Raw genomic sequence first — 55,565 nt, 5'->3', positions numbered from 1 at the left:
ATCGAAAGCGCTGAGCGAGTGATCTGGTCCTTGAATCCCAAGTCCCGGCACTCTGCCAGCGCTTTGAAAACCGTTACCGCTAATCGCTTAGACCGCAGCCAAACTTCCAGCCTTTCAAAATCCATATCGAAGGCCTCCGATTGCTTTTACTTAAAGCTTATCGCTTGCAACTTGCAGCTCTTCGTCAGAAGTAGCCCTGACGTTTCTTTTCTTCCATCGAGCCGGCGGCGTCGTGGTCGATGACCCGGCCCTGGCGCTCGGAAGTCCGCGTCAGCAGCATTTCCTGGATGATTTCCGGCAGCGTGGTGGCGGTGGACTCCACCGCGCCGGTCAGCGGGTAGCAGCCCAGGGTGCGGAAACGCACCATCTTCTTCTGGATGCTGGCCTTCTGCTCGGGGCTGAGGTGCTCGAGGATGCGCTCGTCGTCGATCATGATCAGCGCGCCGTTCATCTCGATGACTTCGCGCTCGGCGGCGAAGTACAGCGGCACGATCGGGATCTGTTCCAGGTAGATGTATTGCCAGATGTCCAGCTCGGTCCAGTTCGACAGCGGGAAGACGCGGATCGACTCGCCCTTCTTCACCTTGCCGTTGTAGACGTTCCACAGCTCGGGGCGCTGGTTCTTCGGGTCCCAGCGGTGCTTGCTGTCGCGGAAGGAGTAGACGCGCTCCTTGGCGCGGGACTTCTCCTCGTCGCGGCGCGCGCCACCGAAGGCGGCGTCGAAGCCGTACTTGTCGAGCGCCTGCTTCAGCCCTTCGGTCTTCATGATGTCGGTGTGCTTGGCACTGCCGTGGGTGAAGGGGTTGATGTCCTGCGCAACGCCATCGGGGTTGACGTGGGTGATCAGGTCCAGGCCCATGTCGGCGACCATCTTGTCGCGGAAACTGTACATCTCCTGGAATTTCCAGCGAGTGTCGACGTGCATCACCGGGAACGGCAGCTTGCCGGGGAAGAACGCCTTGCGCGCGAGATGCAGCATCACCGCGCTGTCCTTGCCGATCGAGTAGAGCATCACCGGGTTATCGAACTCGGCGGCGACCTCGCGGATGATGTGGATGCTCTCCGCTTCCAGCTGTTTCAGATGCGTCAGTTTGTCGACCATGGCTACTCACGGAATTGCTTATGGACGGCCTTCGGGCCGTAGACGAGGGCGCACTCTAACACAGCGCAAGACTCTAACCGGCGCGCCTTTTATACCGAAAAAATATACTTATATAGCCGTCCGCGCTCACTGCTGGAGCCCGCCGGATCGCCGGCCGGCGCGGCATTCCCGTGATGGCGTGGCGGATGGCGGAAGCCGCCAAGGCAACCTCGGGCGACGGAGCCGTCCGCCCCACGGAGGGAGCCCGACGCGCACCCATACCGATCATCCGGAAAATGCCTCCCGCGACCCGCCGGGAGCCTCTGCTTCGCGCCTCGCACTTGCCTGGGAAGCGCTCTGCGCTAGCATAGCGGGCACTGTTCCCGTCCCAGAAGATTCCCCATGCGCCGCATCGCTCTCGCCCTGCCATTGCTCGTCCTGATTTCAGCGTGCAGCAGCAAACCGACCACCACTCCGACGGCGCGCGCCAAGCCGCAGGCGCCCACCCTCGTCACCCCCGCCGCCCACCCGGCGTTCGGCTCGGTGCAGCCGATCATCCCGCTGCGCGGCGACTTCGCCAACAATCCGAACGCGCAACGCTTCATCGACAGGATGGTGAGCCAGCACGCGTTCAATCGCCAGGACCTGCAGGAGCTCTTCGCCCAGACCCGCGAGCTGGACTGGGTGATCCGCCTGATGGACCGCCAGGCGCCGACCTACACGCCGCCCAGCGGGCCGAACGGCGCCTGGTTGCGCTACCGGAAGAAGTTCGTCACCCCGGACAACGTGCAGAACGGCGTGCAGTTCTGGAACCAGTACGAGGGCGACCTGATGCGCGCCTACCGTACCTACGGCGTACCGCCGGAAATCGTCGTCGGCATCATCGGCGTGGAGACCCGCTGGGGCCGCGTGATGGGCAAGACGCGGATCATCGACGCCCTGGCCACCCTGTCGTTCTCCTACCCGCGCCGCGCCGAGTTCTTCAGCGGCGAGTTGGAGCAGTTCCTCCTGCAGGCGCGCAAGGAGGGCGACGACCCGCTGGCGCTGCGCGGCTCCTACGCCGGCGCGATGGGCTACGGGCAGTTCATGCCGTCGTCGTTCACGAAATACGCGGTGGATTTCGACGGCGACGGCCACATCGACCTGTGGAACCCGCGCGACGCCATCGGCAGCGTGGCCAACTACTTCAAGCAGCACGGCTGGATCAGCGGCGACATGGTGGCCGTGCCCGCCACCGGCCAGGCGCCGGCGCTGGAGAATGGCTTCCAGACCATGTACCCGGTCGCCACCCTGACCGCCGTCGGGCTGCGCCCGCAGGGCCCGCTCAACGGCCACCAGCAGGCCAGCCTGCTGCGCCTGGACATGGGCCGCAACTACCAGTACTGGTACGGCCTGCCGAACTTCTACGTGATCACCCGCTACAACCACAGCACGCACTACGCCATGGCGGTCTGGGAGCTGGGCAAGGCGGTGGGCCAGGCGCGGCAGCGCTACGCCTCGGTTCCGTGAGCGTTTCCGCCGGGAACGGCCGCGGTCGGTCTCAGGCGGGATTCGGGCAATCGATGAACAGGTGTTCGACGGCGAAGCGCCTGGCCAGGTAGTCGCCCAGCGCCTGCACGCCGTAGCGCTCGGTGGCGTGGTGGCCGGCGGCGATGAAGCTGATGCCGTTTTCCCGCGCGCTGTGCACGGTCTGCTCGGAGACTTCGCCGGTCAGATAGGCATCCACGCCGGCGGCGATCGCCTGGTCGATGTATCCCTGGGCACCGCCGGTGCACCAGGCGATGCGCCGGATCGGCCGCTCGCCCGCCACCAGCAGCGGCTCGCGGCCCAGCACATCGCGCACATGCAGCGCCAGGTCGCTCGGCAGCATGGGCTCGGACAGCGAGCCGACCAGCACGATGGAGCGCGGATCGCCCGGCTCCAGCGGTCCCTCGATGTCGAAGCCGAGCTGGCGGCCGAGCTGCACGTTGTTGCCCACCTCGGGATGCAGGTCCAGCGGCAGGTGGTAGGCCAGCAGACTGATGTCACGGCTCAGCAGGGTCTTCAGGCGACGCTGCTTCATGCCGACCACGCAGGGGTTTTCGCCCTTCCAGAAATAGCCGTGGTGCACCAGCACCACATCGGCCTCGGCATCCACCGCGGCATCCAGCAGCGCCTGGCTGGCGGTCACGCCGCTGACGATGCGGCGCACCTGCGGACGGCCCTCGACCTGCAGGCCGTTGGGGCAGTAATCCTGGACCTTCGCGGTGCCCAGATAACGGTCGGCTTCCTCGACCAGGGTGCTCAGTGCGATAGCCATCGAAATTCCTCCAACATCGCCGCGAGCGTCTATTTTCTTGGCTCGCCGCCCGTATAATGGCCGCCACCCTATCGGCCATCCCCCGGCCAAGCAACCCCAAGGATTTTCTTCGATGCTGAAGGCCCTGCGTTTCCTCGGCTGGCCCGTGCTGGTTGGCGTCCTGCTGGCGCTGCTGATCATCCAGCATAACCCCCAGTGGGTCGGCCTGCCGCAACAGGAAGTGCACCTGCAGCAGGCTCCGCTGCTCAGCCGCCTGCAGCAGGGCCCGGTCAGCTACGCCGACGCCGTGACCAGCGCCGCCCCCGCCGTGGCCAACCTGTACACCACCAAGATGGTCAGCCGGCCGAACAACTCGATGCTCGACGACCCGCTGTTCCGCCGCTTCTTCGGCGATAACCTGCCGCAACAGAAGCGCATGGAATCGAGCCTGGGTTCGGCGGTGATCATGAGTCCGGAAGGCTACCTGCTGACCAACAACCACGTGACCACCGGCGCCGACCAGATCGTCGTGGCCCTGCGCGACGGCCGCGAGACCATCGCCCACCTGGTGGGCAGCGACCCCGAGACCGACCTCGCGGTGCTGAAGATCGACCTCAAGGACCTGCCCTCGATCATGCTCGGCCGCTCCGACGGCATCCGCACCGGCGACGTCTGCCTGGCCATCGGCAACCCCTTCGGCGTCGGCCAGACCGTCACCATGGGCATCATCAGCGCCACCGGCCGCAACCAGCTGGGCCTGAACACCTACGAGGACTTCATCCAGACCGACGCGGCGATCAACCCGGGCAACTCCGGCGGCGCGCTGGTGGACGCCAACGGCAACCTGATCGGCATCAACACCGCGATCTTCTCCAAGTCCGGCGGCTCCCAGGGTATCGGCTTCGCCATCCCGACCAAGCTGGCCCTGGAAGTCATGCAGTCGATCATCGAGCACGGCCAGGTGATCCGCGGCTGGCTCGGCGTCGAAGTGCAGCCGCTGACCCCGGAACTGGCGGAATCCTTCGACCTCAAGGGCAAGGCCGGCATCGTCGTCGCCGGTGTCTACCGCGACGGCCCCGCCGCCAAGTCGGGCCTGCTGCCGGGCGACATCATCCTGAACATCGATGGCGAGGCCGCCAGCGATGGCCGCCGTTCGATGAACCAGGTGGCGCGCACCAAGCCGGGCCAGAAGATCGCCATCGAAGTGCTGCGCAACGGCAAGCCGGTGACGCTGAATGCCGAAGTCGGCCTGCGTCCGCCACCGACTCCCAACGGCGGCTGACCGATCCTGAAAACGAAAACGGCGCCCTCGGGCGCCGTTTTCGTTCATCGCGACAGGCTTACAGCTTCAGGCGCAGCGCATCCAGCAACGCCTGGTTCTGCTCGTCGGTGCCGATGGTGATGCGCAGGAACTGGTTGATCCGCGCCTGCTTGAAGTGGCGCACGATCACGCCCTCCTCGCGCAGGGCCGCGGCCAGCTCGGCGCCGTCGCGCTGCGGATGGCGGGCGAAGATGAAGTTCGCCGCCGAGGGCAGCACCTCGAAGCCCAGCGCCCCCAGTTCGGCCACCAGCTTCTCGCGGCTGTCGATCACCGCGCGGCAGGTCTGCTCGAAGTAGGCCCGGTCCTCGAAGGACGCCACCGCGCCGGCCAGCGCCAGGCGGTCCAGCGGATAGGAGTTGAAGCTGTTCTTCACCCGCTCCAGCGCCTCGATCAGGTCCTCGTGACCAACCGCCAGGCCGACGCGCAGGCCGGCCAGGGAGCGCGACTTGGACAGCGTCTGCGCCACCAGCAGGTTCGGGTAGCGGTTCACCAGCGAAATCGCGCTCTCGCCGCCGAAGTCGACGTAGGCTTCGTCCACCAGCACCACGGTATCCGGATTGGCCTTGAGCAGACGCTCGATGGCCTCCAGCGGCAGCAGGCAGCCAGTCGGCGCGTTGGGGTTGGGGAAGACGATGCCGCCGTTGGGACGCGCGTAGTCTTCCACGCGGATCTGGAACTGCTCGTCCAGCGGCAGCGCTTCGAAATCGATGCCGTACAGACCGCAGTAGACCGGGTAGAAGCTGTAGGTCACGTCGGGGAACAGCAGCGGCCTGCCGTGCTGGAACAGGCCGTGGAAGGCGTGCGCCAGGACCTCGTCCGAACCGTTGCCGACGAACACCTGCGAGGGCTTCACCCCGTAGTACTCGGCGATGGTCTGCTTGAGGCGGTCGGCGTTGGGGTCGGGATACAGGCGCAGGCCGTCGTTCAGCTCGGCCTGGATCGCGGCGATCACCTTCGGCGACGGGCCGTAGGGGTTCTCGTTGGTATTCAGCTTGACCAGCCGCGCCAGCTTCGGCTGCTCGCCCGGCACGTAGGGCACCAGTTCCTTGACGAAGGGACTCCAGAACTTGCTCATGCGTTATTCACCCTTCTCCAGAATGCGGAATTCGGCGCTGCGCGCGTGGGCGGTCAGCGACTCGCCACGGGCCAGGATCGAAGCGGTCTTGCCCAGCTCGGAAGCGCCCGGCGCCGAGCAGAAGATGATCGAGGAACGCTTCTGGAAGTCGTACACGCCCAGCGGCGAGGAGAAGCGCGCGGTGCCGGAAGTCGGCAACACGTGGTTCGGGCCGGCGCAGTAGTCGCCCAGCGCCTCGGCGGTGTAGCGGCCCATGAAGATGGCGCCGGCGTGGCGGATCTCCGGCAGCCAGCTTTCCGGGTCGGCCACCGACAGTTCCAGGTGTTCCGGGGCGATGCGGTTGGCGACCTGGCAGGCCTGCTCCTGGTCGGCGACCAGGATCAGCGCGCCACGGTTCTGCAGCGAGGTACGGATGATCTCGGCGCGCTCCATGGTCGGCAGCAGCTTGTCGATGCTGGCGGCGACCTTGTCGAGGAAGGCGGCGTCGGGGCTGACCAGGATGGCCTGGGCGTCCTCGTCGTGCTCGGCCTGGGAGAACAGGTCCATGGCGATCCAGTCCGGATCGGTGCCGCCGTCGCAGACCACGAGGATCTCGGACGGGCCGGCGATCATGTCGATGCCGACCTGGCCGAACACGTGGCGCTTGGCGGTGGCGACGTAGATGTTGCCCGGGCCGACGATCTTGTCCACCTGCGGCACGCTCTCGGTGCCGTAGGCCAGCGCGGCCACCGCCTGAGCGCCGCCGACGGTGAAGACGCGGTCGACGCCGGCGATGCAGGCGGCGGCCAGGACGATTTCATTGATTTCGCCGCGCGGGGTCGGCACCACCATCACCACTTCGGCGACGCCGGCGACCTTGGCCGGGATGGCGTTCATCAGCACGGAAGACGGGTAGGACGCCTTGCCGCCCGGCACGTACAGGCCGGCGCGGTCCAGCGGAGTGATCTGCTGGCCGAGCACGGTGCCGTCGGCTTCGGTGTAGCGCCAGGAATCCTGCTTCTGCTTCTCGTGGTAGCTGCGCACGCGCTCGGCGGCGGTTTCCAGCGCTTCACGCTGGGCCGGGGTGATGCGGGTCAGGGCCAGTTCCAGGCGCTCGCGCGGCAGGATCAGGTCGGCCATGGACTTGGCATCGACGCCGTCGAAGCGCTGGGTGAACTCCACCAGGGCGGCGTCACCACGGCTGCGCACGGCGCCGATGATGTCCAGCACGCGCTGGTTCACCGCATCGTCGGAGACGCTTTCCCAGGAGAGCAGATGGTCCAGATGACGCGCGAAGTCCGGATCGGCGGCGTTGAGACGACGGATGGCGATGGGTGCGGTCATAGCTGGCCTCTTTAATTGGCGTGATCTCGGGCGCCGCAAGACTATCAAGCCTACCGTGCGGGCACCCGAGAAAATTTGGCTATGACACGGATAGGCGGGCGCGGCGGGAAGGCCGCGCGGGGAATTACGCCCGGTGTCGAGACTCCACCGCTTCGCGCAGGGTGTCGATCAGCGCCTGGATGCGTGCGTGCTGCATCTTCATCGAGGCCTTGTTGACGACCAGCCGCGAGCTGATGTGGGCGATCAGTTCCTGGGGTTCCAGGCCGTTGGCGCGCAGGGTGTTGCCGGTGTCGACCACGTCGATGATCTTGTCGGCGAGGCCGACCAGCGGTGCCAGCTCCATGGAGCCGTACAGCTTGATCACGTCGACCTGGCGGCCCTGTTCGGCGTAGTAGCGCTTGGCGACGTTGACGAACTTGGTGGCCACGCGCAGACGGCCCTTGGGCTCCGGCGCGCCGACCGCACCGGCGGTCATCAGCTTGCAGTTGGCGATCTTCAGGTCCAGCGGCTCGTACAGGCCCTGGCCACCGTACTCCATGAGCACGTCCTTGCCCGCCACGCCGAGATCGGCGGCGCCGTGCTCGACGTAGGTCGGCACGTCGGTGGCGCGCACGATCAGCAGGCGCACGTCATCGAGGGTGGTGGGGATGATCAGCTTGCGGCTCTTGTCCGGATTCTCGGTCGGCACGATGCCCGCCGCTGCGAGCAGCGGCAGGGTGTCGTCGAGGATGCGGCCCTTGGACAGGGCAATCGTCAGCATGGTCTGGTTCAGCCCTAGCCCGGCACGCGGCGAATCTTCGCCCCGAGCAGTTGCAGTTTCTCTTCGATGCACTCGTAGCCACGGTCGATGTGGTAGATGCGGTCGATCAGGGTATCGCCCTCGGCCACCAGGCCGGCGATGACCAGGCTGGCGGATGCGCGCAGGTCGGTGGCCATCACCGGGGCGCCCTTGAGCCGCGGAACGCCGGTGACGATGGCGGTGTTGCCTTCGACCAGGATCTGCGCGCCCATGCGGTTCATTTCATAGACATGCATGAAGCGGTTCTCGAACACGGTCTCGATGACCGCGCCGGTGCCTTCGGCCACCGCGTTCAGGGAGATGAACTGGGCCTGCATGTCGGTCGGGAAGGCCGGGTACGGCGCGGTGCGGATGTTCACCGCCTTCGGCCGGTTGCCCTTCATGTCCAGCTCGATCCAGTTGCTGCCGGTGTTGATCTGCGCGCCCGCCTCGTCCAGCTTGGCCAGCACGGCTTCGAGGATGGTCGGATCGGTGTCCTTGAGCTTGACGCGGCCACCGGTGGCGGCGGCGGCGACCAGGTAGGTGCCGGTCTCGATGCGGTCGGGCATGACGCTGTAGCGGGCGCCACCCAGGCGCTTCACGCCATTGATGATGATGGTGTCGGTGCCGGCGCCCTGGACGTCACCACCCATGGCGTTGATGCAGTTGGCCAGGTCGACGACCTCGGGCTCGCGCGCGGCGTTTTCCAGCACGGAGCGGCCATTGGCCAGTGCGGCGGCCATCATGATGTTCTCGGTACCAGTCACGCTGACGGTATCGAAGAAGAAGTGCGCGCCTCGCAGACCGCCGGCCGGGGCCTTGGCCTTGATGTAGCCGCCTTCGACGGTGATCTGCGCGCCCATGGCCTCCAGGCCGCGGATGTGCAGGTCCACCGGACGCGAACCGATGGCGCAGCCGCCGGGCAGCGCGACTTCGGCTTCACCGAAGCGGGCGACCATCGGGCCGAGCACCAGGATCGACGCGCGCATGGTCTTCACCAGCTCGTAGGGCGCCACCAGGGTCTTGATGGTGCTGGCGTCGACTTCGACGTTGAGCTTCTCGTCGATGATCGGCTGCACGCCCATGCGGCCGAACAGCTCGATCATGGTGGTGATGTCGTGCAGGTGCGGCAGGTTGCAGACGGTCACCGGAGTGTCCGCCAGCAGGGTCGCGGCGAGGATCGGCAGCGCGGAGTTCTTGGCGCCGGAGATGCGGATCTCGCCATCGAGACGAGTGCCGCCGGTAATGATCAGTTTGTCCATTGCAATTTTTCCCCGTGGGCTCAGGAACGCTCGGCCCAGGTGGCGCGGCTGAAGAATTTCATGGTGACGGCATGGATGGCGCCGGAGGCGATCCACTCGTTCAGGTGGGCATAGATCTGCTGCTGACGCTTCACCGGGCTCAGGCCGGCCAGTTCGTCACTGATCAGGTTCAACTGGAAGTTGCAGCCTTCACCTTCCACTTCAACCTGGGTACCTGGCAGTTTCGACTCCAGGAAGTTTTTGACTTCTACGGCCTGCATGCTCAACCTCGTTCGGCGCCCTACGCGCGCGGGTCGGCAATGATACAAAAAAGCCCTCCGCCTGCGAACCCCGGCGGGGGAAGTCGCGGACGGAGGGCTTTCCTTTGGTGTTTCAGTGCTGCAGCGGCAGGATCTCCAGGAGACCGCCAACCTGGGCGATCTCCTGCATGTCCTTGGGCATTCCGACGATCTGCAGCGTCTTGCCGGCCTTGCGCGCATCACGGGTGAAGGACAGCAGCAGCGACAAACCGACGCTGCTGGAGCGCTCCACTGCCGAGCAGTCCAGGCGCAAGGCGCTGGCCTTGCTCGCGGCGATCAGGCAGCCGCCCTGCTCGCGCAGCGCCGGGCCGGTGCTGTAGTCCAGCACGCCGGCCAGCGCCAGCTCGCCAGCGGCGCGCTCCGTGACGCTGCCCTGACTCATTGGGCGCTGCCTTCCGGCTTCTGGCCCTTGGCGGCGTCCTTGGCCTTGGCGACGACCTGACCCCAACCGGCAATGGTCGCTTCCAGATCGTTGCGGTTCTTCTGCATGGAGTCGGCGAACTGGTCGCGGAACAGCTTGCCGATGTTGATGCCGTTGATGATCACGTTACGCAGGCGCCAGTTGCCGCCCTGGCTGACCATGGTGTACTGCACCGGGTACACGGCGCCGTTGGAGCCGACCACTTCCATGTTGACCGCGGTACGCTCCGGGTCCTGCTTGCCGCTGGACGGCAGCACGCGGATGGTCTGGTTGTCGTACTCGAGCAGCGCGTTGCCGTAGAACTGGAACAGGCTGTTCTTGAAGGTTTCCTCGAAGCGCTTGATCTGCTCCGGGGAGGCCTGGCGCGAATACTTGACGGTCATCACGCCCTTGGCGATGCCCTCGGCATCCACCACCGGACCGAGGATGCGGTTCAGGGTGTCGTAGAACGCCTGGGGATTGGTCTTGTAGGAGGCCTTGTTGGTTTTCAGGTCGCTCAGCAGGCTGTCGACGGTCTGCTGCACCACCTGCTGGGCGGTCTGCTCGGCCTGAGCGAACAGCGGCAGCGTGGCGAGCAGGACCAGAAGGCCGCGACGCAGGATTTTCAGCATGGAGTGAGTCCTCATTTCTTCGAGTCGTCTTTGTTGACCGAGTTAAGCAGGAATTTGCCGATCAGGTCTTCGAGCACCAGGGCGGACTGGGTGTCCTTGATGGTATCGCCGTCCTTGAGCAACTCCTCGTCGCCGCCGACGCTGATACCGATGTACTTCTCACCCAGCAGGCCGGCGGTGAGGATGGAGGCGGTGGAGTCATCCGGCAGGTTGTCCACCTGATGGCTGATCTCCATGGTCACGCGCCCGCGGTAGCTGTCGTGATCCAGGTCGATCGCGGTGACCTTGCCGATGGTGACGCCGGCCATGGTCACCTTGCCGCGCACGGTGACACCGGAAATATTATCGAAATAGGCATACAGCTTGTAGGTATCGCCCGAGTCGCCAATGGTCAGGCCGCTGACCCGCAGGGCCAGCAGCAGCAGGGCCAGCAGACCGGCCAGAATGAACAGGCCTACACCGAGTTCCAGGGTGCGGGTTTGCATCAGAAGTCTCCAAACATCAAAGCGGTCAGGATGAAGTCCAACCCCAGCACGGCCAGGGAGGCATAGACTACGGTACGCGTCGTTGCGCGGCTGATACCTTCCGAGGTGGGCTCGCAGTCATAGCCCTGGAAGACGGCGATCCATGTCACCACGAAGGCGAACACCACGCTCTTGATCACACCATTGAGGATGTCCTTGGTGAACTCCACGCTGTTCTGCATGTTCGACCAGTAGGAGCCGTCGTACACACCCAGCCAGTCCACCGCGACCATCGCCCCGCCCCAGATGCCGACGACACTGAAGATCGCCGCCAGCAGCGGCATGGAGATGAAACCGGCCCACAGGCGCGGCGCGATGATGTACTTGAGCGGGTCGACGCCGATCATCTCCAGGCTCGACAGCTGCTCGGTGGACTTCATGTTGCCGATTTCGGCGGTCAGCGCCGAACCGGCGCGTCCTGCGAACAACAGACCGGTAACCACCGGCCCCAGTTCACGTAACAGGGTCAGCGCCACCATCTGGCCGACCGCCTGCTCGGAACCGTAGCTCACCAGGATGTTGTAGCCCTGCAGGGCCAGCACCATGCCGATGAACAGCCCGGACACCACGATGATCGCCAGCGACAGCACGCCCACGGAATACAGCTGCTTGATCAGCAGCTGGAAAGCCCCGCCGTGAACGCTACGTCCCAGGACCGCATGCACCAGGAACAGGGTCGAACGGCCGAGCGCCTCGAGGACATCGAGGCCCGCACGCCCGAGCAGACGGATTCGCTCGAGCAGTGAAGTCTTGCGCATCAGCGTTCTCCCAGCAGGTCGGCGCGATAATCGCGGGCAGGATAGTGGAACGGCACGGGACCGTCGGGGATGCCCTTCATGAACTGGCGCACGCGCGCGTCATCGAGCTGCTGCAGCTGATCCGGCGTACCGTGCCCGAGCACGCGGCCGTCGCCGACGATATAGATGTAGTCGGCGATGCTGGCCGTCTCCGCCAGGTCGTGCGACACCACGATGCTGGTGATGCCCAGCGCATCGTTGAGCAGGCGGATCAGGCGCACCAGGACGCCCATGGCGATCGGGTCCTGGCCAACGAAAGGTTCGTCGTACATGAGGATCTGCGGGTCCAGCGCGATCGCCCGCGCCAGCGCCACACGCCGCTTCATGCCGCCGGACAGCTCGTCCGGCATCAGCTCCACCGCCCCGCGCAGGCCGACGGCCTGCAGCTTCATCAGGACGATGTCACGAATCATTTCATCCGGAAGCTGGGTATGCACCCGCAGCGGGAAGGCGACGTTCTCGAAAACATCCAGGTCGGTGAACAGCGCTCCGCTCTGGAACAGCACGCCGAACTGCTTGCGCATGTCGAACAGGTCGCCGCGACCGAGCGTGGGGAGGTTCCGCCCGTTGACCCACACCTCGCCACTGGAAGGGCGCAGCTGGGCGGCGATCAGCCGCAGCAGGGTGGTCTTGCCGCAACCCGAAGGCCCCATGATCCCGGTGACCTTGCCGCGCGGAATGCAGATGTCGACGTTATCGAAAATCGCACGCTGGCCGCGCTTGAAGGTCAGCCCCTTCAACTCGACAGCGTATTGGTCGTTCGTGCTCATAGAACTCCTTGCATCACGGCGCTGTCCCTGTAGCCCGCCCCACCACGAGGGTACGGCACGGCGCGACAGGCCGAACGGCCGCGAACTATAGCACTCCGGCAAGCGGCGCCCCAAGGCCCGACAGGGCTCATTAAGGAAGGCTTCAGCAAAATACACGCACATTGGCAATGTGCGTGATGAGCCTTTGGCGCTTTCCCGTTATAATCCCGCCCTTCATTTCGCCCCACGCCTTTCGAACATGAGCCAGAATCACGATTTCATCCACTCGGCACAACGCACCATAGGTCTCGAGCGCGACGCCGTGGACTCACTGCTGGCGCGCATCGGCGCGAACTTCACCCACGCCTGCGAACTGCTGCTGGAGTGCAAGGGTCGCGTCGTGGTGGTCGGCATGGGCAAGTCCGGGCATATCGGCAACAAGATCGCCGCCACCCTGGCCAGCACCGGCACCCCCGCGTTCTTCGTGCATCCGGCCGAGGCCAGCCACGGCGACATGGGCATGATCACCCGCGACGACGTGGTCATCGCCCTGTCCAACTCCGGCTCGACCGCTGAAATCGTCACGCTGCTGCCCCTGATCAAGCGCCTGGGCATCACCCTGATCAGCATGACCGGCAATCCGGAGTCGCCGCTGGCCAAGGCCGCGGTCGTCAACCTGGACGCCAGTGTCGAGCAGGAAGCCTGCCCGCTGAACCTCGCCCCCACCTCGTCGACCACCGTGTCGCTGGTGCTCGGCGACGCCCTGGCCATCGCCCTGCTCGAAGCCCGCGGCTTCACCGCCGAGGACTTCGCCTTCTCGCACCCGGGCGGCGCGCTGGGCCGCCGTCTGCTGCTCAAGGTCGAGAACGTGATGCACGTCGGCGAGGAACTGCCCCAGGTACTGCTGGGCACCTCGCTCAGCGGCGCGCTGCTGGAGATGACCCGCAAGGGCCTGGGCATGACCATCGTCCTGAACGAAGCCGGCGCGCTGGCCGGCATCTTCACCGACGGCGACCTGCGCCGCACCCTGGACAAGGGTCTGGACGTGCGCCAGGTGAGCATCGACCAGGTCATGACCCTCCACGGCAAGACCGCGCGCCCCGACATGCTGGCCGCCGAAGCCCTGAAGATCATGGATGACCACAAGATCAGCGTCCTCGTCGTGGTCGATGACCAGGACCGCCCGGTGGGCGTCCTGCATATCCACGACCTGACCCGCGCAGGAGTGATCTGAATGAGCGCCGACCTGCTGCAGCGCGCCCGGGCCGTTCGCCTGGCGGTCTTCGACGTCGATGGCGTGCTGACCGACGGCAAGCTCTACTTCCTGCCCGATGGCAGCGAGTTCAAGACCTTCAACACCCTGGACGGCCACGGCATCAAGATGCTCATCGCCTCCGGCGTGCGCACCGCGATCATCACCGGCCGGCAAAGCCCGGTGGTCGAGCGCCGCGCGCGGAACCTGGGCATCCACCACCTGTACCAGGGCCGCGAGGACAAGCTGGTCGCCCTCGACCATCTACTGGCCGAACTCGGTCTAGGCTATGAAGAGGTCGCCTACCTGGGCGATGACCTGCCCGATCTGCCGGCCATCCGCCGCGCCGGCCTGGGCATGGCGGTGGCCAGCGCCGACGCGTTCGTCCGCCAGCATGCCGACGGCGTCACCCAGGCTCGCGGCGGTGAAGGTGCGGCACGCGAATTCTGCGAGCTGATCCTGCGCGCCCAGGGCAATCTCGAAGCCGCGCAGAACGCGTACCTCTAGAGCCGAACATGCCCAAGACACTCCGCCAGAAGCTACTGTTCGCCCTGATCGCCTTCCTGCTGGTCGCGCTCGGCTATTACTGGAACGTTCGCCTGGACTTCAACGAGCGCCAGCTCAAGTCGCAGGGCAATGACGCCATCGATTTCTATGCGGTCAACGCCAGTGGTGTGCAGTACCGCGTCGACGGTACGCTCGCCTACGAGATGACCGCGGACAAACTGGAACACCTGAAAGCCACCGACGTGACACTGGTCACCACGCCCGACATGCACTTCTACCGTGTGCAGGAGCCGCTGCCGTGGCACGTCCAGAGCGTTCGCGCCGAAGTGGGCCCCGAGGGCAAGCAGATCGAGCTGATCGACGACGTGCGCGTGTCGCGCACCGATGCGCAGCAGCGCACCCTGCTGCTCAACACGAGCCGCCTGACGGTGTTCCCGGACAAGGACTTTGCGCAGACTGACCAGCCGGTGAAGATCACCGAACCCAACGGTGTGACCACGGCCAATGGAATGAAAGCGTATCTGAAAGACAGCCGGATAATCCTGCTGTCCAACGTAAGAGGTCAGCATGAGGTTCGTTAAAACCCTCCCCCTTCTCCTCAGCCTCGCCGCCGCCATCGGCAGCTCCGCCGCCTGGGCCCTTCCCACCGACCGGGAACAGCCCATTCGCGTCCAGGCGGACAGCGCCGAGCTGGACGACAAGCAAGGTGTCGCCGTCTACCGCGGCGACGTGGTGGTGACCCAGGGCAGCATGAAGCTGACCGGCAACACCGTCACCCTCAAGCAGAACAAGGACGGCGAAATCGAGGTCGTCACCTCGGTGGGCAAGCCTGCCTACTTCGAGCAGAAGCCCGCGCCGGACAAGGAGATCACCAAGGCCTACGGCCTGACGATCCAGTACTTCGTCACCCAGAACCGCGTCGTGCTGATCGACCAGGCCAAGGTGATCCAGGAAGGCAACACCTTCGAAGGCGAGAAGATCGTCTATGACACCCAGCGCCAGATCGTCAACGCAGGCCGCGCCACCGGCGCCCAGGTGACCACACCGCGCCCGCGTATCGACATGGTCATCCAGCCCAAGAAAAAGCAGGATCAAGCGCAGTAATGGCCACGCTCACCGCCCAGCACCTCGCCAAGAGCTACAAGAGCCGGCAAGTGGTCCGCGATGTCAGCATGAGCATCGACAGCGGACAGATCGTCGGCCTGCTCGGCCCCAACGGAGCGGGCAAGACCACCTGCTTCTACATGATCGTCGGCCTGGTCCGCGCCGACCAGGGCGTGGTCCGCATCGACGACCAGGACGTCACCCACCTGCCCATGCACGGCCGCGCACGCGCCGGCATCGGCTACCTGCCGCAGGAAGCCTCGATCTTCCGCAAGCTGTCGGTGGCCGACAACATCAGCGCGATCCTCGAGACGCGCAGCGACCTGGATCGCGCCGGCCGCCAGGAAGCACTGGAAAGCCTGCTCGAGGAATTCCACATCCACCACATCCGCGACAACCTCGGCATGAGCCTGTCCGGTGGTGAACGTCGCCGCGTGGAAATCGCCCGCGCCCTGGCCAGTTCGCCGAAGTTCATCCTGCTGGACGAACCCTTCGCCGGCGTCGACCCGATCTCCGTGGGCGATATCAAGCAGATCATCCACCACCTCAAGGCCAAGGGCATCGGTGTGCTGATCACCGACCACAACGTCCGCGAGACGCTGGATATCTGCGAAACCGCCTACATCGTCAACGACGGTCAACTGATCGCCGAGGGCAGCGCCGAGACCATCCTCGCCAACGACCTGGTGAAGGAAGTCTATCTGGGTCACGAGTTCCGCCTCTGACCCGGAGGCCGCCCTCCACGGGCGGCGCCCCACCCCCTTCCTGACGGCCCGGAGCTGCCTCCGGCGCCGCGTATTCTGCCGCGCCGCATCCGCCCGGCGGGCAGCCTGCAACGAAAGGTCGACAGGCCCTAGGCAAAGCGTTCAGACTCAGGCATATAATTTGCTTCCTCGCGGCGCCCCGGCGTCCGTAGTCGTGGATATGGCGCTTGCCGCGCCAGCGAACAAGGTGCCTAGTTCCAGCCATGAAACCATCGCTCGTCCTCAAGATGGGTCAGCAGCTGACGATGACCCCGCAGCTGCAACAGGCCATCCGACTGCTCCAGCTCTCCACGCTGGACCTGCAACAGGAAATCCAGGAAGCCCTGGAGTCCAACCCGATGCTGGAGCGCCAGGAAGACGGCGACGACTACGACAACAGCGACCCGCTGGCCGACGGCGACGAATCCGCCGCCAGCCCCGGCAGCAACGCCCAGGACAGCTACCAGGAAAGCACCACTCCGTCTGCCGACAGCCTCGATGAGGACCAGTGGGCCGAGCGCATCCCCAACGAACTGCCGGTCGATACCGCCTGGGAAGACATCTACCAGACCAGCGCCAGCAGCCTGCCCAGCAGCGACGATGACGAGTGGGACTTCACCGCCCGCACCTCCGCCGGCGAAAGCCTGCAGAGCCACCTGCTCTGGCAGGTCAACCTGGCGCCGATGTCCGATACCGACCGCCTGATCGCCCTGAGCATCATCGACGGCATCAACGACGACGGTTACCTCGAAGAATCCCTCGACGACATCCTCGCTTCCCTCGACCCGGAGCTGGGCGTGGAGATGGACGAAGTGGAAGTCGTCCTGCGCCGCGTACAGCAGCTCGAACCCGCCGGCGTCGGCGCGCGCAACCTGCGTGAATGCCTGCTGCTGCAACTGCGCCAGATGCCGGCTAACACCTACCTGCTGGCCGAGGCCCAGAAGCTGGTCGCCGACCACCTCGACCTGCTCGGCAGCCGCGACTACAGCCAACTGATGCGGCGCATGAAGCTCAAGGAAGACGAGCTGCGCGAAACCATCGAACTGATCCAGTCGCTGCACCCGCGCCCCGGCTCGCAGATCGAATCCGGTGAAGCCGAGTACGTGGTGCCCGACGTCATCGTCCGCAAACACAACGAGCGTTGGCTGGTGGAACTGAACCAGGAAGCCGTGCCGCGCCTGCGCGTCAACTCGCAGTACGCCGGCCTGGTGCGCCGCGCCGACTCCAGCGCGGATAACACCTTCATGCGCAACCAGTTGCAGGAAGCCCGCTGGTTCATCAAGAGCCTGCAGAGCCGCAACGAGACGCTGATGAAGGTGGCGACCCAGATCGTCGAGCACCAGCGCGGTTTCCTCGAGTACGGCGAGGAGGCGATGAAGCCCCTGGTCCTGCACGACATCGCCGAAGCCGTGGGCATGCACGAGTCGACCATCTCGCGGGTCACCACGCAGAAATTCATGCACACCCCGCGCGGCATCTTCGAGCTGAAGTACTTCTTCTCCAGCCACGTCAGCACCTCCGAAGGCGGCGAGTGCTCGTCCACCGCGATCCGCGCCATCATCAAGAAACTGGTCGCCGCGGAAAGTCCGAAAAAGCCATTGAGCGACAGCAAGATCGCTGGTTTACTGGAGGCACAGGGCATTCAAGTGGCACGTCGTACCGTCGCCAAGTACCGGGAGTCCCTAGGGATCGCCCCCTCCAGCGAACGCAAGCGGCTGGTATGACGTTGATCCACGCCAAGGTGTTCCGGCGGCAGGCCACCTAACCTGCCACTTACACACGGGCAATAAGGAGAAAGCGGTATGCAAGTCAACATCAGTGGACATCAACTGGATGTGACCGACGCCCTGCGCGACTATGTCGGCGAGAAACTTGGCCGACTGGAGCGCCACTTCGACAAGATCACCAATGTTCAGATCATCATGGAGGTCGAAAAACTGAAGCAGAAAATCGAAGCCACCCTGCATATCGCCGGGGGCGAGGTGGTGGCCTGCGCCGAGCATGAAGACATGTACGCGGCCATCGACCTGCTTGTCGACAAGCTCGACCGCCAACTGATCAAGCACAAGGAAAAATACCTCGAACGCCAGCAGGGTGTTGGCGTCCGTTAACCCTTCCCTATGATTCGACTCGAGCAAATCCTGACCCCCGGCCGTTCCCTGGTGAACGTGCCGGGCGGCAGCAAGAAACGCGTACTCGAACAAATCGCCAACCTGGTAGCTCGCGAGCTGCCAGGTTTCGATGCGCAGGACATCTTCGAAAATCTGGTGGCCCGGGAACGTCTGGGCTCCACCGGATTCGGCAATGGCATCGCCATTCCACACTGCCGCCTCCCCGGCTGCCAATCCCCCATCAGCGCCGTCCTGCACCTGGACTCCCCGGTCGACTTCGACGCCCTCGACGGCGCGCCGGTCGATCTCGTATTCGTCCTGCTGGTCCCCGAAGCCGCCACCGAAGAGCACCTGGAACTGCTCCGGCAGATCGCTTCCATGCTTGACCGTTCCGACGTCCGTGACCGCCTGCGCCACGCCGCCAACGGCGAGGAGCTGCACCGGATCGTCGTGGACTTCCAGAACGGCCACTGATCATGCGCCTGATCATCGTCAGCGGACGCTCCGGCTCGGGCAAGAGCACTGCGCTCAACGTGCTCGAGGACAACGGTTTCTACTGCATCGACAACCTGCCCGCCAGCCTGCTCCCGGACCTGGCGCAACGCGCGCTGTTGCACACCGAGCTGCTGCAGCCGCAGGTCGCCGTCTCGATCGACGCACGCAACCTGCCCAGCCAGTTGCAGCGCTTCCCCGAGCTGCTGCAGGAGGCCCGCGACAAGCACATCCAGTGTGATGTGCTGTACCTCGACGCCGACGATGAAACCCTGCTCAAGCGTTTCTCCGAAACGCGCCGGCGCCACCCGCTGACCACCGACACCCGCTCGCTGGCCGAAGCCATCGCCGACGAGACGCACCTGCTCGCGCCGATCGCCGACCTGGCCGACCTCAAGCTCAACACCACGCACCTGAACCTCTATCAGCTGCGCGACGTGCTCAAGCTGCGCCTGCTGAACAAACCCGAGCTGGGCACCGCCTTCCTGGTCGAATCCTTCGGTTTCAAGCGCGGCATGCCGGTGGACGCCGACCTGGTGTTCGACGTGCGCTGCCTGCCCAATCCGTACTGGAAGCCCGAACTGCGCGAACTCACCGGGCTCGATGAGGATGTCCAGCAATACCTGGCCGGACACCCAGACGTCGAGGAGATGTACCAGGACATCCTCGGCTACCTGAACAAATGGCTGCCGCGCTTCGCCGCGAGCAACCGGGCCTATGTCACCATCGCCATCGGTTGCACCGGTGGCCAGCACCGCTCGACCTACCTGGCCGAGCGTATCGGCAAGGCCCTCAAGGAAACCCTCACCAACGTGCAGATTCGCCACCGCGACCTGAGCCAGTAGCGACACACAACAAAGGACAGCCCCTCGCGATGCCCGCCCTCGAAATCACCATCATCAACAAGCTTGGCCTGCACGCCCGTGCGGCAGCGAAATTCGTCGGCGTGGCGGGACGCTATCCCTGCCAGATCCGCGTGGGGCGCAATCCGCAAAGCACCGTCGACGGCAAGAGCATCATGGCGGTGATGATGCTGGCCGCCGGCAAGGGCACCAACCTGCATCTCGCCGCGGAAGGCGAGCAGGAAGACGAGGCGCTGAACGCACTGGTCGAACTGATCAACAACTACTTCGACGAAGGCGAGTGAACGCCCGGCCACGACGCTCCCTGAATGAAAAAGCCCGCCATCCGGCGGGCTTTTTCATGGGCGGCGGAATCAGTTGCCGGCGACGGTCATGCGCTCCACCAGCACCGAGCCGGTGTGCAGATTGCCGCGGAACTCCAGGTCATTGCCGACGGCCACGATGTTGCGGAACAGATCGCGCAGGTTCGCCGCAATGGTGACTTCCTGCACCGGGAACTGGATCTCGCCGTTCTCGATCCAGTAGCCGCCAGCGCCACGGGAATAGTCGCCGGTGACCAGGTTCACGCCCTGCCCCATCAGCTCGGTCACCAGCAGTCCACGCCCCATGCGGCGAATCAGGGCCGCCTGGTCCTCGTCGCCGTGGCTGACGAACAGATTGTGCACGCCGCCGGCATTCGCGGTGCTCGGCATGCCCAGCTTGCGGCCGGAGTAGGTGCCAAGGACGTAGGAAACCAGATCGCCACCTTCGACGAAGGGCTTGGGATAGGTCGCCAGGCCATCGCTATCGAACGAGGCGCTGCCCAGCGCGCCGGTCAGCCGCGGACGCTCGTCGAGGGTCAGCCACTCGGGGAACAGACGCTGCCCCAGCGTGCCTTCGAGGAACGACGACTTGCGGTACAGGCTGCCGCCGGAGATGGCGCCGAGGAAGTGACCGAACAGCCCCACCGCGACTTCCGGGGCGAACAGCACAGGCACCTCGGCGGTCGGTACCGGGCGCGCGCCCAGACGGCTGGCGGCGCGCTCGGCGGCGCGACGACCGATGGATTCGGGCGTGGCCAGCAGGTCGCCACGGCGGTTCACGTCGTACCAGTAGTCCCGCTGCATCTGCCCCTCACCCTCGGCGATCATCACGCAGCTCAGGCTATGCCGGGTGCTGGCGTAGCCGCCGACGAAACCGTGGCTGTTGCCGTAGACGCGGCAGCCCTGGTGGGTGTTCACCGTGGTGCCGTCGGCCTTGGTCACCCGCGCGTCCGCGGCGAAGGCGGCCGCCTCGCAGGCCAGCGCGCGTTCCACCGCCTGGTCCGGGGTGATCGACCAGGCGTGGTAGAGGTCCAGGTCCGGCAGGTCCCGGGCCATCAGCGCCGGATCGGCGAGACCGGCGCAGTCATCCTCGGACGCGTGCCTGGCGATGGCCAGCGCCGCCGCCACGGTTTCGCGAATGGCGTCGGCGCCGGTGGCCGAGGTGCTGGCCGACCCTTTGCGCTGACCGACATACAGGGTGATGCCGAAGCCCTGGTCGCGGTTGAACTCGACGGTCTCCACCTCGCCCTGGCGTACCGAAGTGGACAATCCCTGCTCCACCGAAACCGCCACCTCGCAGGCGCTGGCGCCCTGCCGGGAAGCCTCGGCGATGATCCGCTCGACCTGCTCGCGCAGTTCGGGAAGGACGTCCGGGCCTACCGCCGGGTTGTGTTCGCTCATTGCATGCCTCTCCTGTTCATGGACCGGACCCGCCTTCAGGCGGCGGCGACCGGTACGGGCCGGACAAGCGGCCCCTGACTCGTTATCATGGCGGCGTTTTCAACGAGACCCCCGCCATGGCTGAAATTCACGATGACGACTCGTCCTTCGAAGAGAAGAGCAAGTCGCAAGTAAAACGCGAGCTGCACGCACTGCAGGACCTCGGCGAGCGCCTGATCACGCTCAAGGCCGACATGCTCGACCGGCTGCCACTCACCGAGCCGCTGCGCCGCGCGCTCGACGAGGCGCCCAAGCACAAGGCCAATGTCGCCAAGAAGCGCCACCGGCAGTTCATCGGCAAGCTGATGCGCGACCAGGACATCGACGCCATCGTCGCGCTGCTGGACCAGCTCGACAGCTCGACCCGCCAGTACAACGAGCGCTTCCACGCCCTGGAGCGCTGGCGCGACCGCCTGATCAGCGGCGGCGACGACGCACTGTCCGCGTTCTTCGGCGAATACCCGGACAGCGACCGGCAGCACCTGCTGCAGCTGATCCGCCACGCCCAGCACGAGGCCGCTCACGACAAGCCTCCGGCAGCGGCGCGGAAGATCTTCAAGTACATCCGCGAGCTGGACGAGCTCAAACGCGGCCTGCGCTGAGCAGCCGCGTCCCGCGCAACCCGCCTCACCCGCAACGGCCTCAGGCGCCCGTGCCGCCGACGGTGATCGCGTCGATCTTCAGGGTCGGCTGACCGACGCCGACCGGCACGGACTGGCCGTCCTTGCCGCAGGTGCCCACGCCGCTGTCCAGCGCCAGGTCGTTGCCGACCATGGACACCCGGCTCATCACTTCCGGACCGTTGCCGATCAGGGTCGCGCCCTTCACCGGGCGGGTGATCCTGCCGTTCTCGATCAGGTAGGCCTCGCTGGTGGCGAAGACGAACTTGCCACTGGTGATGTCCACCTGGCCGCCGCCGAGGTTGGCGCAGTAGATGCCGCGCTCGACGCTGGCGATGATTTCTTCCGGCTCGCTCTGCCCGGCCAGCATGTAGGTGTTGGTCATGCGCGGCATCGGCAGGTGCGCGTAGGACTCGCGGCGGCCGTTGCCGGTGCGCGCAACGCCCATCAGGCGGGCGTTGAGCTTGTCCTGCATGTAGCCCTTGAGCACGCCGTTCTCGATCAGCACGTTGCAGTTCGTCGGCGTGCCTTCGTCGTCCACCGACAGCGAACCCCGGCGACCGGCCAGGGTGCCGTCGTCGACGATGGTGCACAGGCCGGAGGCGACCTTCTCGCCCATGCGGCCGCTGTAGGCCGAGCTGCCCTTGCGGTTGAAGTCGCCTTCCAGGCCGTGGCCCACCGCTTCGTGCAACAGCACCCCGGACCAGCCGGCGCCCATCACCACCGGCAGGCTGCCGGCCGGCGCGGGCACCGCTTCGAGGTTGACCAGCGCCTGGCGCAACGCCTCGCGGGCGTAGCTCATGGCGCGGACTTCCTGCAGCCCATTCTTTTCTAAGAAGTAGCGATAGTCGGTACGTCCGCCGCCGCCGTGGCCGCCGCGCTCGCGACGGCCGTTCTGCTCGACGATGACGCTGACGTTGAAACGCACCAGCGGGCGGATGTCCGCCGCCAGCGAGCCGTCCGCCGCGGCGACCAGCACCTGGTCCCAGACGCCGGCGAGGCTCACGGTGACCTGCTGGATGCGCGGGTCGAGGGCGCGGGTGGCGGCGTCGATCTTCTGCAGCAGTTCCACCTTTTCCGCGCGGCTGAGCACATCCAGCGGATTCTCGCCGGCGTACAGGCGCTGCGGCGCCACGGCGTTGAATGCCTGCACCCGGCCATTCTGCCCGGCACGGGAAATCGAACGGGCCGCGCGGGCGGCCTGGACCAGCGCCTCGTGGGTGATCGCATTGCTGTAGGCGAAGCCGGTTTTCTCGCCGGACTGCGCGCGCACGCCGACGCCCTGGTCCATGTGGAAGCTGCCTTCCTTGACGATGCCGTCTTCGAGCATCCAGGACTCGGACACCTGGCTCTGGAAGTACAGGTCGGCCGCATCGATGCCCGGGCCGCTGAGTTCATGCAGCACCGGCGACAACCGCTCGATGTCCAGGCCACCGGGGGTCAGCAGGTGCTGGCTGACGGATGACAACAGTTCGCTCATATCTACTCCGTACGCGCCGGTCGCGGTTCGACCGGCGGGAAAAATCGTCTGTGCCGGGCAATCGGCATGCGCTGCCGGACCGCCGCCTGCTCCCCGCTGTCACGCTCGGCCAGCAGAACGGCCTCGCCCTTGGCCTGCTGGACCAGAATACGCCCCCAGGGATCGACGATCGCCGATTGCCCCCAGGTTTCCCGTCCCTTGGGATGGGTGCCGCCCTGCCCGGCCGCCAGCAGGTAGCACTGGGTCTCGATGGCGCGGGCGCGGATCAGCACTTCCCAGTGCGCCGCGCCGGTCACCGCGGTGAAGGCCGCCGGCGCGCTGATCAGTTCCGCGCCGGCCTCGCGCAGCGCGGTGTAGAGCTCGGGGAAGCGCAGGTCGTAGCAGACCGTCAGCCCCAGGCGCCCGACCGGCGTGTCGGCCACCACCACGCGCTGGCCGAAGGCGTAGTCGTCCGACTCGCGATAGCGGCCACGGGCGTCGGCGACGTCCACGTCGAACAGGTGCAGCTTGTCGTAGCGCGCCGCCACCTCGCCCCGATCGTCGATCAGCAGCGAACAGGCATTGGCCTTGGCCTCCGGCTGGCCGGCCGGGGGCAGCGGCAGGGTTCCGCCGACTATCCACAACCTGAGGTCGCGGGCGGCGCTTTTCAACCAGGGCAGGATCGGCCCCTCGCCCCTCGCCTCGGCACGGCCGAGCTCGGCGAGATCGCGGCGGCCCATGGCGGCGAAGTTCTCCGGCAGGACCGCGAGACGCGCGCCATCCCGGGCGGCCTGCTCGAGCAGGCGACGAGCGGCGGCGAGATTGGCCAGGACATCGTCCTGGCTGACCATCTGGATGACGGCGATGGGCATGGTTAGCTCCGGCTGTGTCCGTAGGTCATGCTAACCGATGCCCGGCGACTCTGCTCAACGGCTGCCTTCGAAGGGGCGCTGGAAGGTGATGACCGGGCTCTGCCACGGACCTTTCACGCTGTACCGCACGCTGGCGAAGCGCGAGACCTTGTCGCCCAGCAGCTGGTCCACCACGAACAGCGCGCCGCCCACCGCCGGCGCGCCGACGATCAGCGCCGCCAGCGGCAGGTTGTTGGTCACCGGCAGGGTCACCAGCAGACTGGCGTCGATCTGGTCGTGGGCCAGGTCCAGCGTCCCGTTCAGCTCCAGGGTGCTCGACGGCCCGGTCAGGCGCAGCGGTTCGCGGGTGAAGAACACGCCATCGGTGGCGGTGAGCACGCCGGTTACCCGGTCGTAGCTCAGGCCCCGGCCCAGCAGGTCGGAGAAGTCCAGGCGCAGGCGGCGGTTGATGGCGTTGAAGTTGAGCAGGCCGAACACGCGCAGGGCGTTGGCGCCGCCTTCCACCTCGACGAACGCGCCCCTGCGCAGGCTGGCGTCCACGGTGCCGCCGAAGCGCCGCAGGCTCAGCGCCGCCGGCGACCCCGGCCAGTTGCCGTTGATATCGACGCGGAAGCGCTCGCTGGTGACGCTGGGCGCGAAATCCCAGGCGGTCAGCACATCGGCCAGGTTCTTGCCATCCAGGCGCCCCTGGAAGCTGCTGCGCGCCGTGCCGGCCATGCCGTCCCAGCGCAGCGTGCCCTTGACCGCCAGCCCGCGCAGGTTGAGCGACACATTGTTGAAGCTGGTGCCGGTCGGCGTCGGCCGCAGGTTGAAACTCCAGGCGCCGACCGGCTTTCCGGCCTTGATGACCTGGCGGATCGACACATCCATGGCCGGCAGCGAGCGCGGATCGATGTTGGCCAGGGGATCGGGGGCGACCACCGCGCCGGGCGAGTCGATGGCCTCGCCCTTCGGCAGGTCGATGCGGTCCAGCTTGACCTGGATCGGCCGGCTGCCGCCATCGGGCACGGTGACCTTGCCGGACACCAGCGAGCTGCCCAGGTCCAGTTGCCAGCTGCTGTCGACCCGCGCGAGGTCCAGGCTGAGATTGTCCAGGCTCTGTCCGAAGCCCGTGACCCGCCCGATCTGCAGGTCGGCGCCACGGAGCAGGCCGGCGGCACCCTCGACGCCGCTGTTGGAGTATTTCGTCAGGAAGGCCTTCCAGGCCTCGGCATCCACTTCATCGACGCGGCCGCGCACCTGCAGGCCGCTCCAGTTCGGCAGCAGCGCGGGGTCGCCGCCCAGGCGCAGGACTCCGCGCCCGCCAAGCGGCTGCTCCGCCGGAGCGGCATAGGCCAGGCTGGCGCGGTCGCCATAGGTCGCCCAGTAACGCCGCTCCGGCCCGTCGAGGGTCATGCGCCACTCGCTTTCGCGGGTTTCGGCGGCGGTCTTGCCGAAGGGCGCGGGCATGTCGATGGCGACGCCCTGCAGGTTGGAGGTGACCTGCAACTGGCTGTCCCTGCCGTCCAGCAGCAGGTTCAACTGGAACGGAATGCGACCGTCCACCGGCAGTTGCTTCTGCACCTTGGCCCAGCCCAGCAGGCTCCTGACCGGCATCTGCCCGCCCACCAGCACGCGGCTGCGCGGCGCGCCATTGCGCCCTTCGGCGCGAATCCTGCCGGTGATCCGGCTGCCCAGCACCTGGGCCGAGACGTTCTGCGCACTCAGGCCGCTGTCGGTGTCGTAGCGGAACTGGCCCTGCAGCCGTTCGAGATCGAGCTCGGGCCGGGCGATCTTCAACCGCGCGGACTCGGTGGCGAAGTCGACGATGACCCGCGCCTGCCTGGCCTGGTCCTTGGCCAGCGGGATATCGAGATTGAGGTGGCCACCGAGGTCGCCTTCGCCCTGCCAGCCGGCGAAGGTCTGGTTCGCGCCGATGGGCGAGTCCTGGAGGATCTTCAGGCCATCGCCCAGGTTGCTGTCGATGTCGCCATCCACGTGCAGGTGGGAAACCTCGCCGCTCGGTACATGGGGAATCGCCACCGACACGTTGCGCACCTGGCTGTCGAGTATCTGCCCGGACTGCGCGGTGATGCTGACGCCGGTGTCCTCCACCCGCACCTCACCCTCGGCCTTGCTCAGGGCCGGCCAGCCCGGCTGGTAGTCGAGCTCGCCATCGTGGACCTTGAAGTACAGGCTCAGGGCGTGCGACTCGGGCGCCGAACCCTTCTGCAGCGAGCCCTGCCAGAGGAAGTAGCCCTGCTCGATGCGCCCGCCCTTGATCGAGCTCTTCAGCCAGTCGGCGAGGTTCCTGCTCATCTGCGGGATGACCGTGGGCAGGTAGCGGCTGGTGAAGCGCGCGTCGCCGTTGCTGATGGCGACCCGCAGGTCCATGTAGTCCTCCAGCGCCGGGTCGCGCATCAGGCGGATCAGCATGTCACCGGCGAGGTTGCCCTCCTCGCCCTCGACCTTCATCAGGTGGCTGCCGAGGGTGAAGGCCTCGTCGTTGAGCTGGAAGAACAGGCGCGCATGGGCGCTGCGGTAATGCCAGGGCTCGGGGAACAGGGTCGCCAGGTGCAGCATGAAGTCCTGGGCCGAGGCGTCCAGCTGGCCGCCGCCGAGATTGCCGCTGACGGTGCCGTCGACGTTGGCCACCGCCGGCACTTCATGGAAGGCGCTGACGCCGACCTTCTCCAGGTTGGCGGCGTAGGTCAGGCGCTCGGCGCCCTCGCGCTGCGGCCAGTAGTCGAAGTTGAGGTTGTGCAGCACGCCGCGCGGCTGCAGCCCGTCGAGCCACTCGACGATCTTGTCCGGCAACGGCGCCAGGGCGGTGATCATCGGGCCCAGCGGGGTCAGGTCGAGGCGGTCGGCCTGCAGTTGCCAGTGCTCCTCGTCCTTCATCCGCCGCGTCAGGGACAGTTCCGCCTCGCCCCAGCGGGTATCGCCCAGGTTGGCCGCCAGGTCGGCGACGCGCAGGTCGAAGTCCTCGCCGTTGCGCTGGAAATACAGGCTCACGCCGAGATCGCCCAGGCTGACGGGCTTCTGTTCGCCCAGCGCGACCTTGATCGCCGGCGCATTGAGGCGCGCAACGGCCGAGACCGGCACGCCCTTCTCGATGCTCGTCCAGAACTCGCCGCCGGCCTTGAGTTCGGAGAGTTTCCAGGCCCCGGTCAGGCGCCCGGGCAGCCACTTCGACCAGTCCGTCTGCGGCAGGCTCAGATAGGCGTCCGCCGAGCTCTGCCGCCAGTCGTCGCGGTTCAGGCGGGATTCCAGGCGGGCCGCGACGGGCTGGCCGTCCGGCAGCGTCAGGCGCGCGTCGAGGTGCTGGCGGCCGCCGCTGTACAAGGTCATGCCGACATAGCTCAGCGACAGGGGCTCGGCGCCCTGCGGCAGCACGGTCAGTTGGCTGTCCATCAGCGACAGGCGGCGCGGCGCCAGCAGCAGGTCGATCAGCCGGCGCGGATCGGTGTCGCCGCCGCGGCTGGGCAGCCCGTCGGCGCGCCACTGGCCCTGTTCGTCCTCGCGCAGGGTGAGCTGCAGGCCTTCCAGCTCCAGGCTATCGATACGCGGCTGGCGCGCCATCAGGCTGCCGAGGATGTCGGGAGTCAGGCGCACGTGCTCCAGGCGCAGCGCATCGTTGCCCTCGCCCAGCTGGATATCGCGCACCACGATGATCGGGCCGAAGCCCTGCCAGTGGCCTTCGAGCGCGCCGATGGTCACCGGCAGGCCGAGCTGGGCGGCGGCCCGCTGCGCCAGGTCGTCGCGGTACTCGGCCACCAGCGGCACCAGATGGCGCCCCAGGCTGACGTACAGCGCGAGCAGCACCAGCCCCAGGGCCAGCAGCCCCAGGACCACCCGCAGCGACGCAGCGAACAGGCGCCCCATGTCAGTCAGGCACCCGTGGAAGAAGGCGAACGGTCATCGAACTGGCTCCCGGCCATACGTAGCGAACCCCGTCTGACAGCGCGGGTCGTCGAAAGCTCCGCAAACGCCCGTTGCAGAGCGTCGCACCACGGGGAGCCAGGACATTGGGACCTGCCCCTCAAAGCAGGACAACGTCGTACTGTTCCTGGGAGTACATGGCCTCGACCTGGAACTTGATGGGCCGGCCGATGAACACCTCCAGATCGGCGACGTTGCCCGACTCCTCGTCGAGCAGGCGGTCCACCACCTTCTGGTTGGCCAGCACCAGGTAGGAATCGGCCTGGTAGGCGCGGGCCTCGCGGAGGATTTCGCGGAAGATCTCGTAGCAGATGGTCTCGGCGGTCTTCAGCATGCCGCGCCCCTGGCAGCTCGGGCAGGGCTCGCAGAGCACCTGCACCAGGCTTTCGCGGGTGCGCTTGCGGGTCATCTGCACCAGGCCCAGTTCGGTGATGCCGATGATGTTGGTCTTGGCATGGTCGCGTTCGAGCTGCTTCTCCAGGGTCCGCAGGACCTGGCGGCGGTGCTCTTCGTCTTCCATGTCGATGAAATCGATGATGATGATCCCGCCCAGGTTGCGCAGGCGCAGCTGGCGGGCGATGGCGGTGGCGGCCTCGAGGTTGGTCTTGAAGATGGTCTCTTCGAGATTGCGGTGGCCGACGAAGGCGCCGGTGTTCACGTCGATGGTGGTCATCGCCTCGGTCGGGTCGATGATCAGGTAGCCGCCGGACTTGAGCAGGACCTTGCGCTCCAGCGCCTTCTGCACCTCGTCCTCGACCCCGTAGAGGTCGAAGATCGGCCGCTCGCCGGGGTAGTGCTCCAGGCGGTCGGCGATTTCCGGCATCAGTTCTTCGACGAACTGCGTGATCTTGTGGAAGTTCTCCCGCGAATCGACGCGGATCTTCTCGATCCGCGGATTGACCAGGTCGCGCAGGGTGCGCAGGGCCAGGGACAGGTCCTCGTAGATCAGGGTCGGCGCGCCGACGGTCTGGATCTGCGCGGCGATCTGGTCCCACAGGCGGCGCAGGTAGCGGATGTCGGCGAGGATTTCGTCCTCCCCGGCGCCCTCGGCGGCGGTGCGCAGGATGAAGCCGCCCTGCTCGACGATGCCTTCGGCCGCCACGCACTTGGCCACCACCTGCTTGAGGCGCTCGCGCTCGACTTCGTCCTCGATCTTCAGGGAAATGCCGACGTGGCTGGTGCGCGGCATGTACACCAGGTAGCGCGACGGAATCGACAGGTGGGTGGTCAGGCGCGCGCCCTTGGTGCCGATGGGGTCCTTGGTGACCTGCACCACCAGGCTCTGGCCCTCGTGCACCAGCGCGCCGATGTTCTCCACCGCGCTGCCTTCGCGGGTGGATATCTCGGCCGCATGGATGAAGGCCGCGCGTTCCAGGCCGACGTCGACGAAGGCCGCCTGCATGCCCGGCAGCACGCGCACGACCTTGCCCTTGTAGATGTTGCCGACGATCCCGCGGCGCAACGTGCGCTCGACGTGGACCTCCTGCAGGACGCCGTTCTCCACCACCGCCACGCGCGATTCCATCGGCGTGATATTGATCAGGATCTCTTCGCTCATGCGCCCTTCCTTATCGCGCCCGGAGTCGTGCAGCGCTACTTCGTGATCAAGACTGCCAGCAAGGGATGGAGAAGTCAGCCAGCAGTGCCGCAGTTTCGCACAGCGGCAGGCCGACCACGGCGCTGTAGCTGCCCTCCACGCGGCTGACGAAGACTGCCGCGAGCCCCTGGATAGCATAGCCACCCGCCTTGTCCTGCGGCTCGCCAGTCTCCCAATAGCGCTCGGCCTCCGCCAGCGAAACGCCGCGGAAGGTCACGCGGCTGCTGACGACCCGCGCCTCGCAGCGGTCGCGGTTGGCCACGGCCACCGCGGTGAGCACCTCGTGTTCGCGGCCGGACAGCAGCTGCAGCATGGCCACGGCGTCGGCGCGATCGGCCGGCTTGCCGAGGATGCGCCCGTCGAGCACGACGGCGGTATCGGCGCCCAGCACGCAGACATCCGCCCGCTGCGCGAGGAAGTTCAGCCCCGCCAGCGCCTTGCCGCGCGCCAGCCGCTCGACATAGGCGGTGGCCGACTCGCCTTCCTCGATCGTTTCGTCGATGGAGGCGGGCACGATATGAAACGGCAGACCGATCTGGGCCAGCAGCTCGCGGCGGCGCGGCGAACTGGAAGCGAGGTACAAGGACATCGGAGACTCCCGAAACCGCTCCGGCGCAAGTGGCGCCAGACCCGGCGAAACGCCCCGCAGCGGGGCCTCAGTTGATGTTCAGGCGCAGGCGCAGGGCCCGGAGCAGCGTGTAGACCCACGGCCAGAGCAGGGCACTGACCAGCGCCGGCAGCAGGAACGCCAGGGTCGGCGGACGGTTGCCGGTCAAGGCGCTGAGCCAGAGCTGGACCAGCTGTGCCAGGCCGAACACCACCAGCAGCACCAGGCATTGCTGCCAGATGGGGAACATCCGCAAGCGCTGGTGCAGCGACAGCACCAGGAAAATGATCAGGCTGAGGACCAGCGCGTTCTGCCCCAGCAGGGTGCCGTAGAGCACATCCTCGGCCAGGCCCAGCACCCAGGCGCTGAGCATGCCGACCTTGTGCGGCAGGTAGAGCACCCAGTAGGTCAGGAACATCGCCAGCCACAGCGGCCGGCCGATCTCCATGAAACTGGGCATCGGCGCCACCGAGAGCATCAGCGCCAGGAGCAGGCTGAGCCAGATCGCCCAGCCGTTTTGCGCGCCCTGGGCGGCCATCAGTGACGTTTCCCTGCGTCGGATTGCGCCGGAGCCGGAGCCACCGGCGCGGCGCCACTGGCGCTGGACGGATGCGCCGGCCTGGCGGCGGGGGCCGCCGGATGAGCGGCGTCCTGTGTCGGCGCGGGCGCAGGTGCGGGCGCGGCGGCAGCGGTTCCGGGCTGGGCCGGGGCGGTGGACTCGGCGGCCTTGCGGTCAGCCTCGGCCTGCGCCTCGGCGGCATCGGTGGCGCGCTGCTCGGGGGTGCGGCTGTCGCTGAAGACCAGCAGCACATAGCGGCTGCGGTTCATCTTCGCGGTGGGCACGGCGCGGATGGTGGCGAAAGGCCCGCCGGTGTCGTGCAGCACTTCCTTGACGGTGGCCACCGGATAGCCGGCGGGGAAGCGCTGGCCAAGGCCGGAGCTGACCAGCAGGTCGCCTTCCTTGATGTCGGCGGTATCGGCGACGTAGCGCAGCTCCAGACGTTCCGGGTTGCCGGTGCCCACGGCGATGGCGCGCAGGCCATTGCGGTTCACCTGTACCGGAATGCTGTGGGTGGTGTCGGTCAGCAGCAGGACGCGGGCGGCGTAGGGCAGCACCTCGACCACCTGCCCCATCAGGCCGCTGGCGTCGAGCACCGGCTGGCCCTGGAACACGCCGTCCTTCTCGCCCTTGTCGATCAGTATGCGCTGGGTGAACGGGTTGGGGTCGACGCCGATCAGCTCGCCCACCAGCACCTTGTCGTCGACCAGGGCGGAGGAGTTGAGCAGTTCGCGCAGGCGCACGTTCTGTTCGGTCAGGGTGGCCAGCTTCTGCAGGCGGCGCTGCATCAGCAGTTGCTCGGCCTTCAGGCGCTCGTTCTCGGCGAGCAGCTCGCTGCGGCTGGTGAACTGGTCACGCACGCCTTCCCAGGCGCGAACCGGGATATCGGCGATGCCATAGAAGGGAGTCAGCACCAGCCCCATCTGGCTGCGTACCGGCTTGAGATAATCGAAGCGGGCGTCGACCACCATCAAGGCGACCGACAGGACGGCGAGCACCAGCAGGCGCGCGCCCAGCGAGGGCCCTTTGGAGAATATCGGTTTGATGACCGGCTCCTAGCTGTGCGAGGTCGGTTGAAGTTCCACCCGCCCGGGCGAAAGGTCAACCGACCTCTCCAGGGCTCCCACCTTATTCGGTGGAAAGCAGGTCCATGGAGTGGCGATCCATCATTTCCAGCGCCTTGCCGCCGCCACGGGCCACGCAGGTCAGCGGGTCCTCGGCGACGATCACCGGCAGGCCGGTTTCCTGGGCCAGCAGCTTGTCCAGGTCGCGCAGCAGCGCGCCACCGCCGGTCAGCACCAGGCCGCGCTCGGCGATGTCGGAAGCCAGTTCCGGCGGGGACTGCTCCAGGGCGCTCTTGACCGCCTGGACGATGGTCGCCAGGGATTCCTGCAGCGCTTCGAGCACTTCGTTGGAGTTCAGGGTGAAGCTGCGCGGTACGCCTTCGGCCAGGTTGCGGCCACGGACGTCGACTTCGCGGACTTCGCCGCCCGGGAAGGCGGTGCCGATTTCCTGCTTGATGCGCTCGGCGGTGGATTCGCCGATCAGGCTGCCGTAGTTGCGGCGCACGTAGGTGACGATGGCTTCGTCGAAGCGGTCGCCGCCGACGCGGACGGATTCGGCGTAGACCACGCCGTTGAGGGAGATCAGGGCGATCTCGGTGGTGCCGCCGCCGATGTCGACGACCATGGAACCACGGGCCTCTTCCACCGGCAGGCCGGCGCCGATGGCCGCGGCCATCGGTTCTTCGATCAGGTACACCTCGCGGGCGCCGGCGCCCAGGGCCGATTCGCGGATGGCGCGGCGTTCAACCTGGGTGGACTTGCACGGCACGCAGATCAGCACGCGCGGGCTGGGCTGCAGGAAGCTGTTCTCGTGAACCTTGTTGATGAAGTACTGCAGCATCTTCTCGCAGACGCTGAAATCGGCGATCACGCCGTCCTTCATCGGGCGAATGGCAGCAATGTTGCCCGGGGTACGGCCCAGCATGCGCTTGGCTTCGGTACCGACGGCCACCACGCTCTTCTGGCTGCCGTGGCTGCGGATGGCGACCACGGACGGCTCGTTCAGGACGATGCCGCGCTCGCGCACATAAATAAGGGTATTGGCAGTGCCCAGGTCGATCGACAGATCACTGGAAAACATGCCACGCAGTTTTTTGAACATTGGAAAGAAACCCGTAGGTGGAGCGTGGGTGAAAAATGCGCGGGTAAAAAAGTGCGGCAAACTCTAACAATCACGGGGATTTTGGGCAAGGCGGCAATTTATGCTAGATTCCTCGTTTCTCCGGGCCTGCAGCGCCCGTCCCAGCGGCCTTCGACTGTCTGCCGCGGGTTCTGTTCCCTGCCCCACAAATTCCGTCCGGCCAGGACCAGTTCGAGCCTGGCCGCTCTAGCTGGAGACCTCGATGGCGCTTGAACGCTCCGACGTGGAAAAGATCGCCCACCTCGCCCGCCTGGGCCTGGAGGAAGCCGACATTTCGCGCACCACCGACACCCTCAACAACATCCTCGGCCTGATCGACGCCATGCAGGCGGTCGACACCGACGGCGTGGAGCCCCTGGCCCACCCGCTGGAGGCCACCCAGCGCCTGCGCGCCGACGCGGTCACCGAGGAAAACCGCCGCGAAGCCTACCAGGCCATCGCCCCGGCCGTGGAAGACGGGCTCTATCTCGTCCCGAAAGTCATCGAGTAAGCGCTAAGGACACGGACACATGCTGCATCAACTGACCCTCGCCGAAGTCGCCCGCGGACTCGCCGACAAGCAATTCTCCGCCCAGGAACTGGCCACTGCCCTGCTTGCGCGCATCCAGCAGCTCGACCCGCAGCTGAACAGTTTCATCACCGTCACCGAGGAACTCGCCCTGGCCCAGGCCAGGGCCGCCGACGAACGGCGCGCCAAGGGCGAGACCGGCGCCCTGCTCGGTGCGCCGATCGCCCACAAGGACCTGTTCTGCACCGAGGGCGTGCGCACCAGCTGCGGCTCGAAGATCCTCGACGCCTTCGTCTCGCCCTACGACGCCACCGTCGTCGAGCGCCTGGCCGACGCCGGCACCGTGAGCCTGGGCAAGCTGAACATGGACGAGTTCGCCATGGGCTCGGCCAACGAATCCAGCCACTACGGCGCGGTGAAGAACCCCTGGGACACCTCCCGCGTGCCGGGCGGCTCCTCCGGCGGTTCCGCCGCCGCCGTGGCCGCACGCCTGATCCCGGCCGCCACCGGCACCGACACTGGCGGCTCGATCCGCCAGCCGGCGGCGCTGACCAACCTCACCGGCATCAAGCCGACCTACGGCCGCGTATCCCGCTGGGGCATGATCGCCTACGCCTCCAGCCTCGACCAGGGCGGCCCGCTGGCCCGCACCGCCGAGGACTGCGCGCTGATGCTCGGCGCCATGGCCGGCTTCGACCCGAAGGACTCCACCAGCGTCGACCAGCCGGTGGACGACTACCTGGCCGCCCTGAGCAAACCGCTGACCGGCCTGCGCATCGGCCTGCCGAAGGAATACTTCGGCGCCGGCCTGGACAGCCGCATTGCCGACGCGGTGATGAAGGTGGTCGAGCAGCTCAAGCAGCTCGGCGCGGTGGTCAAGGAAATCTCCCTGCCGAACATGCAGCACGCGATCCCTGCCTATTATGTGATCGCGCCGGCCGAGGCCAGCTCCAACCTGTCGCGCTTCGACGGCGTGCGCTACGGCTACCGCTGCGAGAACCCGCAGAACCTCGAAGACCTGTACAAGCGCTCCCGCGCCGAAGGCTTCGGCGCCGAGGTGAAGCGCCGCATCATGGTCGGCACCTACGCGCTGTCCGCCGGCTACTACGACGCCTATTACCTGAAGGCGCAGAAGATCCGCCGCCTGATCAAGAACGACTTCGTCAGCGCCTTCGCCGAGGTCGACGTGATCCTCGGCCCGACCACGCCGAACCCGGCCTGGAAACTGGGCGAGAAGAACAACGACCCGGTCGCCCAGTACCTGGAAGACATCTACACCATCACCGCCAACCTCGCCGGCATCCCGGGCCTGTCCATGCCCGCCGGCTTCGTCGACGGCCTGCCGGTGGGTGTCCAGCTGCTCGCGCCATACTTCCAGGAAGGCCGCCTGCTCAACGTCGCGCACCAGTACCAGCTGGTCAGCGACTGGCACAAACAAGCTCCGGCCGGATTCTGAGGACCATATAGATGCAATGGGAAACCGTGATCGGGCTGGAAATCCACGCACAGCTCTCCACCCAATCGAAGATCTTCTCCGGTAGCGCCACCACCTTCGGCGCCGCCCCGAACACCCAGGCCAGCCTGATCGACCTGGCCATGCCCGGCACCCTGCCGGTGCTGAACCAGGAGGCCGTGCGCATGGCCTGCCAGTTCGGCCTGGCGATCAACGCCGAAATCGCCGGGCGCAACGTCTTCGCGCGGAAGAACTACTTCTACCCGGACCTGCCCAAGGGCTACCAGACCAGCCAGATGGACCACCCCATCGTCGGCAAGGGGCACCTGGACATCACCCTGGAAGACGGCACCGTCAAGCGCGTCGGCATCACCCGCGCGCACCTGGAAGAGGACGCCGGCAAGAGCCTGCACGAAGACTTCCACGGCATGAGCGGCATCGACCTGAACCGCGCCGGCACGCCGCTGCTGGAGATCGTCTCCGAGCCGGACATCCGCAGCGCCAAGGAAGCCGTGGCCTACGTCAAGGCGATCCACGCGCTGGTGCGCTACCTGGGCATCTGCGACGGCAACATGGCCGAAGGCTCGCTGCGCTGCGACTGCAACGTCTCGGTGCGGCCGAAGGGCCAGGCCGAGTTCGGCACCCGCGCCGAGATCAAGAACGTCAACTCCTTCCGCTTCATCGAGCGGGCGATCAACCACGAAGTGCAGCGCCAGATCGACCTGATCGAGGACGGCGGCAAGGTGGTGCAGGAAACCCGCCTGTACGACCCGAACAAGGACGAGACGCGCTCCATGCGCAGCAAGGAAGAAGCCAACGACTACCGCTACTTCCCCTGCCCGGACCTGCTGCCGGTGGTGATCGAGCGCGCCTTCCTCGACGGCCTGCGCGCGCAGCTGCCGGAACTGCCGGACCAGAAGCGCGAGCGCTTCGAGAGCCAGTACGGCCTGTCCGCCTACGACGCCAGCGTGCTCTCCGCCAGCCGTGAGATGGCCGACTACTTCGAGCAGGTGCAGGGCATCTGCGGCGACGCCAAGCTGGCCGCCAACTGGGTGATGGGCGAGCTCTCCAGCCTGCTCAACAAGGACGGCCTGGAGATCGAGCAGTCGCCGGTTTCCGCCGAGCACCTGGGCGGCATGATCCTGCGCATCAAGGACAACACCATCTCCGGCAAGATCGCCAAGATGGTCTTCGAGGCCATGGCCGCTGGTGAAGGTTCGGCCGATGCGATCATCGAGGCCAAGGGCCTGAAGCAGGTCACCGACACCGGCGCCATCGACAAGATGCTCGACGAGGTGCTGGCGGCCAACGCCGAGCAGGTCGAACAGTACCGCGCCAGCGACGAAGCCAAGCGCGGCAAGATGTTCGGTTTCTTCGTCGGCCAGGCGATGAAGGCCTCCAAGGGCAAGGCCAACCCCGGCCAGGTGAACGAACTGCTGAAGAAGAAGCTCGAAGGGTAAGTCGCCCCTTCTTTTCCAGAAGAGTGCCAACGCAGGCGTTGGCCCGGCGAACGGCCGGCCAGGGATGGCCGGATCGGAACCCGTTGCTGCGACTGGAACGTCGGCAGCCGTGCCGGGTAAATCGTCCCCTGGAAGCTCCGTCATGTGGCGTTCACTCCCGACTCTCTCGCTTCTCGCCGGCCTGGCCCTGCTGGCCGGCTGCAGCACCCCCTCCTACGAGCGCGATGCGGAGGTCTCCGGCCACGGCTATCGCGTCGAGGGCACCGCCTCCTACTACGGCAAGGCGCACCACGGCAGGCGCACCGCCAGCGGCGAACGCTTCAACCAGCACGCCCTGACCGCCGCGCACCGTACCCTGCCCTTCGGCACCCGGCTGAAGGTCACCAACCTCGACAACGGCCGCAGCGTGGTGGTGCGGGTCAACGACCGCGGTCCCTTCGGCCGCGGACGGATCATCGACCTCTCCCGCGGCGCCGCCGAACGCCTGAACATGTTGCGCACCGGCATCGCGCCGGTACGCCTGGAAGCACTCGACTAGGAGCATTCATGAACGACAACCGCATCCCCGGCGAACAGGTCCGCCGCGAAGTGATGGGCGACGCCTTCGTCGACCGCGCGCTGAACAACGCCACCGACTTCACCCAGCCGCTGCAGGACTTCGTCAACGAGCACGCCTGGGGCGGGGTGTGGAACCGCGAAGGCCTGCCACGCAAGACCCGCAGCCTGATCACCCTGGCCGCGCTGACCGCACTGAAGTGCCCGCAGGAGCTGAAAGGCCACGTGCGCGGCGCACTGAACAACGGCTGCACGGTGGAGGAGATTCGCGAAGCGCTGCTGCACTGCGCGGTCTATGCCGGGGTTCCGGCGGCCATCGACGCCTTCCGCGCGGCGCAGGAAGTGATCGACGCCTGGCAGGCGGATCGGCAGGCCTGATCCAGCGCCTCGTGGGCGCAATGGCCTACGCCTCCTACGCTCGGAGCCGGCGTGGCTTTGCGTAGGAGCAACTGTCTTTTACTCGAAGTCAGTTCTCCAGCAAGTGCCGTCCCGGACCATCGCATTGAGCCGTACGATCAGAACTCGCATGCAGGCCACCAACGCGACTTTGGCGCATCGGCCGTTTTCGCGTAGGCCGTGATAACGAAGAGCGAAGCTCTTCTGGTAACGAATGACCGACCAGGTTGCCATGTAGAGGATGCGTCGAATCATGCCGCGCCCTCCGCGGATACGGCGTTGCCCCGATTTCTGGCCGCTGTCGCTGTTGTAAGGGGCCAAGCCGACCAGGGCGGCGATCTGGCGACGGTTGAGTTGTCCCAGTTCTGGCAGGTAAGCCAGTAATCCTGCGACGGTTACCGGGCCTACGCCCTTGACCTGACTGAGTTGCTGGACCTGCTCGGAGTCCACCGTAGCCATGGCCTCGGCGATTTGCTCGTCATAGCTGCAAATTCTGGCCTTCAAGGCCTTGATGGCGTCCTCCAGGCATTGGCGAACGAAGGGGTCGTTGGCCTGCTGCAGGCGCCGGCGCTCATCATCGCGCTGCCCAACCAGTTGCTCGCGACGTTGCACCAGCTCTCGCAGCCGCCGGCGCTCCGGCGAAAGAACCGTACTGGGGGCTTCCTCCAGCGTTTGGGCCAGATGCGCCAGGACGGCCGCATCGATGGGGTCGGTCTTGGCCAACTTGCCCATGGCGGTAGCAAACGCCCGAACCCGTGTGGGATTCAAGCGAGAGACTGCGTGGCCGGCTCGGGACAAGGCATGCAGGACGCCTCGCTCATATCCACCGGTAGCCTCCAGCACAATGCGGCCGGGCTTCTCCTCGGCGAAGAGCGTCACTAACTGCTGATGTCCCGCTTCGTCATTGGAAACGCTCAAGCTCCTGCCCTGTGGGCGGAACCATACGGCCAGCGAGTCCTTGGCAACATCGATACCGATCCAACACGTCATGCTTCAACCCTCGTAAACTACATGGCGAGAGCGCTCTGACTGCCCACGCTTGTGGTTCGAGGTTGTACTCGTTCAACTGTTCGGGCTTTGGTCAGAGGACGGCGGGAGGCAGCTTGGGCTCCTACTCGTGCTGCTAACACTGCGGACCTGCAGCTTGCTTCCCGCCGCTCTCACCTTCGATCCTACCGAAGTCAGCAGACACAAGCGGACCTTGTCCGCGAAGAGCATCGCGGATGAATCCGCGCCTACAGGAGAACGTCTCGGACATGCGCCTGCGCAGGAGCGGACTCCGTCCGCGATTTGCCGGCAGGGCCGGCGCGATTCGCGGATAAGATCCGCTCCTACAAGAGCAGAACCTTCGGCTTTCGCCCTTACGGGTAACTGAACCGCTTCACCAGCGTCAGCTCGCCCGGCTGGCGCATGGGGATCAGGAAGGACTCCTGCTTCTCGTTCACCGTCCCCTCCTCCGTGACGATGGTCACCTGCGCCGTGGTCAGCGGCTTGGCCGCGTCCACCTCGCCGGAGCTGTCGTCCTCGCTCCAACCGCCGCCGTAGTAGTTCACGTAGACCAGGTACTGGCCCTTGGGCGGGGTCGGGCTGGCGATGATTTCCGGGCCGTAGCCGGTGGTCACGTCGACGTCCTGGGCCGCGCCGTTGGCCAGCGAGCGGTTGCCGTACCAGACGTGCCCGCCGTCGGGGGTCACCAGATGCAGGTCCAGGTCGGTGTTGTCGGAGTCCCAGGCCAGCAGCACGCGCAGCTTGGCCGGCACCTCGCCGCCACCGCCACCGTGGTAGAACTGCACGCGCCTGCGCTGCTGGCCGTCCGGGCTGACGACCTCGACGCTGTTGGAGCCCGCCGGGAAGGCGAACGGGCGGTCGAACCTGCCGTCGCTTTCGACCCGCATCGGCATGGCCACACCATTGACCACCAACCGCGCCGGGTCCCGGTTGTCCTTGGGCAGCGCGCGGATTTCGCCACGGATGCGCGCGGTGTCGGACTGGTCCGCGCGGGTGTTCACCGACGAGGCCGGGTAGTTCACCGTCTGCCGGAAGTCGGCCTTGTCGCCGTCGCCCGCGCGCCAGCCGCCCAGCGGCGTATCCAGGCGGATCGGCGATTCGGCGGCCTGCGCCGCCAGCGGGATCAGGCTGGCGAGCAGGGACAGGCGGAGCACATGGGCGAGTGTCATGACGATCATTCCAGTATCAGGCGACGGGCCAGGCTTTCCACATAGCCCTCGTCTTGTCCATTGGGGTGCGCCTGGAAGGCCAGGTGCAGGTATTCGTGGGCCAGGTCGAGGCGGTCCTGCTGGGAATACAGGCCGCGCACGAAGATGCGCTGGCGTTCGCGGTCGACGTAGGGCCGGCCGCTGCTCAGGCGGCACACGGCGAAGGACTGCAACTCCTCGTACCCCGGCTCGCCTTCCAGGCGCGGACGCCAGTTGCGGCGCTGTGCCTGCAACCAGCGCTCCGCCTCGGGCAGCGGCTGGCAGGCGGCGGCCGGGTTGCTCCAGCGGCTGAGGCTGGTGCGCGGGAAGGCGCGGGCGAGGATGGCGTCGTAGCGCAGGCCCCTGGCGGCCTGCTCCCGGGCGTCGCGCCAGGACAGCTTCGACTGCCCCGCCTCGTCCGAGTGATAGGTGACGGTGCCGCCGGCCAGCACCAGATCGGCGGTCCAGGCGGCGATGCCACGCGCCGCCTCGCTGGCCGGGCGCGGCGCCACGCGCTGGCGCTGGCTGCTGTCGTCGATGCTCAGGCAGTCGCCGCGCGGCGCTCCGTTCTGCAGCAGATAGGTGCGGATGGTCACCGCCAGCGCCTTGGCCGCTTCCGGCGGCGTGGCCGAGGCTTCGCGGTCCAGCACGCGGGCGACGTATTCCTCGCGGGACAGGCGCGCGGTCAGGCGCGGGCCCCGGGCACCGCGCTCGAGGAACAGATCGCCGCCGCTGTCCACGTCCAGTCGAACGCCGTTGGCGAACAGCACATTCTGCCGGCCTTCCAGCAAACCCTCGGCGGCCGTCTGGTTGCGCGCGTCATAGACCTCCTTAAGCGGATAGCGGCTGAACAGCCCAACCTCCACGCAACGCCCCAGATCGCGCGGCCAGGGCGCTGGCAGCGCGGCGCCGATGGCGTTGCCGTAGTTCGCCAGCACGGTCTTGCTGGTGCCCGGTCCGCGCGCCCAGAGCGGCGTGCCGTCCGCCAGCCAGCCGGCGAAACCGCCTTCGCGCTGGCCGTCCACGTCCCAGCTCCAGGTCTTCACCCGCAGGCGTCCGCCCAGCACCGCCGGGGCGCGGCCTTCGTCGGCGGCGAGACTGACGTCGAGCAGCACCTTCTGTGCCTGCTCCTGGGCCGGCAGGTGCTGCAACTGGTCGAGAAGTTCGGCGACCGGCACTTCGGTCTGCGGCGCCAGCTTGTCCAACTGAGCGATCCACGCCGGCGCGTGGCGCGCCTGCCAGTATTGCTGCCAGACCGCGCCGTCGATGCCCAGGCGCTGCGGCTGGAAGTACAGCCCGCAGGACTTCACCAGCGCCGCGTCACGCCCGATGCTCTGACCCGCCGTGCAGCAATAGACCTCTTCCTTGTCCTCGCCGCGGCAGCGGTAGGCCGGCTCCTGCTGGCCGGTGTCATTCAGCCAGGCGTAGACGAACAGCTTCCACAGGCTGCCCAGCGGCGCGCGCAGGTCGGCCGGCAGCGGCTGGCGATCGAGCACCTGCTGCGGCCCGAGGCGCAGCAGCTGGTCGCCCTGCGCGGTGCGCCAGGCCAGCTGCGCCTGCCGCTCTTGTGCAAGAGCGGGCGCCCCAAGGGCGCAGAGCGGCAACAGCAGGATCAGCCCGGCAAGACGCGTACGCATTTACTGGACCTTGATCTTCGCCAGGGCCGGCTGCTGCTCCAGCGCCTGTTCCTGCGGCGCGTAGAGCCGCTGGTAGCGCGCCGGCGGCAGGACGAACTCGCCCTTCTGCGAGAAGCGCAGCAGATGACGGAAGCGCAGCTCGCCGCCCAGGGTGTCCACCGGCACGCCGTAGAACAGGTCGCCCGGTTCGTTGCGCGCGCGCTCCAGGCTGGTCGCCTCGACGCCGCCCAGGCCGCTGATCTGCAGGCCCCAGGTGGTGCGCTCGACGTCCGCGCCCGGCGGCAGCGGCACTTCCAGCATGCCGTAGCGCAGGGCCTGGGCCTGCTCGGTGGTCAGGGTCACTTCGTCCAGGTACAGCTCGTCGCTGGACAGCGGCTTGTCGCCCAGTTCCTCGGCGCTGAAGGCGAAGGCGTCTTCACCCGGCACCAGGCGCAGCAGGCGACGCTTGATGGTCACCGGCAACTGGCCGGCCGGGGCCTCGGCGCTGCGGAAGGTCACGGAAGCGTTGAGCGGGCGCGACGGCGCGGCGCTCAGGTCGAGCTGCGCCGGAACCTCCTTGCCCTGCCATTGCCAGAAGGCGTCGCCGGTGGCGCTGCGCTTTTCCTTCCAGTCCGCCGCCGGCTTCGGCAGCTCGCCGGCCGGCGCCGCGGCCACGGCGCGCTGCATCCAGGTCAGCGCCAGCGCGCGTTCGACGGTGGACTGCTGCGGCGACAGGCTGAGCAGCAGCGCGCGGGCGCGGTTGGCGTCCACGCTGCCGGCGTAGAGCTGCACGGCGCGGGCGAAGGGCTGCTCGCTGGTGTTGAGCTTCAGGCGCGCGGCATCCAGCTGTTTGGCGAAGCCCTGCGGCAGCGCGACCTTGTTCTGCTCGGCCAGGCTGGCCGCCAGCACACGCGCCACCGCCAGCCCCAGCGCGGAGTCCGGATCACCCATGACCAGGCTGTCATTGGCGTTGGCCGCGGACTTCGCCGCCTCGCCTTCCCCGGCGGCGACCAGATCGCCCAGCAGGCCTTCGACCAGGGTCTGCACCGGCAACTGCATGTCGCGGGCGAAGGCCAGGATCAGCGCGCGCTGCAGCAGCGGCGTGGCGCTGGCGCGCGCGGAATACAGCTCCAGCACGCGTTGCCAGTGGTCCGCCGGCAGCTGGATTTCCAGCGCGCGGCTGGCGTGCCAGTCGGCGTAATACGCATAGGCGGTGAGGAAGGCGTCGTTGTCCTCGCCGCCCCACCAGGTGAAGTAGGCGTCGGGGCCGGCCATCTGCACCAGGCGCAGGCGGCTGGTCTGCATGATCAGCCGCAGGCGGTCGCGGATGCGCGGCTCGCCGCCGGCCAGCAGCGGATAGGCGACGCTCAGCGGCAGCAACTGGCTGGCGGTCTGCTCGACGCCGCCCCAGGGGTAGTCGAGCAGCGCGTCGAGGTTGCCGCGCAGCAGCGCCTGGGCGCTGTCGTCCAGGCGCAGGCGCACCTCGCGGGCGTCCGCCGGCAGCTGCAGCGGGGTGTTCTGCGCGCTGATCTGCAACGGTCTGGACTGCAGCACCTGCCAGCTGTCGGCCACCAGGCTGAAGCGCACGCCGAGGCTGTCGCGGACCTGGCCGTCCTGGCGCAGCTCGACGTTCCAGTCGCCGTCGCTCAGCGGCTGTTGCGGCAGGGCGATGTAGTTGACGCCGCGCTTGAGTTCCAGCGCCTGGGTCTTCTCTTCGCCGTTGGCGCGGATCAGCAGTTCGGCCCTGGCGTCCTGCTCGCCCTGGTTGAAGACGAACAGGCCGAGGTCCGGCGCATCGCCGCTGCGGAAGCGCTTCGGACCGCTCCACTTCAGGTACAGCGGCTTCTCCGAGCGGATGAACTGCTTCTTCTGGCCGACCTGCCCTTCGTCATCCATGGCGCGGGCGGTGATGCGCCAGCGGGTCAGGGAATCGGGCATGCGGAACGTGAACCGGGCCTTGCCGTTGGCGTCGGTGACCAGCTCCGGCTCCCAGGCGGCGGTGTCGACTTCCTCGCGGCGCGGACGCTCCAGCACCTTCACCCCGCGCTCGCTGCGGTTGGCGCGGCCGGGGGCGCTGGGTGTGCCGGGCAGCGCGACGTCGTAGCTGATGAACGCGAGGCTGGCGCTGGTGCGCACGTTGTTGCGCCGCGGGTGGTAGAAGAACTGGTCGATGCCCGGGGCGATCTCCGGCTGCAGCGCGTAGATCATCTCGTCCACCACGCTCACCGTCAGGTGGCTGGACACCGGCTTGCCGGCGTAGGTGGTGTCGAGGTTGACGGTGACCGTCTCGCCCGGCTCGTAGCGCTCCTTGTCGGTGCTCACGGCGACCTCCACCTGCGGCACGGCGACCTTGATCCCGGCGTTCTGGAAGCTGTAGTCGCCGCTGCGGGTGTAGAGCACGGAGAAGGTCAGGTTCGGCGAGAACTCGGCCTTCACCGGAATGCGCGCGCGGTACTGGGTCGGGTTGAGCTTCTCCAGCTTCAGCCAGTCGCCGCCCCTGGACAGCAGCGCGGTGGCCTCGACCTTGTCGCGCTCCAGCGACAGCAGCGCGTCGTCCACCGGCTCGGGGAAGGTGATCAGCGCCAGGGCTTCCTCGCCGGCCTGGTATTCGGCCTTGTCGAGGACGATTTCCACGGTGCCCGGCACGGCCTTGACGCCCTCGCCGCTGACCGAGTGGCCGGTGCCGCCGAGCAGCTGGCCGGCCTTGTCGCGCAGCTCGACGCTGTAGGTGCCGGGCTTGTCGAAGGTGATGGCGAACTTGCCGCCCTCCACCGCGCCATCGCCGCTGCTGCGGTCTTCCAGGCGCAGCCAGCGGAAGGCGGTCGGCTGGACCTGGGTCTGCTGCTCAGCGGCGTAGCTGAACTCGACCTTGTCGCCGGCGGCGCTGAAGCGCTGCGGCGCGCTCACGCGGTAACGCGCGGCGCCACGCTCGATGAGGATTTCCTTGCTGGTCTTCACCCGGTACGCGGCGCCATCGCTGGCGAATACCGTGAGCATGTAGCGGCTCGGTTTCTCCGCCGCCGGCAGCTCCAGCGCGGCACGGCCCTGGGCGTCGGTGGTCAGCTGCGCGCTGGACAGCTCCACGGGGAACTGGCCGAGGTACTGCAGCTCGTTGTCCACCATGGACAGCTGCTGGGCGCGCAGGCTCAGTTCCAGGCGCGCATTGGCCACCGGCTTGCCGTCCGGGTAGAGCAGGATCAGGTTGCCCTGCACCGGCTCGCCGGTCTTGAAGTCCGGCTTGGCGAGGTCGAGGGAAATCTCGAAGTGCGGCTTGATGTACTCGGCGACGCGGAAGGCGCTGCTGTAGGTCTGGTCACGGTAGTCGAAGCGCAGCTCGTAACCGCCGGCCACGGCGTTGGCCGGCAACTGGAAGCGGCCGTTGGTGCCGCTCTTTGCGTCGTACTTGAGGTCGAGGGTCTGCAGCGTGGTGCCGGCGGCGTCGATCACCGACAGGCGCAGCGGCGCGCTCTGCGGCGCCTGCGATTCACGGGCGTTCCTGAACTCGCGGCCGACGATCTTCAGCGCTACCCAGTCGCCCGGGCGGTACAGCGGACGATCGGTGAAGGCATAGAGCTTGGTGTCGTAGATTTCGCTGTCGTAATAGAAGTTCTCGGAGACGAAGACGCCGCCCTCCGCGTCCTCGCCGATCACGAAGGAGCGCTCGGGGCTGACGTGCTGCAGGCGCAGCAGGCCGTCGGCGTCGCTGCTGCCGCTGCTCATCACGCCCAGGCCGTCGGTCCACAGCACCTTGGCGCCGGCCACCGGCGTGCCTTCGTGCTTGCGCGCGGTCCACACCAGCAGCTCGTTGCCGGCGATCTTGCTCACCGCGACGCTGTTGGAGACGAACACCACGGTGGTGGCGCGGTACTTGCCCACCAGCGCTTCCACCAGGTAGAGGCCGGGCTTGAGCTTGCCCAACGGCACGTAGACGTTGCCGGGGGCGACGTTGATGAACTCGCTGGACGAGCCCATCAGGCTGACGTCCTTCGGCGGCTGGATCGGCTTGGCGTCCCACAGCGGATAGCGGAACTGGCTGACCAGCGGCAGGCCGGGAATCGGCGCGTACTGCGGCTGCGCGTCGTAAGGCGTGGGCGCGGCGATGGCGTTGCCCATCTTCAGCTCGGGCACCACGTCGGTGACCTGCTTGCGCGATTCGTAGGAGAACGCCCGCTGCATCACCCGGCGCGACTTGCGGTACCAGTTGTCCCACAGGTAGGCCAGGGTGTTGGACAGGCCCTCGCCCTTGAACTGCCCCTCGGACACCACGCGATGCAGGTTCTTCTGGCGCTTGAGGAAGTCCAGCGGCTGGTCGATGCGGTAGACGCGGATATCGGCGCCGCCGTAGGGCTCCATGCGGTAGCGGCGGTAGTCGCGGCCCGGCGCCTCCAGGCGCACCCTGGCCACTTCGTCGGAGGCGAAGCTGCTGTCTGCGAGCAGGAAGAACGACTCGCCGGCCATCGGCGAATAGTTGCTCGCCGGCACCTCGTCATCCGCCTGCACGGCAGCCGGCGCGGCGGCGAACAGGCCGGCGCAGGCCAGGGCGGCGGCAATCCCGCGCAGCGCGCTCATCGGGCGAGGAAGGACAAGCGATAGACGCCGATAAAGTTGGGATTGGATTCGTCGGGTATCCATCGGGTGTCCTTCCATGTCATGAGTTGTTGCAGGCTGACCGAGCGCATGCCGTTGTCGGTCGGCGTACGAGTGCCGGTGTGGTAGGCGATGTCGCGGCCCATCCAGATCATCAGATGCTGGTCATCGCCCTGGTCGAAGAAGATCAGGTCGCCGGGGCGCGCCTGGTTGAGGTCGCGGCCGACGAACTGGCTGTTGTACTGGATGAGTTTGATCGCGTTGACGTAGGGGCCGGTCCTGCCGCCGCCCTGCTGCCAGGTCTGCGCCAGGCGGCGCTGTTCGTCGCTGAGTTCCAGCTCCGGCGGCAGGTAGCGGTTGGACAGGCCGTTGGCGCGCAGCCATTTGGCGTCGTGCACCTTCAGCGCCTCGTTGGCGGCGAAGCGCACCAGGCCGGCGCAGTCCTGCTGGTGCCAGCGCGGGCTCGGGCCCTGGCGCAGCTGCTCCTCGGCGATGCGCACGAACCAGGCGCGGAATACCTGCGACTGCGGGGCATCCAGCGCCGTCCCGGCGGCCTGGGCCAGCGCGGCGGCGAGCACTCCGGCGAGCAGGGTGAGGGAGCGTCCGATCACAGCGCCTTCCATTCCAGCGGCTGCCACTGCCAGTCGCCGCCCGGCTCGGTGCCGGCCGGCAGCGTCAGGGCGTAGGCGCCCTGCGTGGAGAGAATCCTCAGGCGCGGCAGCAGCAGGGTTTCGGCGGCATTGCGGAACACCGGCTCGATGTCCTGCGGCAGGCTTTCCAGCGTTTCGCGCTGGAGCAGGTCGGACAGCGTCCTGGGCGCCAGATACGCGGGCACCAGGGCATCCCCGGGCAGTACGTCGGACAGCGGCGGGAAGCGCTTGGCCAGGGTGTTGCGGGCCTTTTCCAGCACCTGGTCGTCGAGGGAGAACACCAGGGTCGAGCCGTCACGCAGCAGGCTGACGCGGAAGAAGTTGTCGCCGCTCACCTGATCGGGACTCTCCGCCTCACTGGCCGGGTGCTGGCCGAAGCGCGAGCTGACCTGGCGCTGCCACAGCCGGCCATCCCCCTCGGGGCGGCTGTCCACCGGGAAGGCATGTTCCTCGACGTTGGCCTCGTAGGCGCCGATCATGCTGCCGAACAGCTTGCCCAGCTCCTCGTCCAGCTCGGGGCTGGCCGGCGCGTCGAGCTTCACCACCAGCAGCGGCGAATGCAGGCGCGACTCGGGGTACCAGCACAGCCCCGCCGCGCCGCTGAGGTGCTCGGAGAACGCGGCGGCCATCTTCTGCTCGGCGCCCAGGCGCACCAGCAGGCTGTCGTACAGGCCGGGCGTGACCGGCAGCGCCACGCAGGCGCTGGCGCCCATCGGCATGGCCTGCCACACCGGGGTGAAATCCAGCGCCGGCTGGCGGGCGACTTCATTGAGCGCCAGGAAGCTGCGCCAGCCGTCCTTGCCCTGCTCGAAGCGCACGCCGGCGAAGGCCGGGATGAAGCGCTGGTAACCCATCGCCAGGGCGCCGGCGCCCAGGGTGACGCGCTGCTTCAGCTCGCCGGACGGCTCCAGGCCGAACTGCCGGGCGAACGCCTGCTCGCCTTCCAGCAGCGTCGCGAGGTCCTTGGCGACGGCTTCGTCCGGCGCGCCGAGACCTGCCTCGCTGGCGCCGCTGAAGAGCATCTGCGGATTCGACAGCACCAGCATCTGGTCGCCGCGGGAGACGAACAGCACGCTCTTCTCGGCGCCGTAGCGCAGGCGGTAGACGCCGGTCGCATCGCCGCCGACCTTGATCTCGCCCACCTTCTGCAATTGGCTGTCGTCCGCCGCGACCTTCGCCAGCGGCTCCAGCAGCTTCGCCAGGCCGCCACGGCGCAGCACCACCAGGAAGTCGCGCAGGCGGCCATCGGCGCCACGCCACAGGGCGACCTGGGCAGGCTGGTCAAGCAGTTCCTCGATCAGGCTGTCCTTCAGGCTCAGGTCGTGCTCGTAGACGATGCGCCGCAGGGTGCCGGTCAGGCCCAGGCGGTCGGCGTTGTTCTCGTAGTAGAAGACCAGGTCCTCGGTCAGCACGTCGCGCAGCAGCGGCACGTCCAGCACCGCCCTGGGCAGTTGGCTGAGCGAGGCGCTCTCGATCAGCGCGTCGGGGCGCTGGAGGTCGAACTGCGCCTGCGGCGTCTGCGGCGCCTCCAGGCTGCCCGGCGGCGCCGAGTGGAAGAAGGGGATCAGGCCGAAGGCCAGGGTCAGGCCGCCGGCGACCAGCGCGGCGGCGACCACGCCGATGGCGATCAGCGGACCCCGGCGCGGTGGCTGCGCGGCCGGAGGCGTGGGCGTGCTGTCGTGGCTGCTGGAGGAAGTGTTGTCGCTCATGGATCGCGTGTCCCGTGTCATCCCTGCGAGGGGCGGATTCAGTAGTTGAAGGTCTTCACCAGCACCAGATCGCCGATGGTGCGCATGGGCACCACGAAGGTCTCGCGCTTCTCGTTGACGGTGTTCTCGTTGAACACCAGGTTGATCTCGGCGGTGATCACGTCCTGCTGGTTGCTGCCCGCCTGGAAGTTGTAGCCCTGGCTGTTCAGGTTGCCCCAGTAATTGACGTAGACCAGGTAGGTGCCGCGCAGCGGCGCCGCCATGGTGAACATCTCCGGCCCCGGGCCGTCGACGCCATCGGGGTCGAGGCCGCCGCCGTTGCCCAGGCGCGGATGGGCCCAGAAGGCATGCTGGCCGTCCGGGGTGACGATATGCAGGTCGAGTTCGGCCTTGGGATCGTTCCAGCCCAGCGCCAGGCGGATGCGCGGTGGAATGCGGCCGTTGTTGGCCTCGTAGAACTGGATGCGCTTGAGCGACTGGCCCTGCTCGCTGCTCAGCGCGACGCTGTTGCTGCCGGCGCCGAAGTTGTAGGGCCGGACGAAGCGGCCTTCGGCGTCGGTGTAGAGGGGCAGCGGATTGCCGTTGACCACCAGGCGCTGGGCGCGGTCGACGGCGGACAGTCCGCGCAGGTGGCCCTCGATCAGGCTGCGGCCGCGAACCCCGCCGCGGTCGATGGGCGGCGTGGGATAGGCCACGCGCGGGGCGTTCAGGTCATCGGTGAGGCCGGAGTAGCGCCAGCCGGCGCTCGGGCTGTCCAGCTCGGCGCGCGGCTCGGCGGCGGCCGCCAGCAGACAGGCTGGAAGACAGGAGGCGGCACACAGAATCCGGCGCGTGAGATGCATGAACAGTCCTTGATCGTGCAAGCGGGGGGCAAATGTAACCGTTTCTGTACAACGAAGACATCGAGTTCACGACGCCCAGGAACACAAGGTCGCCTTTCAGCAATAGCTTACAAGCCCATGCAGTCTTGTCTTACTTCGGCGATCTGCAAATGCGCAGCGCCGGTCGTCACATCCAGCCGCCCCACTGCAGCGCGAAGATACCGATATTGGTGGTCACCGCCGCCGCCAGGGTGGTGATCACGATGATCGAAGCGGCCAGTTCATGATTGCCGTTCGCCGCGCGGGCCATCACGAAGCTGGCGGCGGCCGTGGGGCTGGCGAAGTAGAGGAACAGCACGCCCAGCTCGGCGCCGCGAAAGCCGTAGAGCCAGGCGCCGGAGGTGCAGACCAGCGGCAGCCAGACCATCTTCATCAGGCTGGCGCTGACCGCCAGGCCGCCGCTCTCGCGCAGCGAGGCCAGCGACAGGGTGCCGCCGATGCAGATCAGCGCCAGCGGCAGGGTCATCTGGGCGAAGTACTCGGCGGAGGTGAGCAGCCAGCCCGGCAGCGCGATCTGCAGCCAGGAGAACGGCAGCGCCAGCAGCACGCCGATGATCAGCGGGTTGCGCAGCACGCTCTTGAGGATACTCCAGGGGTCGGAGCGCATATCCGGGCTGTAGATCGCCAGCACCACCGAGGACAGCGTGTTGTAGCTGAGGATCACCAGGGCGGCGAGGACCGAGCCCAGCGCCAGGCCGTGGTCACCGTAGAGGTTGGTGGCCAGGGCCAGGCCGATGATGCCGTTGTTGCCGCGAAACGCGCCCTGGGTATAGACCCCGCGGTCGGCGTGGGGCACCCGCCAGATCGACCAGCCCCAGGCCAGCAGGAAGCCCACCAGGGTCGCCGCGCAGAAATACAGCAGCAGCGCCGGGCGCGCCGCGCTGTGCAGGTCGGAATGGTAGATGCCGAGGAACAGCATCGCCGGCATGGTGGCGTTGAACACCAAGGCCGAGGCGGTCTGGATGAACTCGGGATTGATCGCCCCCACGCGCCGCAGCAGCACCCCGAGGAACAGCATGGCGAATACGGGCGCGGTAATGCCGAAGGTCTGGAGCAGGAGTGCGAGCATGGGGCGGGGACGTCTGGGCGGTGGAGCCGGCGATCATAGCAAGCCGCGCGCCGATCGCCGCGCCCGGATCAGGCCTCGGCTGCCGCCTCTTTTTCCGGCGCCGGCAGTTCCAGCGGCTTCGACGGCTTCGGCTGCTCGCCATCAGCCAGGCGGGTCAGCTTGCCGTCGACGGTGGCGCCGCTCTCCATGCTCAGCTGGCGGTACTGGATGTTGCCGACGATGCGCGCGTTGGAGTGCAGCTCCAGCAGGTGCTCGACGTACAGGTCGCCGACGATGGTGCCGTCGATCAGCGCGTCGTAACTGCTCACGTTGCCCTCGATCCGCCCTTCCGTGCTGAGCGCCAGCAGGCTCGCCGCGCCCGGCTTGTGGCTGACGTTGCCCTTCACCGCGCCGACGATCTTCAGGCCGTCCTCGAACTGCAGGTCGCCCACCAGCGATACATTGCCCGAGAGCAGGCTGGAGAACTTGTCCACCGCTACCTGCGGCCCTTTCTTCTTGATGTTGCTGAACATGCCGGTTCTCCTTCGACGGCTCACCGCGTGGGTTTCTGCTGGCGGAAGAACGCCAGCTCCGTCTTCAGTTTCTTGATTTCGGCGGACATCACGTCGATGCGCCGCATGAGTTGTTCGCTGTTCGCCTGATCCGCCTCACCCTTCAGGCGCTTCTCCGCCAGCTCGGCGTTCAGCTGTGCGTTGTGCGCTTCCAGCGCCTCGATGCGCGCTTGCGCCTGCCCGTCGTCCCGGGCGCGCAGCAGGTAGCCGCCGGCGAGCACGGCGATCAGCAGCAAGGCGGCCCAGCCCAGCCGGACGTAGTCGCGGGGCACGTGGGGGCGGTGCTCGGCACGCAGCAGCTGGCGGGTGGAAAGCTTCCTAGTCGGTGGCCAGGCCATCGCTGTCGATCTCCATACCGCCCAGGGAGAGGAAGTTCTGCGGGTCGACGAACTCGCCGCGGTAGATCACCTCGAAATGCAGGTGCGGCCCGGTGGAGCGCCCGGTGGAGCCCACCTTGGCGATCTCCTGCCCCGGCAGCACCACGTCGCCCACCTTCACCAGCAGCCGGGAGGCGTGGGCATAGCGCGTCACCAGGCCGTTGCCGTGGTCGATCTCGACGCGATTGCCGTAGGACGGATGCGCTCCGGCCACCCTGACCCGCCCGCCCGCGGCGGCGTGGATCGGGTTGCCGGTGGCGGCCGAGAAATCCTGGCCGGAATGGAAGGCCAGGCGCCGGTTGAAGGGGTCGACCCGGTTGCCGAACGGCGAGCCCAGCCGCGCCTGCTCCATCGGCCGGCGGGCGGGAATCGCCATGAAGTCGGCGTTGCGCCGCGCCACCTGGTCCATCAACTGGTCGAAGACCTGCCGCAGGCATCTGGCCGAGCGTTCGCTGCGGCCCAGGTCGGCATCCTCGGCCGGCAGCGGCTCGGCACAGGAGCGCGGCGGCAACAGGATGCCGCCCTCGCCGCTGGCGGAGGCCTTGCGCGCCGGTACGGCCCTGGCCTGCGGCGCCAGCGCGGGGTCGAGCCGGGACAGCTTGCGGGCGATCTCTTCGTGGCTGTCGACGGCCTTGAGCAGGTAGGCGGCGTCCTTTTCCAGCACCTGCAGGCGGCCGGAAAGCTCGCCGATGCGTTCGGCGGCGAAGCGCTCGCCGGACTCGTCCGCAGCAACCGCGGGCTGCACCACGGGCAGCGCCACCGGCCCGACCTGTGCGCGCCCCAGCCAGAGGCCGCCGGCGAAGGCCGCGACGGCCAGCGCCAGCGCCACGCAAGCCGCGCCCAGCATGAGCCGGCGCGGATCGACCAGATGCAGGTCCGAGCGGGTCAGGGCCTGCCGTGACGGGGAAAGGAACTTCATGAAGGTACCCTTGGGCTGCCTTGAGGCCGGGCAGTGCCCGGCCGGGGTGCACAGGGTACCTGTTATTGAAAAGCGTGCAGCGACTAAACACTGCAATGTGTAGGAAATTAAGAAGAATTCATCCCAGATGAGATGACTTTCAGAGGTTTCCCACTAACCAGATCACAATTTCACAGGGAATCAAACTGCCATCACGCCGGCAGCACCGCCTCCATTTCCCGCAGCCGGCGATCCTCCAGGCGCAACTGCCGCGGGTGGAAACGCTTGAGGCTGGCGCGGTGGCCGATGCTGATCAGGGTGACGCCCGGCAGCTGCTCCAGCAGCACCTGGTAGAGCGCCGCCTCGTCGGCCTCGTCGAGGGCCGAGGTGGCCTCGTCGAGGAACAGCCAGCGCGGCGCGTAGAGCAGCGCGCGGGCGATGGCCAGGCGTTGCTGCTCGCCGGGCGAAAGCACCCGCTGCCAGTGCTCGGCCTCGTCCAGGCGCGGGATCAGCGCCTCCAGCCGGCACAGGCGCAGGACCTCCTGCAGACGCTCGACGCTGTGCTGGTCGGGCTGCTCCGGGTAGCTCAGCGCCTGCGCCAGGGTGCCGATCGGCAGGTAGGGCTTCTGCGGCAGGAACAGGCTGCGCGCCTCGGGCATCCGCACCACGCCGCTGCCGTAGCGCCACAGGCCGCTCATCGCCCGCAGCAGGGTGCTCTTGCCGCTGCCGGAGGGGCCGCCGATCAGCACGTGCTCGCCGGGCCTGACGGTCAGGCTGGTGGGTTCGAGCAGCTGGTGATCGCCGCTCAGTTCCAGGCTGAGGTCCTGCAGGTGCAGCAGCTCGCCGTCCTTGCGCACGGCGATGTCGGCGGATTCCCGGGCGGTTTCGGCCATGGACGAGCGGAAGCTCAGCAGACGGTCACAGGTGGCGCGCCAGCTGGCGAGGTCGGCGTAGGCGTCGATGAACCAGCTCATCGCCGACTGCACGTTGCCGAAGGCCGAGTTGATCTGCATGAGTTCGCCCAGCTGGATCTGCCCGGAGAAGTAGCGCGGGGCGGCGACGATGAAGGGGAAGACGGTGGCGATCTGCCCGTAGCCGGCGGAGAAGAAGGTCAGGCGCTTCTGCACCTTCATCAGCTCCCAGAAGTTGCTCCAGACATTGCGGAAGCGGGTCATCAGCCGTTCGTTCTCGTTGCCCTCGCCGTTGTACAGGGCGATGCTCTCGGCGTTCTCGCGCACCCGCACCAAGCCGAAACGCAGGTCCGCCTCGTAGCGCTGCTGGCGGTTGTTCAGGCCGATCAGGCGACGGGCGATCAGGTGGGTCAGCCAGCTGCCGACCAGGGCGTAGAGCAGCGCGGCCCAGAACATGTAGCCGGGGATGGTGACGCCCAGCAGTTCGACGCTGCCGGAGACGCCCCAGAGGATCACCGAGAAGGACACCAGGCTGACCACGTTGCTCAGCAGGCCCAGGCTCAGGCCGAGGGTGGTGGTGGTGAAGTTCTTCAGGTCCTCGGTCAGGCGCTGGTCGGGGTTGTCGGTGTAGCCGCCCTGCTCCATGCGGAAGTAGTTCTTGTGCTGGAGCCATGCGGCGAAGTGCTTTTCGGTCAGCCAGCGGCGCCAGCGGATCGTCAGCATCTGGGTCAGGTACAGCCGGTACACGGCGGTGAGGATGAACACCGCGGCGATGCCGCAGAACATCAGCATCAGGTGGATGAAGCTCGGCAGGTCCTTGTTCTGCAGGGCGTTATAGAAATCCCGGTACCAGCTGTTGAGCCAGACGTTGAGGGCCACGCCCACCAGCGACAGCGCGATCACCACGATCAGCAGCAGCCAGGCCATGCCTTTTTCTTCGCTGCGCCAGTAGGGCGCGGTGAGTTGCCAGACCCGGTGGAAGAAATGACTGCGAACGGCATCGTTCGCCGCGTGGTATTCGGCGCTGTCGGTCATGGGGTTGTGCTCGCACGGCTGAAAATAAAAGGAGCGCTCATTGGCGCTCCCTTGTGTTATCGATCGCTTAACGCCTCACCGGGCGTTTCTGCAGCTTACGCTGCAAGGTCCGTCGGTGCATACCCAGGGCGCGGGCGGTGGCGGAGATGTTGCCATCGTGTTCGGCAAGCACGCGCTGGATATGTTCCCACTGCAGGCGGTCCACCGACATGGGGTTTTCCGGCACCAGGGTTTCCAGGTTGGCATGCTGCGACAGCAGCGCGGTCAGCACGTCGTCGGCGTCGGCCGGCTTGCACAGGTAGTTGGTGGCGCCGCGCTTGATGGCCTCCACCGCGGTGGCGATGCTGGAGTAGCCGGTGAGGATCACCACCCGCATCTCCGGGTCCAGCTCCAGCAGCTTGGGCAGCAGCACCAGGCCGGAGTCGCCGTCCATCTTCAGGTCGAGCACGGCGTAGTCGGGCAGGTCTTCCTTTGCCACGGCCAGGCCTTCCTCGGCGGAGCCGGCGACCGATACCCGCAGCCCGCGGCGGGTCATGGCGCGGGCCATGACGCGGGTAAAGGTGGCGTCGTCATCCACCAGCAACAGGTGGGGCTGCTCTTCGCCTTCGAACAGGATCTCTTCGCTCATGGGACTTCCTCGCGGGCACGGCCCCTCAGGCCACGCCATAGCTTCTTGGCAGACGCAACTCCGTCAGAGTGCCGCCATCTTCATGGTTGTACAACTTCACCGTGCCGCCGGCGCGCGTCACGCTGGCCTGGCTGAGGAACAGGCCGAGGCCGAAACCCTTGCCCTTGGTGGTGAAGAAAGGCTTGCCGAGCTGCTCGGCGATCGCCAGCGGGACACCCGGGCCCTGGTCGCGGATGCTCAGGCAGATTTCCCCGGCCGTCCAGTCCAGGCGGATGTCCAGGTCATCCGGGCAGGCGTCGGTGGCGTTGTTCAGCAGGTTGAGCAACGCCTGGCTCAGGTCGGTGGGAGGCACCATGCGCGGCGCCTTGCCCTTGCCGAGGGTCTGGTAACGATAGCTGGCTTCCGGACGCATCAGGTGCCAGCGGTGCAGGACGGCTTCGACCCACTCGTTGGCGCCCTGCTCCACCACCGCCTGGCGGCGGTCCGCCTCGGCGGCGCGCACCAGTTGCTGCAGGGTGTCCTTGCAGAGCTTGACCTGTTCCTGCAGCAGGGCCAGGTCCTCCTGCAGCAGCGGCTGGTCGGCATTGGTCTGGCGCAGCTCCTTGAGCAGCACGCTCATGGTCGCCAGCGGCGTGCCCAGCTCGTGGGCGGCGCCGGCGGCCTGGGTGGCCACGGCGAGCAGCTGCTGGTCGCGCATGCCTTCCTCGCGGCGCTGGGCCTGCAGCTGTTCCTGCCGACGCAGCGCCTCGGACATGCGCGCGACGAAGAAGGTGATCAACGCGGCGGCCAGGGCGAAGCTCAGCCACATGCCGTAGATCAGCAGGTTGTCGCGCTGCCCGGCGGCCATCTCCAGCGGGTGGAACCAGACCAGCAGCACGGTGTAGCTGGCCAGCGCGAGGCCGGCAAGGACGAT

Annotated in this window: 54 protein-coding genes (2 of these 54 only partly in view); 18 read left to right on the top strand and 36 right to left on the bottom strand. The window is 67.1% G+C overall.

Annotation, left to right across the window (positions count from 1 at the left end; translation table 11 throughout):
* On the bottom strand, window positions 1-125 hold the 5' end (the start) of the coding sequence (locus tag AC3B6A_RS05275; protein ID WP_488401247.1) for a four helix bundle protein. Its footprint begins 217 nt before the window's first position; the window shows 125 of its 342 coding nt (coding positions 1-125); the start codon lies at window positions 123-125; the stop codon falls past the left edge of the window.
* A gap of 59 nt (window positions 126-184) precedes the next feature.
* Window positions 185-1,102, bottom strand: coding sequence for a sulfate adenylyltransferase subunit CysD (gene cysD / locus AC3B6A_RS05270; RefSeq protein WP_488401246.1), 918 nt, complete (start codon window positions 1,100-1,102; stop codon window positions 185-187).
* Window positions 1,103-1,483: 381 nt separating this feature from the next.
* Here cysD and mltB point away from each other — a divergent pair, with 381 nt between their 5' ends.
* A complete protein-coding gene (mltB, locus tag AC3B6A_RS05265) occupies window positions 1,484-2,590 on the top strand; it encodes a lytic murein transglycosylase B (RefSeq protein WP_488401245.1) in 1,107 nt (368 codons plus the stop codon).
* A gap of 31 nt (window positions 2,591-2,621) precedes the next feature.
* Here mltB and AC3B6A_RS05260 read toward each other — a convergent pair whose 3' ends face one another.
* A complete protein-coding gene (locus AC3B6A_RS05260) occupies window positions 2,622-3,380 on the bottom strand; it encodes a Nif3-like dinuclear metal center hexameric protein (RefSeq protein WP_488401244.1) in 759 nt (252 codons plus the stop codon).
* Window positions 3,381-3,492: 112 nt separating this feature from the next.
* On the opposite strand from AC3B6A_RS05260, the gene algW reads away from it, so the two are divergent.
* Complete coding sequence (algW, locus tag AC3B6A_RS05255; protein ID WP_488401243.1) at window positions 3,493-4,641, top strand: Do family serine endopeptidase AlgW; 1,149 nt, start codon at window positions 3,493-3,495, stop codon at window positions 4,639-4,641.
* A 58-nt stretch (window positions 4,642-4,699) separates the two neighbouring features.
* Here algW and hisC read toward each other — a convergent pair whose 3' ends face one another.
* The 10 genes from hisC to AC3B6A_RS05205 form a co-directional block, all read right to left on the bottom strand.
* Window positions 4,700-5,755 (bottom strand): histidinol-phosphate transaminase, encoded by a 1,056-nt coding sequence (gene hisC / locus AC3B6A_RS05250; protein ID WP_488401242.1) that lies wholly within the window; start codon window positions 5,753-5,755, stop codon window positions 4,700-4,702.
* Between the two features lie 3 nt (window positions 5,756-5,758).
* Window positions 5,759-7,078 carry a histidinol dehydrogenase gene (gene hisD / locus AC3B6A_RS05245; RefSeq protein ID WP_488401241.1) on the bottom strand — a complete coding sequence of 440 codons (1,320 nt, stop codon included), beginning with the start codon at window positions 7,076-7,078 and terminating at the stop codon, window positions 5,759-5,761.
* 124 nt (window positions 7,079-7,202) lie between these two features.
* Window positions 7,203-7,838 (bottom strand): ATP phosphoribosyltransferase, encoded by a 636-nt coding sequence (hisG, locus tag AC3B6A_RS05240; RefSeq protein ID WP_017518137.1) that lies wholly within the window; start codon window positions 7,836-7,838, stop codon window positions 7,203-7,205.
* 14 nt (window positions 7,839-7,852) lie between these two features.
* The gene (gene murA, locus AC3B6A_RS05235; protein ID WP_488401240.1) at window positions 7,853-9,118 is read right to left on the bottom strand and encodes a UDP-N-acetylglucosamine 1-carboxyvinyltransferase; all 1,266 of its coding nucleotides are present in this window, start codon (window positions 9,116-9,118) and stop codon (window positions 7,853-7,855) included.
* Between the two features lie 20 nt (window positions 9,119-9,138).
* Window positions 9,139-9,378, bottom strand: a complete 240-nt coding sequence (locus tag AC3B6A_RS05230; RefSeq protein WP_488401239.1) for a BolA family protein — start codon at window positions 9,376-9,378, stop codon at window positions 9,139-9,141.
* Between the two features lie 112 nt (window positions 9,379-9,490).
* The gene (locus AC3B6A_RS05225) at window positions 9,491-9,799 is read right to left on the bottom strand and encodes an STAS domain-containing protein (RefSeq protein ID WP_488401238.1); all 309 of its coding nucleotides are present in this window, start codon (window positions 9,797-9,799) and stop codon (window positions 9,491-9,493) included.
* Window positions 9,796-10,449, bottom strand: coding sequence for a Tgt2/MlaC family protein (locus AC3B6A_RS05220; protein ID WP_488401237.1), 654 nt, complete (start codon window positions 10,447-10,449; stop codon window positions 9,796-9,798). The genes AC3B6A_RS05225 and AC3B6A_RS05220 overlap by 4 nt, the downstream gene beginning before the upstream one ends.
* Before the next feature lie 11 nt (window positions 10,450-10,460).
* The gene (mlaD, locus tag AC3B6A_RS05215) at window positions 10,461-10,934 is read right to left on the bottom strand and encodes an outer membrane lipid asymmetry maintenance protein MlaD (RefSeq protein WP_488401236.1); all 474 of its coding nucleotides are present in this window, start codon (window positions 10,932-10,934) and stop codon (window positions 10,461-10,463) included.
* On the bottom strand, window positions 10,934-11,731 hold the full coding sequence (gene mlaE, locus AC3B6A_RS05210) for a lipid asymmetry maintenance ABC transporter permease subunit MlaE (protein ID WP_488401235.1): 798 nt from the start codon (window positions 11,729-11,731) through the stop codon (window positions 10,934-10,936). The genes mlaD and mlaE overlap by 1 nt, the downstream gene beginning before the upstream one ends.
* Window positions 11,731-12,540 carry an ATP-binding cassette domain-containing protein gene (locus AC3B6A_RS05205; RefSeq protein ID WP_488401234.1) on the bottom strand — a complete coding sequence of 270 codons (810 nt, stop codon included), beginning with the start codon at window positions 12,538-12,540 and terminating at the stop codon, window positions 11,731-11,733. Before AC3B6A_RS05205 ends, mlaE begins: the two co-directional genes overlap by 1 nt.
* Before the next feature lie 238 nt (window positions 12,541-12,778).
* Here AC3B6A_RS05205 and AC3B6A_RS05200 point away from each other — a divergent pair, with 238 nt between their 5' ends.
* From AC3B6A_RS05200 to AC3B6A_RS05155, 10 genes are all read left to right on the top strand, one after another.
* Entirely contained in the window at window positions 12,779-13,753 is a 975-nt protein-coding gene (locus AC3B6A_RS05200; RefSeq protein ID WP_488401233.1) for a KpsF/GutQ family sugar-phosphate isomerase, read from the top strand.
* Complete coding sequence (locus AC3B6A_RS05195) at window positions 13,754-14,278, top strand: KdsC family phosphatase (protein WP_488401232.1); 525 nt, start codon at window positions 13,754-13,756, stop codon at window positions 14,276-14,278.
* Between the two features lie 8 nt (window positions 14,279-14,286).
* Window positions 14,287-14,859, top strand: coding sequence for an LPS export ABC transporter periplasmic protein LptC (lptC, locus tag AC3B6A_RS05190; protein WP_488401231.1), 573 nt, complete (start codon window positions 14,287-14,289; stop codon window positions 14,857-14,859).
* The gene (lptA, locus tag AC3B6A_RS05185; RefSeq protein ID WP_488401230.1) at window positions 14,846-15,382 is read left to right on the top strand and encodes a lipopolysaccharide transport periplasmic protein LptA; all 537 of its coding nucleotides are present in this window, start codon (window positions 14,846-14,848) and stop codon (window positions 15,380-15,382) included. The genes lptC and lptA overlap by 14 nt, the downstream gene beginning before the upstream one ends.
* Window positions 15,382-16,107, top strand: a complete 726-nt coding sequence (gene lptB, locus AC3B6A_RS05180; protein WP_488401229.1) for an LPS export ABC transporter ATP-binding protein — start codon at window positions 15,382-15,384, stop codon at window positions 16,105-16,107. The genes lptA and lptB overlap by 1 nt, the downstream gene beginning before the upstream one ends.
* 242 nt (window positions 16,108-16,349) lie before the next feature.
* Entirely contained in the window at window positions 16,350-17,849 is a 1,500-nt protein-coding gene (locus tag AC3B6A_RS05175) for an RNA polymerase factor sigma-54 (protein ID WP_488401228.1), read from the top strand.
* A 78-nt stretch (window positions 17,850-17,927) separates the two neighbouring features.
* On the top strand, window positions 17,928-18,236 hold the full coding sequence (gene hpf, locus AC3B6A_RS05170; protein WP_488401227.1) for a ribosome hibernation-promoting factor, HPF/YfiA family: 309 nt from the start codon (window positions 17,928-17,930) through the stop codon (window positions 18,234-18,236).
* Window positions 18,237-18,245: 9 nt separating this feature from the next.
* A complete protein-coding gene (ptsN, locus tag AC3B6A_RS05165; RefSeq protein WP_488401226.1) occupies window positions 18,246-18,710 on the top strand; it encodes a PTS IIA-like nitrogen regulatory protein PtsN in 465 nt (154 codons plus the stop codon).
* A 2-nt stretch (window positions 18,711-18,712) separates the two neighbouring features.
* Window positions 18,713-19,573, top strand: a complete 861-nt coding sequence (gene rapZ / locus AC3B6A_RS05160; RefSeq protein ID WP_488401225.1) for an RNase adapter RapZ — start codon at window positions 18,713-18,715, stop codon at window positions 19,571-19,573.
* A 29-nt stretch (window positions 19,574-19,602) separates the two neighbouring features.
* Complete coding sequence (locus AC3B6A_RS05155; RefSeq protein WP_488401224.1) at window positions 19,603-19,875, top strand: HPr family phosphocarrier protein; 273 nt, start codon at window positions 19,603-19,605, stop codon at window positions 19,873-19,875.
* Between the two features lie 69 nt (window positions 19,876-19,944).
* Here the strand turns inward: AC3B6A_RS05155 and pmbA are convergent, their stop codons facing one another.
* Window positions 19,945-21,294: a metalloprotease PmbA gene (pmbA, locus tag AC3B6A_RS05150; RefSeq protein WP_488401223.1), complete on the bottom strand. Its 1,350-nt coding sequence runs from the start codon at window positions 21,292-21,294 to the stop codon at window positions 19,945-19,947.
* A gap of 116 nt (window positions 21,295-21,410) precedes the next feature.
* On the opposite strand from pmbA, the gene yjgA reads away from it, so the two are divergent.
* Window positions 21,411-21,935, top strand: coding sequence for a ribosome biogenesis factor YjgA (yjgA, locus tag AC3B6A_RS05145; protein WP_488401222.1), 525 nt, complete (start codon window positions 21,411-21,413; stop codon window positions 21,933-21,935).
* A 40-nt stretch (window positions 21,936-21,975) separates the two neighbouring features.
* Here the strand turns inward: yjgA and tldD are convergent, their stop codons facing one another.
* The 8 genes from tldD to mreB form a co-directional block, all read right to left on the bottom strand.
* Window positions 21,976-23,433 carry a metalloprotease TldD gene (gene tldD / locus AC3B6A_RS05140; RefSeq protein ID WP_488401221.1) on the bottom strand — a complete coding sequence of 486 codons (1,458 nt, stop codon included), beginning with the start codon at window positions 23,431-23,433 and terminating at the stop codon, window positions 21,976-21,978.
* A 2-nt stretch (window positions 23,434-23,435) separates the two neighbouring features.
* Window positions 23,436-24,284 carry a carbon-nitrogen hydrolase family protein gene (locus AC3B6A_RS05135; protein WP_488401220.1) on the bottom strand — a complete coding sequence of 283 codons (849 nt, stop codon included), beginning with the start codon at window positions 24,282-24,284 and terminating at the stop codon, window positions 23,436-23,438.
* 54 nt (window positions 24,285-24,338) lie between these two features.
* Window positions 24,339-28,157, bottom strand: a complete 3,819-nt coding sequence (locus AC3B6A_RS05130; protein ID WP_488403519.1) for a YhdP family protein — start codon at window positions 28,155-28,157, stop codon at window positions 24,339-24,341.
* A 148-nt stretch (window positions 28,158-28,305) separates the two neighbouring features.
* Window positions 28,306-29,763, bottom strand: a complete 1,458-nt coding sequence (rng, locus tag AC3B6A_RS05125) for a ribonuclease G (protein ID WP_488401219.1) — start codon at window positions 29,761-29,763, stop codon at window positions 28,306-28,308.
* A gap of 46 nt (window positions 29,764-29,809) precedes the next feature.
* Entirely contained in the window at window positions 29,810-30,391 is a 582-nt protein-coding gene (locus AC3B6A_RS05120; RefSeq protein ID WP_488401218.1) for a Maf family protein, read from the bottom strand.
* A 67-nt stretch (window positions 30,392-30,458) separates the two neighbouring features.
* Window positions 30,459-30,947, bottom strand: coding sequence for a rod shape-determining protein MreD (gene mreD / locus AC3B6A_RS05115; RefSeq protein WP_488401217.1), 489 nt, complete (start codon window positions 30,945-30,947; stop codon window positions 30,459-30,461).
* Window positions 30,947-31,966, bottom strand: a complete 1,020-nt coding sequence (gene mreC, locus AC3B6A_RS05110; protein WP_488401216.1) for a rod shape-determining protein MreC — start codon at window positions 31,964-31,966, stop codon at window positions 30,947-30,949. The genes mreD and mreC overlap by 1 nt, the downstream gene beginning before the upstream one ends.
* 130 nt (window positions 31,967-32,096) lie before the next feature.
* A complete protein-coding gene (mreB, locus tag AC3B6A_RS05105; protein WP_017518164.1) occupies window positions 32,097-33,134 on the bottom strand; it encodes a rod shape-determining protein MreB in 1,038 nt (345 codons plus the stop codon).
* 241 nt (window positions 33,135-33,375) lie between these two features.
* Here mreB and gatC point away from each other — a divergent pair, with 241 nt between their 5' ends.
* The 5 genes from gatC (at window position 33,376) to AC3B6A_RS05080 (ending at window position 37,527) form a co-directional block, all read left to right on the top strand.
* Entirely contained in the window at window positions 33,376-33,663 is a 288-nt protein-coding gene (gene gatC / locus AC3B6A_RS05100) for an Asp-tRNA(Asn)/Glu-tRNA(Gln) amidotransferase subunit GatC (protein ID WP_015475813.1), read from the top strand.
* Window positions 33,664-33,682: 19 nt separating this feature from the next.
* Window positions 33,683-35,137, top strand: a complete 1,455-nt coding sequence (gene gatA, locus AC3B6A_RS05095; RefSeq protein ID WP_488401215.1) for an Asp-tRNA(Asn)/Glu-tRNA(Gln) amidotransferase subunit GatA — start codon at window positions 33,683-33,685, stop codon at window positions 35,135-35,137.
* Window positions 35,138-35,148: 11 nt separating this feature from the next.
* A complete protein-coding gene (gene gatB / locus AC3B6A_RS05090) occupies window positions 35,149-36,594 on the top strand; it encodes an Asp-tRNA(Asn)/Glu-tRNA(Gln) amidotransferase subunit GatB (RefSeq protein WP_488401214.1) in 1,446 nt (481 codons plus the stop codon).
* 142 nt (window positions 36,595-36,736) lie between these two features.
* Window positions 36,737-37,132, top strand: coding sequence for a septal ring lytic transglycosylase RlpA family protein (locus AC3B6A_RS05085; protein WP_488401213.1), 396 nt, complete (start codon window positions 36,737-36,739; stop codon window positions 37,130-37,132).
* Between the two features lie 8 nt (window positions 37,133-37,140).
* On the top strand, window positions 37,141-37,527 hold the full coding sequence (locus AC3B6A_RS05080) for a carboxymuconolactone decarboxylase family protein (RefSeq protein ID WP_488401212.1): 387 nt from the start codon (window positions 37,141-37,143) through the stop codon (window positions 37,525-37,527).
* A gap of 78 nt (window positions 37,528-37,605) precedes the next feature.
* On the opposite strand, the gene AC3B6A_RS05075 is transcribed toward AC3B6A_RS05080, so the two are convergent.
* The 14 genes from AC3B6A_RS05075 to AC3B6A_RS05010 all read right to left on the bottom strand — a co-directional run.
* Window positions 37,606-38,535 (bottom strand): IS110 family RNA-guided transposase, encoded by a 930-nt coding sequence (locus tag AC3B6A_RS05075; RefSeq protein ID WP_488399089.1) that lies wholly within the window; start codon window positions 38,533-38,535, stop codon window positions 37,606-37,608.
* Window positions 38,536-38,906: 371 nt separating this feature from the next.
* Window positions 38,907-39,722, bottom strand: a complete 816-nt coding sequence (locus AC3B6A_RS05070) for a YfaP family protein (RefSeq protein ID WP_488401211.1) — start codon at window positions 39,720-39,722, stop codon at window positions 38,907-38,909.
* A gap of 5 nt (window positions 39,723-39,727) precedes the next feature.
* On the bottom strand, window positions 39,728-41,377 hold the full coding sequence (locus AC3B6A_RS05065; protein ID WP_488401210.1) for a DUF2300 domain-containing protein: 1,650 nt from the start codon (window positions 41,375-41,377) through the stop codon (window positions 39,728-39,730).
* A complete protein-coding gene (locus AC3B6A_RS05060) occupies window positions 41,378-45,925 on the bottom strand; it encodes an alpha-2-macroglobulin family protein (RefSeq protein ID WP_488401209.1) in 4,548 nt (1,515 codons plus the stop codon). It abuts the gene before it with no gap.
* Window positions 45,922-46,566 carry a DUF1175 domain-containing protein gene (locus tag AC3B6A_RS05055; protein WP_488401208.1) on the bottom strand — a complete coding sequence of 215 codons (645 nt, stop codon included), beginning with the start codon at window positions 46,564-46,566 and terminating at the stop codon, window positions 45,922-45,924. Before AC3B6A_RS05055 ends, AC3B6A_RS05060 begins: the two co-directional genes overlap by 4 nt.
* On the bottom strand, window positions 46,551-48,302 hold the full coding sequence (locus AC3B6A_RS05050) for a DUF2138 domain-containing protein (RefSeq protein WP_488401207.1): 1,752 nt from the start codon (window positions 48,300-48,302) through the stop codon (window positions 46,551-46,553). Before AC3B6A_RS05050 ends, AC3B6A_RS05055 begins: the two co-directional genes overlap by 16 nt.
* 38 nt (window positions 48,303-48,340) lie before the next feature.
* On the bottom strand, window positions 48,341-49,144 hold the full coding sequence (locus AC3B6A_RS05045; protein ID WP_488401206.1) for a YfaP family protein: 804 nt from the start codon (window positions 49,142-49,144) through the stop codon (window positions 48,341-48,343).
* Window positions 49,145-49,310: 166 nt separating this feature from the next.
* Window positions 49,311-50,252, bottom strand: coding sequence for an AEC family transporter (locus AC3B6A_RS05040; protein ID WP_488401205.1), 942 nt, complete (start codon window positions 50,250-50,252; stop codon window positions 49,311-49,313).
* A 68-nt stretch (window positions 50,253-50,320) separates the two neighbouring features.
* Window positions 50,321-50,764 carry a bactofilin family protein gene (locus AC3B6A_RS05035; RefSeq protein WP_488401204.1) on the bottom strand — a complete coding sequence of 148 codons (444 nt, stop codon included), beginning with the start codon at window positions 50,762-50,764 and terminating at the stop codon, window positions 50,321-50,323.
* A 20-nt stretch (window positions 50,765-50,784) separates the two neighbouring features.
* Window positions 50,785-51,141: a hypothetical protein gene (locus AC3B6A_RS05030; RefSeq protein ID WP_488401203.1), complete on the bottom strand. Its 357-nt coding sequence runs from the start codon at window positions 51,139-51,141 to the stop codon at window positions 50,785-50,787.
* Complete coding sequence (locus AC3B6A_RS05025) at window positions 51,122-52,099, bottom strand: M23 family metallopeptidase (protein WP_488401202.1); 978 nt, start codon at window positions 52,097-52,099, stop codon at window positions 51,122-51,124. The genes AC3B6A_RS05030 and AC3B6A_RS05025 overlap by 20 nt, the downstream gene beginning before the upstream one ends.
* 191 nt (window positions 52,100-52,290) lie before the next feature.
* The gene (locus AC3B6A_RS05020) at window positions 52,291-54,024 is read right to left on the bottom strand and encodes an ABC transporter ATP-binding protein/permease (RefSeq protein ID WP_488401201.1); all 1,734 of its coding nucleotides are present in this window, start codon (window positions 54,022-54,024) and stop codon (window positions 52,291-52,293) included.
* Between the two features lie 67 nt (window positions 54,025-54,091).
* Window positions 54,092-54,652, bottom strand: a complete 561-nt coding sequence (locus AC3B6A_RS05015) for a response regulator transcription factor (RefSeq protein WP_488401200.1) — start codon at window positions 54,650-54,652, stop codon at window positions 54,092-54,094.
* Window positions 54,653-54,677: 25 nt separating this feature from the next.
* On the bottom strand, window positions 54,678-55,565 hold the 3' portion of the coding sequence (locus AC3B6A_RS05010) for an ATP-binding protein (RefSeq protein ID WP_488401199.1). 369 nt of this gene lie beyond the right edge of the window; only the last 888 of its 1,257 coding nucleotides appear in the window; its start codon lies beyond the right edge, outside the window; its stop codon occupies window positions 54,678-54,680.

The sequence above is a fragment of the Pseudomonas sp. B12(2026) genome, assembly GCF_057767015.1.
The sequence above is the reverse complement of the archived record's forward strand: the minus strand, read 5'-3'. Positions and strand labels throughout refer to the sequence as shown.

Coding starts and splice junctions, on each gene's coding strand:
- cysD (WP_488401246.1), bottom strand. CDS start 1,102: ATGGTCGACAAACTGACGCATCTGAAACAGCTGGAAGCGGAGAGCATC.
- mltB (WP_488401245.1), top strand. CDS start 1,484: ATGCGCCGCATCGCTCTCGCCCTGCCATTGCTCGTCCTGATTTCAGCG.
- AC3B6A_RS05260 (WP_488401244.1), bottom strand. CDS start 3,380: ATGGCTATCGCACTGAGCACCCTGGTCGAGGAAGCCGACCGTTATCTG.
- algW (WP_488401243.1), top strand. CDS start 3,493: ATGCTGAAGGCCCTGCGTTTCCTCGGCTGGCCCGTGCTGGTTGGCGTC.
- hisC (WP_488401242.1), bottom strand. CDS start 5,755: ATGAGCAAGTTCTGGAGTCCCTTCGTCAAGGAACTGGTGCCCTACGTG.
- hisD (WP_488401241.1), bottom strand. CDS start 7,078: ATGACCGCACCCATCGCCATCCGTCGTCTCAACGCCGCCGATCCGGAC.
- hisG (WP_017518137.1), bottom strand. CDS start 7,838: ATGCTGACGATTGCCCTGTCCAAGGGCCGCATCCTCGACGACACCCTG.
- murA (WP_488401240.1), bottom strand. CDS start 9,118: ATGGACAAACTGATCATTACCGGCGGCACTCGTCTCGATGGCGAGATC.
- AC3B6A_RS05230 (WP_488401239.1), bottom strand. CDS start 9,378: ATGCAGGCCGTAGAAGTCAAAAACTTCCTGGAGTCGAAACTGCCAGGT.
- AC3B6A_RS05225 (WP_488401238.1), bottom strand. CDS start 9,799: ATGAGTCAGGGCAGCGTCACGGAGCGCGCCGCTGGCGAGCTGGCGCTG.
- AC3B6A_RS05220 (WP_488401237.1), bottom strand. CDS start 10,449: ATGCTGAAAATCCTGCGTCGCGGCCTTCTGGTCCTGCTCGCCACGCTG.
- mlaD (WP_488401236.1), bottom strand. CDS start 10,934: ATGCAAACCCGCACCCTGGAACTCGGTGTAGGCCTGTTCATTCTGGCC.
- mlaE (WP_488401235.1), bottom strand. CDS start 11,731: ATGCGCAAGACTTCACTGCTCGAGCGAATCCGTCTGCTCGGGCGTGCG.
- AC3B6A_RS05205 (WP_488401234.1), bottom strand. CDS start 12,540: ATGAGCACGAACGACCAATACGCTGTCGAGTTGAAGGGGCTGACCTTC.
- AC3B6A_RS05200 (WP_488401233.1), top strand. CDS start 12,779: ATGAGCCAGAATCACGATTTCATCCACTCGGCACAACGCACCATAGGT.
- AC3B6A_RS05195 (WP_488401232.1), top strand. CDS start 13,754: ATGAGCGCCGACCTGCTGCAGCGCGCCCGGGCCGTTCGCCTGGCGGTC.
- lptC (WP_488401231.1), top strand. CDS start 14,287: ATGCCCAAGACACTCCGCCAGAAGCTACTGTTCGCCCTGATCGCCTTC.
- lptA (WP_488401230.1), top strand. CDS start 14,846: ATGAGGTTCGTTAAAACCCTCCCCCTTCTCCTCAGCCTCGCCGCCGCC.
- lptB (WP_488401229.1), top strand. CDS start 15,382: ATGGCCACGCTCACCGCCCAGCACCTCGCCAAGAGCTACAAGAGCCGG.
- AC3B6A_RS05175 (WP_488401228.1), top strand. CDS start 16,350: ATGAAACCATCGCTCGTCCTCAAGATGGGTCAGCAGCTGACGATGACC.
- hpf (WP_488401227.1), top strand. CDS start 17,928: ATGCAAGTCAACATCAGTGGACATCAACTGGATGTGACCGACGCCCTG.
- ptsN (WP_488401226.1), top strand. CDS start 18,246: ATGATTCGACTCGAGCAAATCCTGACCCCCGGCCGTTCCCTGGTGAAC.
- rapZ (WP_488401225.1), top strand. CDS start 18,713: ATGCGCCTGATCATCGTCAGCGGACGCTCCGGCTCGGGCAAGAGCACT.
- AC3B6A_RS05155 (WP_488401224.1), top strand. CDS start 19,603: ATGCCCGCCCTCGAAATCACCATCATCAACAAGCTTGGCCTGCACGCC.
- pmbA (WP_488401223.1), bottom strand. CDS start 21,294: ATGAGCGAACACAACCCGGCGGTAGGCCCGGACGTCCTTCCCGAACTG.
- yjgA (WP_488401222.1), top strand. CDS start 21,411: ATGGCTGAAATTCACGATGACGACTCGTCCTTCGAAGAGAAGAGCAAG.
- tldD (WP_488401221.1), bottom strand. CDS start 23,433: ATGAGCGAACTGTTGTCATCCGTCAGCCAGCACCTGCTGACCCCCGGT.
- AC3B6A_RS05135 (WP_488401220.1), bottom strand. CDS start 24,284: ATGCCCATCGCCGTCATCCAGATGGTCAGCCAGGACGATGTCCTGGCC.
- rng (WP_488401219.1), bottom strand. CDS start 29,763: ATGAGCGAAGAGATCCTGATCAATATCACGCCGATGGAATCGCGCGTG.
- AC3B6A_RS05120 (WP_488401218.1), bottom strand. CDS start 30,391: ATGTCCTTGTACCTCGCTTCCAGTTCGCCGCGCCGCCGCGAGCTGCTG.
- mreD (WP_488401217.1), bottom strand. CDS start 30,947: ATGGCCGCCCAGGGCGCGCAAAACGGCTGGGCGATCTGGCTCAGCCTG.
- mreB (WP_017518164.1), bottom strand. CDS start 33,134: ATGTTCAAAAAACTGCGTGGCATGTTTTCCAGTGATCTGTCGATCGAC.
- gatC (WP_015475813.1), top strand. CDS start 33,376: ATGGCGCTTGAACGCTCCGACGTGGAAAAGATCGCCCACCTCGCCCGC.
- gatA (WP_488401215.1), top strand. CDS start 33,683: ATGCTGCATCAACTGACCCTCGCCGAAGTCGCCCGCGGACTCGCCGAC.
- gatB (WP_488401214.1), top strand. CDS start 35,149: ATGCAATGGGAAACCGTGATCGGGCTGGAAATCCACGCACAGCTCTCC.
- AC3B6A_RS05085 (WP_488401213.1), top strand. CDS start 36,737: ATGTGGCGTTCACTCCCGACTCTCTCGCTTCTCGCCGGCCTGGCCCTG.
- AC3B6A_RS05080 (WP_488401212.1), top strand. CDS start 37,141: ATGAACGACAACCGCATCCCCGGCGAACAGGTCCGCCGCGAAGTGATG.
- AC3B6A_RS05075 (WP_488399089.1), bottom strand. CDS start 38,535: ATGACGTGTTGGATCGGTATCGATGTTGCCAAGGACTCGCTGGCCGTA.
- AC3B6A_RS05070 (WP_488401211.1), bottom strand. CDS start 39,722: ATGACACTCGCCCATGTGCTCCGCCTGTCCCTGCTCGCCAGCCTGATC.
- AC3B6A_RS05065 (WP_488401210.1), bottom strand. CDS start 41,377: ATGCGTACGCGTCTTGCCGGGCTGATCCTGCTGTTGCCGCTCTGCGCC.
- AC3B6A_RS05060 (WP_488401209.1), bottom strand. CDS start 45,925: ATGAGCGCGCTGCGCGGGATTGCCGCCGCCCTGGCCTGCGCCGGCCTG.
- AC3B6A_RS05055 (WP_488401208.1), bottom strand. CDS start 46,566: ATGGAAGGCGCTGTGATCGGACGCTCCCTCACCCTGCTCGCCGGAGTG.
- AC3B6A_RS05050 (WP_488401207.1), bottom strand. CDS start 48,302: ATGAGCGACAACACTTCCTCCAGCAGCCACGACAGCACGCCCACGCCT.
- AC3B6A_RS05045 (WP_488401206.1), bottom strand. CDS start 49,144: ATGCATCTCACGCGCCGGATTCTGTGTGCCGCCTCCTGTCTTCCAGCC.
- AC3B6A_RS05040 (WP_488401205.1), bottom strand. CDS start 50,252: ATGCTCGCACTCCTGCTCCAGACCTTCGGCATTACCGCGCCCGTATTC.
- AC3B6A_RS05035 (WP_488401204.1), bottom strand. CDS start 50,764: ATGTTCAGCAACATCAAGAAGAAAGGGCCGCAGGTAGCGGTGGACAAG.
- AC3B6A_RS05030 (WP_488401203.1), bottom strand. CDS start 51,141: ATGGCCTGGCCACCGACTAGGAAGCTTTCCACCCGCCAGCTGCTGCGT.
- AC3B6A_RS05025 (WP_488401202.1), bottom strand. CDS start 52,099: ATGAAGTTCCTTTCCCCGTCACGGCAGGCCCTGACCCGCTCGGACCTG.
- AC3B6A_RS05020 (WP_488401201.1), bottom strand. CDS start 54,024: ATGACCGACAGCGCCGAATACCACGCGGCGAACGATGCCGTTCGCAGT.
- AC3B6A_RS05015 (WP_488401200.1), bottom strand. CDS start 54,652: ATGAGCGAAGAGATCCTGTTCGAAGGCGAAGAGCAGCCCCACCTGTTG.